Here is a 57,671-nt window from a genome sequence, read left to right as displayed (position 1 = left end):
CGGTGGACCGCGCCGTGAGTGTGCTGGAGTTCCTCGCCCGGCACGGGGAGGCGGGCGCCACCGAGATCGCCGACGAACCGGGCGTGCACAGGTCCACCGTCTTCCGGCTGCTTGGTGCTCTGGAGAACCGGGGCCTGGTGGCCCGGACCCAGGGCCGCGGCGAGTACTTCCCGGAGCGGGCGTGCTGCGCCTGGCGGGGGGCGACCGCGGTGCGGCCGGACATCTCCCGGGAGGGCGTCCCGGTCTGCCGCGGACTCGCGGGCGAACCGGGCGAGACGGCCGACATCGCCGTACTGGGCGACGACGCGGCGGTCGACATCATGCGGGCGCGCGGCACCGCCTCCGTGACCGTCCGGAACCGCCTCGGCCGCCGCACGACACGTCCAGCGGCAAGGTGCTGCTCGCCCGCCTGCCGGCCACCCTGCGCGAAGACCTGCCGACACGTCCCCTGCCCCCGCCTCGCCGATCGCACGGTCACCGGGATGCCGACGCTGCGCACCGAGCGGGAGGCCGTGGTCGAGCAGGGCCACGGGGCGACCGTCGAGGAACTGGAGCGGGGGCTCGCCGGCGTCGCCGCGTCCAGCGTCCCGGGTCCGGTGTGCCGGCCGGCAGCGGACCGGTTGCCGGGGCCGGCGAAGCGGATGGCGGCGGCCGGGGGCGGGTCGTCCCGCCGCGTGGGCCACGGCTTCCGAGCCGAACCCGGACGGTGGCGTCCTCGACCCGCGGAACGGACCGCACACGGCGGGGGAGCGGGAGCGTTCCGGTCCCGCTCCGCCGTGTGTCCGGCGGGTTTCGGGCGCCCCGTTCCTTTTGCCGGGGCTTAACGCACGCCTCTTGACGGTCGCTCCGCACTGTTCCCAGTATGTTTCTCGACGCGCAACCGATCGTGCACTACGCAACAAAGAGGAGCGTTCCGTGTCTCACGAGGTCCGTGCCGCAGTCGCTGTGAAGAAGGGCGCGCCCGTCGAGGTGCGGACGATCGTGGTCCCCGATCCGGGGCCGGGCGAGGTGCTGGTGGACGTGCAGGCCTGCGGAGTCTGCCACACGGACCTGCACTACCGGGAGGGCGCGATCACGGACGACTTCCCGTTCCTGCTGGGCCACGAGGCGGCCGGTACCGTCTCGGCAGTCGGCCCGGGAGTGGACGAACTGCGGCCCGGCGACTACGTGGTGCTGGCCTGGCGTGCTCCGTGCGGCGGTTGCCGCTCCTGCCGCCGCGGCCGCCCCTGGTACTGCTTCGACTCCCGCAACGCGGCCCAGCCGATGACGCTGCTGGACGGCACCCCGCTCACCAGCGCGCTCGGCATCGGCGCGTTCGCCGAGAAGACCCTGGTGGCCGCGGGGCAGGCGGTCAAGGTCGACCCGGCCGCCCGCCCGGAGGCGGCGGGCCTGGTCGGCTGCGGGGTGATGGCCGGCTACGGCGCCGCGGTCAACACCGGCAACGTCGGGCGCGGCGACTCGGTCGCCGTCATCGGCTGCGGCGGCGTCGGCGACGCGGCCATCGCGGGCGCCTGTCTGAACGGCGCCATGAAGGTCATCGCCGTCGACATCGACGACCGCAAGCTCGACCGGGCGGAGAAGTTCGGCGCCACCCACACCGTCAACTCCCGTGGCACGGACCCGGTCGAGGCGGTCCGCGCCCTCACCGACGGCTTCGGCGTGGACCTCGCCATCGACGCGGTGGGCCGCCCGGAGACCTTCATGCAGGCCTTCTCCATGCGCGACCACGCCGGTGTGCTGGTCCAGGTCGGCGTGCCCGCCCCGGAGGCGAGGATCGAGCTCCCGCTGACCGACGTGTTCTCCCGCGGCGGCGCGATCAAGTCCTCCTGGTACGGGGACTGCCTGCCCAGCCGTGACTTCCCGTACCTCATCGACCAGTACCTGTACGGAGTGCTCGACCTCAACGCGTTCGTCTCCGAGACCATCACCCTGGACCAGGTGGAGGAGGCCTTCGGCACGATGCGCCGGGGCGAGGTGCTGCGCTCGGTGGTGGTCCTGTGAAGGCTCCCCGCCCCCGTCCCTCCAGATGCCCTTTCCGATCCCCCTGACCCCGCGACTCCCCTTCCGCGCCCGGCCCGCGCTCCCCCGGCCGGGTACGTGACCAGCGCGCCTCCCACGGCTGCACGCCGAGCCGCTGCGGCGCGTACGCCCGGCTGCCCGCGGGCACCGGCGTGCCCGCCGCCCGCTCCGGGGAGAAGGCGCCCGCCACGGTCGCCGACGAGCCCCTGCACGACCCGAAGACGTCCCGCATCCACCGCCAGGAGGCATCCGTGTCACCGTCTTACGACGTCATCGTCATCGGTCTGGGCGGCATGGGCAGTGCCGCGGCCCACCACCTGTCCGCGCGCGGCGCCCGGGTACTCGGCCTGGAGAAGTTCGGCCCGGTGCACAACCGGGGCTCCAGCCACGGCGGTTCGCGCATCACCCGGCAGTCGTACTTCGAGGACCCGGCGTACGTGCCGCTGCTGCTGCGCTCCTACGAACTGTACGAGGACCTTCAGCGGGCCACCGGCCGCGACATCGCCGTCCTCTGCGGCGGAGTGATGATCGGCCGGCCCGACTCCCGGACCGTGGCGGGCTCGCTGCGCTCGGCGCGGGAGTGGGACCTGCCGCACGAGATGCTCGACGCGAAGGAGATCCGCCGTCGCTTCCCCACGCTCGCCCCGAAGGACGACGAGGTGGCTCTGTACGAGCGCAGGGCGGGTCTGCTGCGACCGGAGAACACCGTCGCCGCGCACCTCCAGCTCGCCACCCGGCAGGGCGCCGACCTGCACTTCGAGGAGCCGATGACCCGCTGGGAGCCGTACCGGGACGGCGTCCGCGTGCACACCGCCGAGAACACCTACACCGCCGGGCACCTCGTGATCTGCCCGGGGGCGTGGGCGCCGCGGCTGCTCACCGACGTGGGCGTGCCGTTCGACGTCGAACGGCAGGTCATGTACTGGTTCCAGCCGAGGGACGGCATCGAGCCGTTCCACTCCCGGCACCACCCGGTCTACATCTGGGAGGACGCGGCCGGCGTCCAGATCTACGGCTTCCCCGCCATCGACGGCCCGCGACTGGGCGCCAAGGTCGCCTTCTTCCGCAAGGGCGACGTCACGACCCCGGAGACCATCGACCGGACCGTGCACGACCACGAGGTCGCGGCGATGGCCGCCCACCTGGAGGGCTGCGTCCCGGACCTGCCCGGCACCTTCCTCAAGGCCGCCACCTGCATGTACACCAACACGCCCGACGAGCACTTCGTCATCGCCCGCCACCCGGCGCACCCGGACTCGACCACCGTGGCCTGCGGGTTCTCCGGGCACGGCTTCAAGTTCGTCCCCGTCGTCGGCGAGATCCTCGCCGACCTGGCGCTGGCCGGCGCCACCGAGCACCCCATCGGCCTGTTCGACCCCGCCCGCCTCGCCGCCGCGCCTGCCTGAACACCAGGCGACGTCCCCTTCCGAGGAGCACGCACGTGACGACGATCCCCACCCCCGCCGGCCCCGTCCCCGCCCCGGCCTCCGCGCCCCCGCCCTCCCTGCCCCCGAGCCTGGTCGCCACCCTGCCCGGGCACTACTACACCGACCCGGAGATCTTCCGGCAGGAGCAGCAGCTGTTCGAGTCGCTGTGGTTCTGCGCCGTCCGCAGCGCCGACCTGGCCGGGCCGGGCGCCTTCCGGACCGTCCAGGTCGGCCGGGAGAGCGTACTGATCACCCGTACCCGCACGGGGGAGCTGCGCGCCTTCCTCAACATCTGCCGGCACCGCGGGGCCCGGCTGTGCCTGGAGGAGTCCGGTGAGGTCCGCCGCACCCTCCAGTGCCCGTACCACGCGTGGACGTACGACCTCGACGGCAAGCTGGTCGCCGCGCCCAACCTGGTCAAGATGCCGGACGTCGACCGCACCGAGTACGGGCTGGTCAAGGTCGCCCTGCGCGAGTGGCTCGGCTACGCCTGGGTGTGCCTGGCCGACGAGCCGCCCTCCTTCGAGGAGACGGTGATCGGCGCCGCCGTCGAACGGCTCGGCGACGCCGCCGCGATCGAGCACTACGGCACCGAGAAGCTGGCCCTCGGCAAGCGGATCGTCTACGACGTGAAGGCGAACTGGAAGCTGATCGTCGAGAACTTCATGGAGTGCTACCACTGCGCCACGATCCACCCCGAACTCACCGAGGTGCTGCCCGAGTTCGCCGACGGGTACGCGGCCCAGTACTACGTGGGGCACGGCGCCGAGTTCGGCGAGGAGATCAAGGGCTTCACGGTCGACGGCAGCGAGGGCTTCGGCAGACTGCCCGGCGTCGACGACGACCAGGACCGCCGCTACTACGCGATCACCGTCAAGCCCACGGTGTTCGTCAACCTGGTCCCGGACCACGTGATCCTGCACCGCATGTTCCCGCTCGCCGAGGACCGCACGGTCGTCGAGTGTGACTGGCTCTACGCGCCGGAGGTCGTCGCGTCGGGCGCGGACGTGTCGAAGTCGGTGGAGCTGTTCCACCGCGTGAACCAGCAGGACTTCGAGGCCTGCGAACGGACCCAGCCGGCGATGTCCTCGCGCGCGTACCGGACCGGTGGCGTCCTGGTGCCCACCGAGCACCACATCGGCATCTTCCACGAGTGGCTGATGGAGCGGCTGGGAGGCGACCGTGCCTGAGCTGTTCATCGACGGACGCTGGCGGGCCGCGCTCGACGGGCGCACCCGGGAGATCCGCTGCCCCGCCGACGGCTCCCTGGTCGCGGTGGTGGACGAGGCGGGAGCCAAGGACACGGCGGAGGCGATCGCCGCCGCCCGGCGTGCCTTCGACGAGGGCCCCTGGCCGCACACCACCGCCGACGAGCGCGGCGCCCTCCTGCTGCGCGTCGCGGACCTGCTGGAACGCGACAAGGACGCCCTGGCCCGTGCCGAGTCCCTGGACACGGGCAAGCGGCTGGTGGAGAGCGCGTACGACGTCGACGACGTGACGAACTGCTTCCGCTACTTCGGCCGGCAGGCCACGGCCGACGGCGGCCGGGTCGTCGACACCGGCAACGGGAGCGTGGACAGCCGGGTGGTGCATGAGCCCGTCGGCGTGTGCGCGCTGATCACGCCCTGGAACTACCCGCTCCTGCAGACCTCCTGGAAGGTCGCCCCGGCGCTCGCCGCCGGCAACACCTTCGTGCTCAAGCCGAGCGAGCTGACCCCGCACAGCGCGGTCCACCTGATGCGGCTGCTGGCGGAGGCCGGGCTCCCGCCCGGCGCCGGCAATCTGGTGCTCGGCGCCGGTCCCCGGGCGGGCGCCCCGCTGGGCGACCACCCGGACGTGGACCTGCTGTCGTTCACGGGCGGTCTGGAGACCGGCCGCCGGCTGATGGCGGCCGCGGCGGGCACGGTGAAGAAGGTCGCCCTCGAACTCGGCGGCAAGAACCCCAACATCGTGTTCGCCGACGCCGACTTCGACGCGGCCGTCGACATGGCGCTGACCGCGGTCTTCCTGCACTCCGGCCAGGTCTGCTCGGCCGGGGCGCGGCTCCTGGTCGAGGACGCGCTGCACGACCGGTTCGTCGACGAGGTGGTGCGCCGGGCCCGGCGGATCCGCCTCGGCGGGCCGTTCGACGAGCGGGCGCAGACGGGGCCGCTGATCTCGGCGGCGCACCGGGACAAGGTCGAGGCGTACGTCGCCCGCGGGCTGGCGGAGGGCGCCGTGCTGCGGTGCGGCGGCGAGCGTCCCGCCGGCCCCGGGTACGACCAGGGGTTCTACTACCTGCCGACCGTGCTGGACGAGTGCACCGGCGCCATGTCCGTGGTGCGGGAGGAGTCCTTCGGGCCGGTGCTGACCGTCGAGCGCTTCCGCGACGAGGACGAGGCCGTACGCCTCGCCAACGACACCGTCTACGGACTCGCGGGCGCCGTGTGGACGGGCGACGAGGCGCGGGCGGCCCGCGTGGCGGCGCGGCTGCGGCTCGGCACGGTCTGGATCAACGACTACCACCCCTACGTCCCGCAGGCCGAGTGGGGCGGCTACAAGCAGTCCGGGTTCGGGCGCGAACTCGGACCCGCGGGGCTCGCCGAGTACCGCGAGACGAAGCACATCTGGCGCAACACCGCCCCCGCCCCCCAGGGCTGGTTCGCCTGACCGCCCGGGCCGCGCGGGTCCGTCCGCCCGCGCGTCCGGCCCCCGACCGAGCCACTCCCCGCCCTCCCGAGGTACCACCAGGAGTCCGCTCATGACGACGACCGAGCAACCGCCGGGCCCGCACCGCCCCGGTCACCACGACGACGCCGAACTGGCCGAGTTCGGCTACAAGCCGGAACTCAAGCGCACCCTCGGCACCTTCCACACCTTCGCCGCCGGCATCAGCTACATCTCCATCCTCACCGGCACCTTCCAGCTGTTCTACTTCGGCTACGGCAGCGGCGGCCCCGCCTACTGGTGGTCGTGGCCGATGGTCTTCGCCGGTCAGTTCACGGTCGCCCTCTGCTTCGCCGAGCTGGCCGCCCGCTATCCCGTCGCGGGGTCGGTCTACAACTGGTCGAAGAAGGTGGGCAATCCGCACCTCGGCTGGCTCGCGGGCTGGATGATGCTGATCGCCTCGATCGTGTCCATCGCGGCCGTGGCGCTCGCCTACCAGCTCACGCTCCCGCAGATCAGCTCCGTCTTCCAGTTCGTGGGCGACGGCACCGGCACGTACGACGTGGCGACGAACGCGGTGGTCCTGGCATCGGTGCTGATCCTGTTCACCACCCTCGTCAACGCCTTCGGCGTCAAGCTGATGGCCACGATCAACACGGCGGGCGTGTTCATCGAGCTGATCGCCACCGTGGTGCTCATCGTCCTGCTGGCCGCGCACATCACGCGCGGGCCGCAGGTGGTCACGCACACGGAGGGGACGGGGGCGGGGTACTCCACCGGCTACCTCGGCGCCTTCCTGGTGGCGTCGCTGGCCTCCGCGTACGTGATGTACGGCTTCGACACGGCGGCGTCGCTCGGCGAGGAGTCCCTCGACCCGTCCCGCAACGCGCCCCGCGCGATCGTCCGCGCCATCGTCGCCTCCTTCGTGCTGGGCGGTCTCATCCTGCTGCTGGCGCTGATGAGCGTCTCCAGCCTGAAGGGCGAGAAGCTGTCCACGGACGGACTCCAGTACGTCGTGCTCGACGTGCTCGGGCCGACGGCCGGCAAGGCGATGCTGTGGTGCGTGCTCATCGCGGTCACCGTGTGCGCGCTGGCCGTGCACACGGCGGCGATCCGGCTGGCGTTCGCGATGGCGCGGGACAACAACCTGCCCGCCTCCTCGCTGCTCGCCCGGGTCAGCCCGCGCTTCAGGACGCCGGTGCTGCCGGCCGTGATCATCGGTGTCCTCGCGCTGGCGATCCTGGTGGTCAACATCCGACAGCCGCAGATCTTCACCGTCGTCACCAGCATCGGCATCATCATGATCTACCTCGCCTACCTGGGCGTCACCGCGCCGATGCTGGTGGCCCGGCTGCGGGGCAGGTGGCGGCCGGCCGGTGAGGGCCGTTTCTCCCTGGGCCGCTGGGGACTGCCCGTCAACATCGTCGCCGTCCTGTGGGGCGCGGCCATGACGCTCAACCTCATCTGGCCGCGCGCCGCCGTCTACAACGCCTCCGCTCCCTACCACTGGTACCTGCGCTGGGGCGCGGTGCTGTTCGTCGCGTTCATCGCCGGCGGCGGCTTCGCCTACTACTGGTTCGTCCAGCGGCACCGGACCGGCGTGCTCGCCGCACACCGGCTGGACGACCACACGCCCACCCCGCAGAACACTCCCCTCGCCGCTCCCGCGGCCGACTGAGAAAGGCCGACTGATGATGAACACCGACGAGTTCGACTACGTGGTGGTCGGCGGCGGCACCGCGGGCAACGTGGTCGCGGCCCGGCTCTCCGAGGACCCCGGCGTCACGGTGTGCGTGCTGGAGGCGGGTCCGAGCGACGTCGGCGACGACGACGTGCTGCGGCTGGAGCGCTGGATGGGCCTGCTGGAGTCCGGCTACGACTGGGACTACCCCGTCGAGCCACAGGCCAGCGGCAACAGCTTCATGCGGCACGCCCGCGCCAAGGTGCTCGGCGGCTGCTCCTCGCACAACTCCTGCATCGCCTTCTGGGCCCCCGCCGAAGACCTGGACGACTGGGCCGCGAAGGGCTGTACGGGGTGGAGCGCGGCCGACGTCTTCCCCCTCTACCGGCGGCTGGAGAACAACGACGCCCCCGGCGACCACCACGGCCGCACCGGCCCGGTGAAGCTGCGCACCCTCAAGGGCGACGACCCGTGCGGGGCCGCGCTGCTGAAGGCGTGCGCGCAGGCGGGCATACCGACCACGCCGTTCAACACGGGCAGCACCGTGGTCCGGGGCGCCAACTGGTTCCAGATCAACTCCGACGAGAACAACATCCGCCAGTCGTCCTCGGTGGCGTACCTGCACCCGGTCATGGGCAGGCGGCCGAACCTGGAGGTGCGCACCGGGGTGCGGGCCAAGCGGCTGGTGCTGGACGGGCGGCGGTGCGTCGGCGCCGAGTATCTGGACCCCGACCTCGTGCACACGCGGACCGTGCGCGCCCGGCGCGAGGTGGTCGTCTCGTGCGGTTCCATCGACTCCCCGAAGCTGCTGATGCTGTCGGGCATCGGGCCGGCGGAGCACCTGCGGGAGGTCGGCGTCGAGGTGGCCGTGGAGTCCCCGGGCGTGGGCGAGAACCTCCAGGACCACCCCGAGGGCGTCATCATGTGGGAGGCGAAGCAGCCGATGACCACCACGTCCAGCCAGTGGTGGGAGGCGGGCATCTTCTACGACACCGAGCCCGGCCTGGACCGGCCCGACCTGATGTTCCACTACGGTTCGGTGCCGTTCGACCTGAACACCGCCCGGCACGGCTACCCCACCTCCGAGAACGCCTTCTGCCTCACGCCCAACGTGACGCGCGCGAAGTCGCGGGGCACGGTGCGGCTGCGCACCCGCGACTACCGGGACAAGCCCAGGGTCGACCCGCGGTACTTCACCCACGAGCACGACGTGCGGGTGATGACGTACGGGCTGAAGCTGGCACGCCGCATCGCCGAGCAGCCCGCGCTGAGCGGCTGGGCGGGCGCCGAGCTGGCGCCCGGGCCGGACGTCCGGACGGACGACGAGCTGCTCGACTACATCCACAAGACGCACAACACCGTCTACCACCCCGCCTGCACCGTGAAGATGGGCGCGGACGACGACGCCTCGGCCCCGCTCGACGCGCGGCTGCGGGTCAAGGGGGTCGAGGGGCTGCGCGTCGCCGACGGGTCCGTGATGCCGGACCTCGTCACCGTCAACCCGTGCATCACGACGATGATGATCGGCGAGAAGTGCGCGGACATGCTCAAGGAGGACGCACGCGGATGACGGCCGGGCGGGACGCCTGACCGTCCGGCCGGCCGTGATCCCGCTGTGCACCGCCTCACCGGCCGGGGCCGCCGCGGCAGCCCCGGCCTCAGGTGTCCCTCGGCGCCGACGGGCGAGGAGCGCCCAGCGATCCCGAGACTGCCGCGCGGCGACGAAGCCGCCCGTGTCCGGCGCCGTCCGGCGCCGGACACGGGCGGCTTCGCGCTCCCGTGGTGCCCTTCCGCTCAAGCGGTGGGGTGACCCGCGCTCTCACCCGGGAGGCGGGGACGTGTCGCCCCCTCGGCCGAGTGCGGTGCCGCGGCCGGCGTCGGCTCCAGCCGGACCACGACGGACTTGGACGTGGGGGTGTTGCTGACCTCCGCGGTGGAGTCCAGGGGGACGAGGACGTTGGTCTCGGGGAAATAGGCGGCGCAGCAGCCGCGCGGGGTGGGATACGCGACGGTGCGGAAGGCCGGGGCCCGGCGGTCGACGCCGTCGGAGAACTCGCTGACGATGTCCACCAGGTCGCCCTCCGCCAGACCGCGTGCGGCGAGGTCGTCAGGGTGGACGAAGAGCACCCTGCGGCCCTGGTGGATGCCGCGGTAGCGGTCGTCCAGGCCGTAGACGGTGGTGTTGTACTGGTCGTGCGAACGGAGGGTCTGGAGGAGGAGACGCCCCTGCGGGACGCGTATCACCTGCAGCGGGTTGACGGTGAAATGGGCCAGCCCGGTCCTGGTGGGGAAACGCCGTTCGTCCCGAGGGGGATGGGGCAGCGCGAAGCCGCCCGGCGCCCGCACCCGGGTGTTGAAGTCCTCGAATCCGGGAACGACCCGCTCGATCCGGTCCCGGATGAGGTCGTAGTCCGCCTCGAAATCCGCCCAGGGCACCTGCGGGCCGTCGTCGCCGAGAACCGCCCGCGCCATCCGGCAGATGATCGCGACCTCGCTCAGCAGGGCGTCGGACGCGGGCTTCAGCCGACCTCGGGAGAGGTGGACCATGCCCATGGAGTCCTCCACCGTCACCAGTTGAGGTCCCGTGGGCCGGAGGTCGGCTTCGGTGCGGCCCAGGCAGGGCAGGATGAGCGCCTGGCGGCCGGCCACCGCGTGGGAGCGGTTGAGCTTGGTGGAGATCTGCACCGTGAGGTCGCAGGTGCGCAGCGCTCGCTCGGTGAGGCCGGTGTCGGGGGCGGCGGAGACGAAGTTGCCGCCGAGCGCCACGAAGACCCGCACCCGTCCGTCGCGCATGGCCCGTATGGTCTCCACGGCGTCGTGGCCGTGGTGGCCGGGCGGCACGAAGCCGAATTCGGCGCCGAGGGCGTCGAGGAAGGCGGCGTCCGGCTTCTCGTGGATGCCCATGGTCCGGTCGCCCTGGACGTTGGAGTGGCCGCGCACGGGGCAGAGGCCGGCGCCGGGGCGTCCGATGTTGCCGCGCAGGAGCAGGAAGTCGACGACCTCGCGGATGGTCGGCACGGAATGGCGGTGCTGGGTGAGACCCATCGCCCAGCAGACGACGATCTTCTCGGCGGCCAGCACCTCCTGGAACGCCTCCTCGATCTCCTGGGCCGTCAGGCCGGTGGCTTCCAGGATGTCGTCCCAGGACGTCTTGCGGGCCTGCTCGGCGAAGGCTTCGAAACCGTGGGTGTGCGCGGTGATGAAGTCGCTGTCGAGGACCGTGCCCGGGGCGTCGTCCTCTGCTTCGAGGAGCATGCGGTTGAAGGCCTGGAACAGGGCCTGGTCACCGCCGAGCCTGATCTGCAGGAACCGGTCGGACAGCTGGGTGCCGCCGCCGACCACGCCGGAGGGCCGCTGGGGGTTCTTGAACCGCAGGAGCCCCGCCTCGGGCAGGGGGTTGACCGAGATGACGCGGGCCCCGCGCTCCTTCGCCCGCTCCAGCGCCGAAAGCATCCGGGGGTGGTTGGTCCCCGGGTTCTGTCCCACGACCAGGATCAGGTCCGCCTCGTACAGGTCCTCCAGCCGGACGCTGCCCTTGCCGATGCCGATGGTCTCGACCAGTGCGGAACCGCTGGACTCGTGGCACATGTTGGAGCAGTCCGGCAGGTTGTTGGTGCCGAACAGCCGGACGAAGAGCTGGTAGACGAAGGCCGCCTCGTTGCTCGCCCGGCCGGAGGTGTAGAAGGCGGCCCGGTCCGGGGAGTCGAGCGCGCCCAGTTCCCGGGCGACGACCTCGAACGCCTCCTCCCAGGAGATCTGCCGGTACCGGTCGCCGCCCGCGGGGCGGTACATGGGATGGGTGAGGCGTCCTTGTTGGCCCAGCCAGTAGTCGCTGCGCCCGGCGAGGTCCTCCAGGGTGTGCTCGGCGAAGAACTCCGGGGTGACCCGGCGCAGGGTCGCCTCCTCCGCCACCGCCTTGGCCCCGTTCTCGCAGAACTCGGCGCGGTGCCGGTGTCCGGGCTCCGGCCAGGCGCAGCCCGGGCAGTCGAAGCCCTTCTTCTGGTTGACGCTCAGCAGGGTCAGCAGACTGCGGCGGGCACCCATCTGCGTGTAGGCGTGGCGCAGGGAGGAGGTGACCGCCGGAACGCCTGCGGCGTAGTCCTTCGGCGGGCCCACTCGCAGACGGGAGTCACCAGGGTCGTCGGCGGGTGCCTTACGGGTCATCGGCAGTGCTCCGCGGTGTCGGGAATGAGGGAACGGAAAGAGGGGGGCGGCAGTCGGGGCCGGGCGGAGGAGGCACGTGGACGCGGCTCTCCGCCCGGCACCGTGTCCGGGCTCGCTCCCGGTGACTACTGGGACAGCTGTGTGCCCAGCCGGGCCCGGACCCACTCGTGGAACTCGCCGATGTGGTGCTCGCTCGGCACCAGGACGCCGCCCTTGGCGTACAGGCGCGAGCTCATCGTGGGCTGGCAGCGCTCGCAGGCGTCGAAGTCCTGCCGGTTGACCCGGTCGAACAACTCCACGGACCGGCTGACGTCCTTGCCGCTCTCGACCACGTGCGGCAGGTACAGCCAGTCGCACTCCACGATCGTCCGGTCGACCGCCACGGGGTACATCCGGTGGAAGATCACGTGGTCGGGGACCAGGTTGATGAACACCTGGGGCCGCACGGTGATCGCGTAGTACCGGCGGTCCTGTTCCTCGGAGACCGTGGGGATGCGGTCCAGGCCCTCGGAGCCGTCGACGGTGAAGCCCTGGACGTCCTCGCCGAACTCGGCGCCGTGTCCCACGTAGTACTGGGCCGCGTAGCCGTCGGCGAACTCCGGGAGCACTTCGGTCAGTTCGGGGTGGATCGTCGCGCAGTGGTAGCACTCCATGAAGTTCTCGATGATCAGCTTCCAGTTCGCCTTCACGTCGTAGACGATGCGCTTGCCGACCTCGAGATTCTCGATGCCGTACCGTTCGATGGACTCCACGTCTCCCAGGCGGCCCACCACGTCGGCGATCACCGACTGCTCGAACGGGGGCGGGTTCTCGGCCAGGCACACCCACACGTAGCCCAGCCACTCGTGCACCGCCACGCTCGCCAGGCCGTACTCCTTCCGGCCGACGTCCGGCATCTTCCTCAGGTTCGGCGCCGCGACGAGCTTGCCTTCGAGGTCGTAGGTCCAGGCGTGGTAGGGGCACTGGAACGCCCGCTTCACCTCGCCGGACTCCTCCGTGCACAGCTTCGCGCCCCGGTGCCGGCACACGTTGAAGTAGGCGCGGACGGAGTGGTCCCGCGACCGGGTGACCAGGATGCTCTCGCGCCCGACGTCCACGGTCTTGAAGGCACCGGGCTTCGCCAGCTCCGAGGAGCGCGCCACGCAGAACCAGAGGTCCTCGAAGACGCGCTCCTGCTCCAGGCGGAAGATCGCCGGATCCGTGTAGTGATCACCGGGGAGGGTCGCGATCAGGCTCTCCGGGAGGTCGGTCGTCGTCATTGTTCACCTCGGATGATGTGTCGTGGGCCGGTGTCTCGCACCGACGGCGGGGAGGTCGGAGGCTGCTTCGGCTCACCTGGGGGCCGGCCGCCCGACGTGCTCCGTGGCCGCGTCCAGGAGCCAGTCGGCGAGGTGACCGGAGAAGGAGGAGCGGACCAGCACCCAGAATCCGGGCTTGAGACCGTCACGGGCCACGAGGACGACCTGGGCGCGGGCCAGGGTGGTCTGTGCGCAGCGGCCGGCCGGGAAGGCCCGCGGGTGCAGGTCGAGGGAGCAGCCCCGGGCGAGGAGATCACGGGAGAGGGGACCGGAGACGAGCAGCGTGGTCCGTTGCGCGGAGACGTCGACGACCGCCGCGGGCTCGTCGCCGATCGCGGTGCGCAGCCGCTCGGCCAGGCCGGTCGTCGTCGCCGGCCCGACGACGAGCCACTCGTCGGGACCGAGGCACAGCACGGCCAGTTCGTCGCCCCGGTTCACGTTGCTCGGCGACAGGGGCAGTGGCACCCCCAGGGCCAGGCCCGCCGCCTCCGCCGCCGGGCTCTCGGGGTCGAGTCGGACGGTGATCTGGGTGAGGAAGGGGAGTTCGGCCAGGCGCAGGGCTCCGCGTGAGTTCCGGGTCGCGGCGGCGAACCGATCGGCGGCGTGCGCCGACGGACTGCGACGGGTCGTGGTGTGGGCCATCGCGGCGGGCTCCCTCGAGGGTCGTGGAGGACTGGGCCGAGGCATGTCCGGCGCATCCGGCCGGCTCCGGGCGGCGGTGCCGCGTCGGCGCGGGCGAAGGGGCTCGGCGTGTCCGGCCGTACGGCAGAACTGGAAGTTGCCTTATATGCAACGCACTTCGACTTACGCAACAAACAGTGCAATCCCTTCAGGCCGCTGTCAAGAGGCCGGGGTGCGCACATCCACCACCGGCGGAGGCGGCGGCGCCCGAGGGGGCCGGCCCGCCGACTTGTCGCGGACCGACACCGGCAGCCCCTTGACCGCGAGCCGCCGCGGCCCGACCATGTTGCGTATAAGTCTCACTGTTGCGTAATGCGCATCACCAGGAGGGCTCAGTGTCTCTTCGTCCCCCGCCCGACAGCGAGTACGTCCTCACCCTCTCCTGCCCCGACCAGGCCGGCCTCGTCCACGCCGTCACGAGCTTCCTCGTCAAGTGCTCCGGGAACATCCAGGAGAGCCAGCAGTTCGACGACCGGCTCCAGAACCGCTTCTTCATGCGCGTGCACTTCGAGGTCTCGGACCCGGACACGACACTGGAGGATCTGCGCACCGGCTTCGCCCCCGTGGCGGAGGCGTACCGGATCTCCTGGCAGCTGCACCACGCGGCGACTCCGACCCGCACGCTGATCATGGTGTCGAAGTTCGGTCACTGCCTGAACGACCTGCTCTTCCGCTGGAGCATCGGCGCGCTGAACATCGAGGTGCCCGCGATCGTCTCCAACCACCGGGACTTCGAACCGCTGGCCGAGCGCCACGGGATCCCGTTCCACCACATCCCGGTGACCGCGCAGACGAAGACCGAGGCCGAGGCGCGCCTGCTGGAACTCGTCGACCGGCTCGACATCGACCTCGTCGTCCTCGCCCGCTACATGCAGATCCTCTCCGACGACCTGTGCAAGCGTCTCGAGGGCCGGGCCATCAACATCCACCACTCGTTCCTGCCGGGCTTCAAGGGCGCACGACCGTACGCCCAGGCGCACGAACGGGGCGTCAAGCTCATCGGGGCCACGGCGCACTACGTCACCCCGGATCTCGACGAGGGGCCCATCATCGAGCAGGACGTCGTCCGCGTGGACCACTCGCAGAGCCCGGAGAACCTGGTCGCCCTGGGACGCGACGTCGAGGCCCAGGTCCTCGCCCGCGCCGTGGAGTGGCACAGCCGGAGCCGGATCATGATCAACGGCAACCGCACGGTCGTCTTCCGCTGAGCCGTCGGCGCCCGGGGAACGCCTCATGGGCAAGGACGGCAGAAGTTCCGGTGGTCCGCGCCGAGCCGCCGCGGACCACCGGAACGAGCGGCGGCCGGAGGGTCCGCCGGTCTCAGGTCCTCCATTCCGTGGCCGCGTCCAGCAGCCAGTCCGTCAGGTGGCCGGCGAAGGACGAGCGGACCAGCACCCGGAATCCGCCCCCGGGCTCGTCCGGGGCGACCAGCACGACCTGTGTCCGGGCCAGGGTGGTCTGCGCGCAGCGGCCGGCCGGGAAGGCCCGCGGGTGCAGGTCCAGCGGGCAGCCGTGGGCCAGCAGGTCACGGGCGCGCGGCCCCGCGACGAGGAGGGTGGTGCGCTGGGCGGAGACGTCGGTGACGGAGACCGGTTCGTCCCCGACGGCTCCGCGGATCCGGCTCTCCAGGTCCTGCCGGCTGCCGGGCGGCCCGAGCACCAGCCACTCGTCGGGTCCCAGCCACAGGGCGGTCAGGTTCCCGGCGCGTACGGCGGTGCCGGGTTCGACGGGCAGCCGCAGGCCCAGTACCAGACCGACGGCGTCCGCCGCCGCCCCCTGGGGATCGAGCCGGACGTCGATCTGGGTGAGCAGGGGCAGTTCGGCCAGCTCCAGGGCTCCGCCCGTGTCCCGGCCGACGGCGGCCAGGCGGTCCGCCGCGTGCGCCAGAGGGCTGCGGCGTGCTGCGGGAAGAGCGGCGTCAGCCATCGCGGCGGGCCCCCTCGGGGTCGTAGAGGACGGGGCCGGTGACGGTCACGGGGACCACCCGGTCGCCCACGGGGGCGTAGAGTCGCTCCCCGATGCGGTCCCGGCCGCCCTTGACCAGGGCGAGGGCGAAGGTCCGGCCGAGCGCCGCGCTGCGGTAGCTGGAGGTGACGTGGCCGAGCATCGGGACCGGAGGCGCGGGCAGCACACGGTCGGCGACCAGGTGCGTGCCCTCGGGGAGGAGGGTGCCGGGGTCCTCGGGGAGCAGACCGACCAGGTGCTTGCGGTCGGGCCGGACCGCGTCGGCCCGGGCGTGGGAGCGCTTGCCGATGAAGTCCGGCTTCTTCTTGGACACCACCCAGCTCATGCCGAGATCCTGCGGCGTCACCGTGCCGTCCGTGTCCTGGCCGACGATCGGATAGCCCTTCTCCGCCCGCAGGACGTGCATCGCCTCCGTTCCGTACGGGGTGATGCCGAGCGGCCGGCCCGCCTCGTACAGCGCCTCCCACAATGTCATCGCGTCCCACGGCGACACGTTGATCTCGTAGGCCAGTTCGCCGGAGAAGCTGATCCGGCACACCCGCGCCTCGATGCCCGCGACGACCGTGTCCCGCCACGCCATGAACGGGAAGCTCTCGTTGTCCACCGCCGGCGTCGGCGCGACCTGGGCCAGCACCTCGCGGGAGCGGGGGCCGACCAGGGCGACGGTGGCCCACTGCTCGGTCACCGAGGTGCAGTACACCCGCAGGTCCGGCCACTCGGTCTGCAGCCACTCCTCCATCCAGTCCAGCACGGCCGCGGCGTTGCCCGTGGTCGTGGTGACCAGGAAGCGGTCCGGTGCCAGGCGGATGACGGTGCCGTCGTCGAAGACCATCCCGTCCGCGCGGCACATCACGCCGTAGCGGATCATGCCGACCTTCAGGGTGCTCATCATGTTCGTGTACAGCCGGTCCAGGAACACACCGGCGTCCGGGCCCTGCACATCGATTTTCCCGAGCGTGGACGCGTCCATGAACGCCACGCCCTCCCGGGCCGCCCGGCACTCGCGCAGCACCGCCGTGTCCATGTCCTCGCCGTCCCGCGGGTAGTACCAGGGCCGCTTCCACTGCCCGACGTCCTCGAACCGCGCACCGTGCTCGACGTGCCACTCGTGCAGCGCCGTCACCCGGACCGGGTCGAGCAGTGCGCCCCGGTGACGGCCGGCGAGCGCGGCGAACGAGACCGGCGCGTAGGGCGGCCGGAACGTGGTGGTGCCGAGGTCGGAGACGTCCACGCCGAGCAGTTCGGCGACGACGCCGCTGGAGAGGACCCCGGAGGTCTTGCCCTGGTCGTTGGCGGTGCCGGCCGTGGTGTAGCGCTTGGTGTGCTCCACCGAGCGCAGACCGGCGCCGGTCGCGCGGGCCAGGTCGTCGACCGTGACGTCACGCTGGAGGTCGACGAAGCGGGGCGCCCCGGCCGCGCCGGGAACGAGGAAGACGTGCAGGGGCGGCGACTGCGGTACGGGGGCCACCTCGGGAAGGCGGGGCACCACGGGGGTGTAGCCCTCGGCCTCGATCGCACGGGCGCCGGCCGCGGCACCCTGCGCGAGCGCCCCGGCCAGGTCCAGGACACCGTTCGCACCGCCCGCGGTCTCGACGGCCTGGCGGCAGGTGTCGGGGACGAAGGAACCGAGCGAGTCGTCGTGGCGCAGCGTGCCGCCGGCCTGGCTGAACAGGTGGGCCACGGGGTTCCAGCCGCCGGACACCAGCAGCAGGTCCACGGCGAACTCCCGGCGCGGCGCGGTCTGCCCGTACGGGGAGACGGTCACCGCGGTGAGGCGTTCGCCGCCTTCCGTGCCGGTGACGGCGTGACCGGTCAGCACCTCGATCCCCGCTTGCCGGGTGCGGTCCGCCCACGGGCCCGGCGCGGACCGGGTGTCGACGACCGCCGTGACCTCCACGCCCGCCGCGACGAGGTCGAGGGCGGCGGCGTAGGCGCTGTCGTTGGTGGTGAACACGACGGCGTGGCGACCGGGCAGGACACCGTGGCGGTTGACGTACGAGCGGGCCGAGGCGGCCAGCATCACACCGGGGCGGTCGTTGTCCGCGAAGGCCAGCGAGCGCTCGTGGGCGCCGGTGGCGAGCACCACGCGCCGGGCGCGGATGCGCCAGACGCGCTCGCGGGAGACGTGCGCGGGGGCGTCCGCGCCGAGGTGGTTGGTGCGGCGCTCGACGGCGAGCACGTGATTGTCGTCGTAGTGGCCGAAGACGGTGGTGCGGTGCAGCACGCGCACCTCGGGGGCGGCTTCGAGCCCGCGGCCGGTCTCGGCCACCCAGTCGAGCAGTTCGCCCGTCCCCAGCAGGCTTCCGCCCGGCTCTGGCCGGTCGTCGGCGAGGATGACGCGGGCACCGCTGCGGGCGACGGCGGCCGCGGCCGCGAGTCCGGCCGGGCCGGCGCCGACGACGAGCAGGTCGCAGTGGGCGTGGACGGCGTCGTAGCGGGCGGGATCCGGCTCGGTGGAGAGCCGCCCCTGACCGGGCAGGCTGCTCGCCACCAGGCCGTCGTACAGCTCGACCGTCGTCGCGGGCAGCATCGGCTCGGGGAAGGGGGCCTCGATCTGGACGACGGCGTTGGGCTCCTCCACGCCGGCGGAGAAGATCCCGCGCGGCCGGCCGAGCTTGATGCTCGTGCCGGTCTTGACGACGCCGTTGGCGAGGAGGGCGGAGGCCAGGGTGTCGCCCCGGTAGCCCTGGTACTCGGTGCCGTCGAAGACGAAGGCGAGCGGCTTGTCGCGGTGGATCCGGCCGAGCGTGGGGTGCCGGAAGGGCTGGCCCGCGGGGGAACCGCCGACGGATGCGGCGTCCACGCCGCCCTTGCCGGTCCCGTCCTGAAGGGGTTCCGCCGCCCGGGTCCCCGCCGGCCCGGGACGGGCCTCGTCCTCGGGCGCCGGACGGGCCGGCCGTGCCGTACGCGGCAGAGGAGCGACCGGACGCGGTTCGACCGTCGCCGGGCGCTCCTCTCCCGCCCGGTACACCGCCAGGATCTCGTTCGTCGCGGTGTTCCGCACCGCGTTGAACCAGCGGCGGCAGCCCGCCGCGTGGCTCCAGCGCTCGGCGAACGGTCCCTTGGGATTGTCGCGAAAGAAGAGGTAGCGCGCCCACTCCTCGTCGGTCAGGACCGCGGGGTCCTCGGGGTAGGGCACGTGTGCCTGGCCACCGTAGTGGAACTCGGCCTCGTCACGGGGCCCGCACCAGGGGCAGGGGATGAGAAGCATGGGTTCGGCTCCCTAGTGGGCCACCGCGGCCGCGCCGTGCTCGTCGACGAGCGCGCCGGTGGTGAAACGGTCGAGCGAGAAGGGGGCGTTGAGGTGGTGAGGGGTGCCGTGGGCGATGGTGTGGGCGTAGACCCAGCCGACGCCCGGGGTGGCCTTGAAGCCGCCGGTGCCCCAGCCGCAGTTGAGGTAGAGGTTGTCGACGGGGCTGAGCCCGACGATCGGTGAGGCGTCGGGGCTGACGTCGACGATGCCGCCCCAGGTGCGCAGCACATGGGCGCGGGCGAAGACGGGGAAGAGTTCCAGGGCGGCCGACATCTGCTCTTCGATGATGTGGAAGGCGCCGCGCTGGGTGTAGGCGTTGTACGCGTCGATGCCCGCGCCCATCACCAGCTCACCCTTGTGCGCCTGGCTGACGTACACGTGGACCGCGTTGGACATGACGACGGTCGGATGCACCGGCTCGAGGAGTTCGGAGACCAGTGCCTGCAACGGGTGGCTCTGGAGGGGGAGTTCGATGCCGGCCATGGCGGCGAGCACCGAGGTGTGGCCGGCCGAGCAGAGCGCGACCTTCCCCGCCGCGATCGGGCCGAGCGTGGTCCGCACGCCGACGACGCGGCCGTCGACGACGTCGATGCCGGTGACTTCGCAGTTCTGGATGATGTCGATCCCGGCCGCGTCGGCACAGCGGGCGAAGCCCCAGGCGACGTGGTCGTGCTTGGCGATGCCGGCGCGCGGCTGGTAGGTCGCGCCCAGCACCGGATAGCGCACGTCCTGCGAGACGTTGACGATCGGGCAGACCTCTTGGACCTGCTCGGCGTCGAGCCATTCGGCGTCCACGCCGTTGAGCCGGTTCGCCTCGACGCGGCGGACGCTGTCGCGCACGTCCTGGAGGCTGTGCGCGAGGTTCAGCACGCCGCGCTGCGAGAACAGGATGGGGTAGTCGAGCTCCTCCTCCAGCCCCTCCCACAGCTTGAGCGCGTGCTCGTAGATGCCGGCGCTCTCGTCCCACAGGTAGTTGGACCGGATGATGGTGGTGTTGCGGGCCATGTTGCCGCCCGCCAGCCAGCCCTTCTCCAGCACCGCGACATCGGTGATGCCGTGGTTCTTCGCCAGGTAGTGGGCGGTGGCCAGGCCGTGGCCGCCGCCGCCGACGATCACCACGTCGTACGACCGCTTGGGCTCGGGCGTGCGCCACAGGAAGTCGGGGTGGTCCGGGAGGCCGGCGCCGGGCGTTCGGGGACTCATCGTGCGTCTCCGGCTTCTGCTGCGGAAAGGTGCGGATAGAGCGGGTGCCTGGCGGCGAGCGCCTCGGTGCGGCCGCGCAGGTCCTCGAGGTCGGGGCCGGGGCGGAGCGCCAGGGCGATCACGTCGGCGACCTCGGCGAAGTCCTCTTCGGTGAAGCCCCGGGTGGCCAGTGCGGGGGTGCCGATGCGCAGTCCCGAGGTCACCATGGGCGGCCGCGGGTCGAAGGGGACGGCGTTGCGGTTGACGGTGATGCCGATCTCGTGGAGCAGGTCCTCGGCCTGCCTGCCGTCGAGTGCGGAGTCGCGCAGGTCGACCAGGACCAGGTGTACGTCCGTGCCGCCGGTGAGGACCTTCACTCCGGCGGCCGCCGCGTCCGGCCGGGTGAGCCGCTCGGCGAGGATGCGGGAGCCGGCGAGGGTACGGGCCTGGCGTTCGGCGAACTCGGGCGACGCGGCCACCTTGAACGCCACCGCCTTGGCGGCGATGACGTGCTCCAGCGGTCCGCCCTGCATACCGGGGAACACCGCCGAGTTGATCTTCTTCGCGAGGCCGGCGTCGTCGGTCAGAACGACTCCGCCGCGCGGTCCGCCGAGTGTCTTGTGGGTCGTCGTGGTGGTGACGTGCGCGTGCGGTACGGGGTTGGGGTGCAGCCCGGCGGCGACCAGGCCCGCGAAGTGCGCCATGTCGACCATCAGCAGGGCGCCCACCTCGTCGGCGATCCGCCGGAAGGCCGCGAAGTCCAGGTGCCGCGGGTACGCCGACCAGCCCGCGATGATCATCTTGGGGCGGTGTTCCTTGGCGAGGCGTTCCACCTCGTCCATGTCGACGAGGTGATCCGTTCCGGAGACGTGGTACGGCACGACGTCGAGCATCTTGCCGCTGTAGTTGATGCGCATGCCGTGGGTGAGGTGCCCGCCGTGCGCGAGGTCGAGGCCGAGGACGGTGTCCCCGGGCTGCAGCAGCGCGAAGAAGACGGCGGTGTTCGCCTGGGCGCCCGAGTGCGGCTGCACATTGGCGTACCCGGCGCCGAAGAGGGACTTGATCCGCTCGATGGCCAGCCGCTCGGTGACGTCGACGTGTTCGCACCCGCCGTAGTAGCGGCGGCCGGGGTAGCCCTCGGCGTACTTGTTGGTCGCGACCGATCCCTGCGCCTCCATCACGGCGGTGGGGGCGAAGTTCTCGGAGGCGATCATCTCGAGGGTGGACTGCTGGCGGTGCAGTTCGGCGCGGAGCGCGGCGTGGACCTCGGGGTCCAGCTCCGCCAGGGGAGTGTTCAGCGCGTTCATACGGTGTTCGCGTTCCTCTCGGCGGCCTCGACGACATGGGCGAGCAGCCTGGCCCGGGTCATGGGACCCACGCCTTTGGGCATCGGCGCGAGCCACCCGGCGACCGAGGCCGCGTCCGGGTGCACATCGCCGGCCAGGCCCTGTTCGGTGCGGGTGATGCCGACGTCCAGGACGGCGGCGCCGGGGCGCAGCATGTCCTTGGTGATCAGCCCGGGCGAACCGGCGGCGGCGACGATGCCCGCCTGCGCGCAGTCCCGGTGCTTCCCGGCGACGTAGGCGGGGCTGCCCGGGGCGTCGCCGACCAGGACGGTGCCGAGGCCGGGCGGACGGCCGGTGGTGGTGGTCAGCTTGGCCACGCGTTCGGCGGGTTCGCGGCGGACGGCGGCGGCGGTCGCCTTGCCGTCGAGCAGCTGTGCGGTCACCGGCAGTGCTCCTTCTCCTTCGCGTCGGCGCCGTGCGTCAGCCACGGAGGCGGGACATGGCCGGGTCGAACAGGGGCTCCTCGGCCACGACCGCCTCGACGCGCTGGTCGAAGTAGCCGATCCGCAGGGGGCGGCCGGTGGTGGCGAGCTCCGCCGGGAGCCACGCGTAGGCGATGCCCTTGCCGATCGTGTAGCCGTAGGCGGCGCTGGTGACGTAACCGACGGGGCGGTCGCCGTCGTACACCGGCTCCTTGCCCATCACGACGGCCCGCGGGTCGTCGATGGTGAGGCAGGTCAGCCTGCGGCGCACGTCGGCCCTGCGCCGTTCCAGCGCGGCCCTGCCGAGGAAATCGCCCTTGTCGGGTTTGACGGCGAAACCGACCCCGGCCTCGTAGGGGTCGTGCTCGTAGGTCATGTCGGTGCCGAAGGAGCGGTATCCCTTCTCCAGGCGGAGGCTGTTGAAGGCGCCGCGGCCCGCCACGATGCCGCCCAGCGGCCGGGCCGCCTCCCACAGGGTGTCCCACAGCTTCTGCCCCTGGTCGGCGGTGGTGTACAGCTCCCAGCCGAGTTCGCCGACGTACGACAGCCGCATCGCGGTGACCGGCACCGAGCCGATGTAGGCCTGCTTGGCGCGGAAATACTTCAGGCCGTCGTTGGAGAAGTCCTCGTCCGTCAAGGGCTGGAGGACCTTGCGGGCCAGCGGCCCCCACAGGCCGACGCAGCAGGTGCCGGCGGTGATGTCGCGGACCTGGACGGTGCCGTCGGCGGGCAGGTGGCGGGTGAACCAGTCGAGGTCCAGGTTGCCGTTGGCGCCGATCTGGAAGCGGTCGAAGGACAGCCGGGCGACGGTGATGTCGCTGCGGATGCCGCCGTCCTGATCGAGCAGGAGGGTGTAGGTGACGGAGCCGACGGACTTGTCGACCTTGCCGGTGCACAGCCGCTCCAGGAAGGCGGCGGCACCGCGCCCGCTCACCTCGAGCCGCTTGAGGGCCGTCATGTCGTACAGGGCGACGGTCTCCCGGGTGATCTGCGCCTCGGCGCCGACGACAGGCGACCAGAAGCGCGCCGCCCAGTCGTTGGGGGTCACGATGGAACGGCCTTCGACCAGGCCCGCGTTGGCCTCGTACCACTGGGGGCGTTCCCAGCCGTTCGCCTCCAGGAAGAAGGCGCCGAGTTCCTGCTGGCGGGCGTAGAAGGGGCTGGTGCGCAGGGGCCGCAGGTCCTCCGGCGGCTGGAGCGGGTGGAGGATGTCGTAGACCTCGTCGAAGTTCCGGCAGTCGCGGGCGAGCACGTACTCCGGGGCCAGCTGGTGCGGCTCGAAGCGGTTGACGTCGCACTCGTGCAGGTCGAAGGACGAACAGTGGCCGTCGACCAGCCATTCGGCCATGGCCCGCCCCACGCCGGCGGAGTGGGTGACCCACACGGCCTCCGCGACCCAGAAGCCCCTGACGTCCGGGGACTCGCCGAGGAGGGGCAGGCCGTCGGTGGTGAACGAGAAGAGGCCGTTGATGCCTTCCTCGACCTTGGCCTCGCGGGTGACGGGGAGCAGTGACCGGGTCTCGGCCCAGGCGTCCTCGAAGTCCTCCTCGGTGAACTTCAGCACCGACGGCATCCCGTCGGCGTCGTCCACGGACAGGATCTCGTCGGCGGTGACCGGCATGGAGCGGTGCCCGTAGTAGCCGATGCCCAGGCCGTCGAAGCGGTCGCGGTAGTAGAGGTCGGCGTCCTGGTGGCGCAGGATCGGGCGCACCGCCTCCTCGGTCTGGCCGGCCAGCGCCGGGACGGGGCCCGTCCAGGCCAGCTGGTGGGCGAGGGGGGTGAGGGGCAGGTTCATACCGGCCATGCGGGCGATCTTCGGTCCCCAGATGCCGGCACAGCACACGACGACGTCGGCGGGGATCTCCCCCTGGTCGGTGAGGACGCCGGTCACCCGGCCCATGCTGTGCCGGACGTCCAGGACCTCGTGGCGGGCGAGGAAGCGCACACCGCGCCCGGTGGCCCGCCGGATCTGCGCCTCGACGGCGAGGACGGCCTTCGCGATGCCGTCGGTCGGGACCAGCAGACCGGCGAGGACCTTGTCCGGGTTCACGAGCGGGTGCTGTTCGACGCACTCCTCGGGGCCGATCAGCCGGGCCTCGATGCCCCATGAGGCGAGCCATCCGTGGCGCCGCTGGAGCTCCGCGACGCGCTCGGTACCGGTCGCCACCTCGAGGCCGCCGACCTGGAGGAAGCAGGGCTCGCCGTCGACGTCGAGCGAGCAGAACTTCTCGACGGTGTAGCGGGCCATCTCGGTCATGGTCTTCGACGAGTTGGTCTGGAAGACCAGGCCCGGGGCGTGCGACGTCGATCCCCCCGTGGCGGGGAGCGGGCCCTGGTCGACCACCGTCACCTCGGTCCAGCCTCGCTCGGAGATCTCGTCGGCGAGCGCCGCTCCCACGACGCCCGCTCCGATGATGACCACCCGGGGTCCCGCCATCGCCGCACCTCCGACGTTGAAAACGTTTCGGTTGCCTGTTGCGCAACAGGATTCATGCTGCGCAACTCAATGTGCCCCTCGGGGGAGTGGGTGTCAAGGGGTCCGTGACGTCGGGGAACAGCCCGGAACGCGGCGGGGCCCGGCAGGCCCGTCGAGGGGTCTGCCGGGCCCCGCCGACGGCTGTCCCGTCATGCGCGGTACGGCACGGTCACCGCTCGCCGGCCCGGTCGAGCAGGGCACGGCGCCACCGCTCGGTCTCGGCGATCTGATGGAAGGTGAAGACGCGCAGGCCGGCCACTGCCGACGAGGGCTCGGTGAGCGCACCGGCGCTGCCGGCGGGCAGCCGGTCGGGCGAGTGGCCGCCGGGGGCCGCGAAGCGCGGGAACCAGGAGGCGTGCCCGGTCGGGAAGCGGGTCGACTCCTCCACGCCGATCTTCGCGGCCATGGGCAGCGGCCTGGCCCGCTGCACCGGCCCCGCGACGCCCACCCTGAGGGGCGGGGGCACGCCGCGGCGGCGCACCCGGCCCACCCGGTCACCGAACAGCCGGGGGTCGAAGCAGAGGTTGCTGACGATGCAGGTGGCGTGCGCCCGCTCGGCCCGCATCGCCTGGATGGTGAGGTCGTCGTGGATCAGCGGATGGCTCTCGGGGTGTCCGGTGATCCCGGCCTGGGCGAAGGGGCTGCCCGGCTCGCCCAGCCCGCGCGGGAGCGGCGGCGCCCCGTCGTGGGGTCCGGCCGGCGGACCGGCGTCGCCCGCAGGGGCGAAGACGTCGTCCACGCCCGCGCCACGGAGCCGGTCGACGGCGTCCTTCAGGTGCGCGTCGTCCCGGAGCAGCCGCGCGGGCACGTGCGGCACGACACGGTGACCGTGCGCCGCGAGCCGGGTGGCGAGGTCGAGAACGGGCTTCGGACCCTTGACCGGCATCGCCGTCACCGTGACGGCGATGCCGCGCGGAACGTGGGCGAGCGCCTTGTCCTCGGTCGCCCTCGCGGGCAGCACTTCGCGGCGGACACCGCCCGGCAGTGCGCGGAAGGATTCGCCGGTCATCGCACCTTCTTTCGCGCCTCATGCCAGGAGCGCAGCGCAATGCGGATCGCGTTGCGCGATGCGCGTCTCCCGCGTTCCGTGCCCCGCCTGTGGCGTACGCCGCTGTCGGCCATGTTTACTAGGAGTATGGTTGCGCCATGAGCAACTTCCGTCCGGATAACGAAGCGTCAGGTTCGCAACCCGGCGGCGTGCAGTCCGTCGACCGTGCCATCACCGTGCTGGAGATCCTGGCCCGGCACGGTGAGGCCGGAGTCAGTGAGGTGGCCGCCGAGATCGGTGTGCACAAGTCCACCGCGTTCCGGCTGCTCGGTGCCCTGGAGGCACGGGGCCTGGTGGAACAGGTCGGTGAGCGCGGCAAGTACCGCCTGGGCTTCGGCGTCGTGCGCCTCGCGGGAGCGGTCACCGGGCGGATCGACATCACGCAGCAGAGCCGCCCGGTCTGCGAGCGCCTCGCCGAGGAGATCGGCGAGACCGTCAACGTCGCCGTGATGCGGGAGCACTACGCGATCAACCTCTACCAGGTACGCGGTCCCGGTGCCATCACCGCGCACAACTGGGTCGGCCAGCTGACCCCGTTGCACGCCACCTCCAGCGGCAAGATCCTCCTGGCCCACATGCCCGCCGAGGAGCGCGCCGCGCTGCTGTCGGAGATCCGGCTGAACAAGGTGACCCCGCACACCCTGACCACGAAGACCCGGCTCGAGAAGAACCTCGCCGAGGCCCGGGAGCGCGGCTACTCCTGGACCCTGGAGGAGCTGGAGATCGGGCTGCACGCCATGGCCGCGCCGGTCCGCGACCGGGACGGAAAGGTCGTCGCGGCGCTCAGCGCCTCCGGACCCGCCTACCGGCTCACCGAGGAGCTCATGCACGAACTCGCTCCCGTGCTGGTCAAGGGCGCGGACGAGATCAGTCATCGCATGGGCTACCTGGGCTGAGGCGGTGCGCGGGCACGGTCAGGACGGCGGGGCCGCGAGCTGCTTGCGCCACCGCGTGAACAGCCGTGTCCGGTTCATGCCGAGGACGGCGACCGGGCGCCCGGCGCGCCGGTAGACGGCCAGGACGTCGCGGTCCTCCGGGGTGCCCTCCTCGATCGTCACGCTGTCCGCGCCCGCCGCATGTCCGGCGAACTGGATCCGCACGCCGTACTGGTCGGACCAGAAGTACGGCGGCCTGGGCGCGCCCGGTTCCGTCGCACCCCACGACAGCAGCGCGGCCACGGCCGCGTCCGGCCGCTCCCGGGCGCCGGTCCAGTGTTCGACGCGGCGGTGCACGCCCGCCCGCGGGTCGTACCACGAGGCGCAGTCGCCGACCGCGACGACACCGGCCAGGCTGGTGCGGCCGTCCGCACCGCACTTCACGCCGTTGTCGAGCGCGACGCCGGAGCCCTCCAGCCACTCGACGCACGGGCGCGCGCCGACGCCGACGACGACGGTGTCGGCGGGAATGGTACGGCCGTCGTCGAGCAGAACGGCGCCGACCCGGGTCTCCCCGCTCAGCCCCTTGACGCCCACGCCGCACACCAGCCGTACGCCGTGGTCCGCGTGGAGGGCGGAGACGATGCGGCCCATGTCCTCGCCGAGCGGTCCGGCCAGCGGGGCCGGCGCCGCCTCGACGACCGTCACGTCGAGTCCGAGGGCGTATGCGGTGGAGGCGACCTCGGCGCCGATGAACCCGCCGCCGATCACGACGAGCCTGCCGCCCAGCGCCAGGTCCTCCCGCAGAGCGCGGGCGTCGTCCAGGGTCCGCAGGGTGTGCACCCCGGCCAGGCCGTCCGCGCCCGGCAGCGTCCGCGCGGCCGCGCCGGTCGCGATGACGACGCCGTCGGCCCTCATCTCCCGGCCGTCGGCGAGCCGGACGGCGCGCCGCTCCGCGTCGAGCCCGGTGGCGCGGGCGCCGAACAGCCACTGCGCCGCCAGGTCCTCGCCGTCCTGCTCCAGCACCAGATCGCCTTCGTCGATCTTCCCGGCGAGGAACTCCTTGGACAGCGGTGGCCTGTCGTAGGGGCGGTGCGGTTCCTCGCCGATGACGATCAGCCGCCCGTCGAAGCCCTGCTTGCGCAGCGAGCGCGCCGCGGACAGGCCCGCGAGCGAGGCCCCCACCACGGCGACGGTCCTCATGCGGGACCGCCGGCGAGCCTGGCCGCGACACAGGGCGGCAGGTTGGGGGCCTCCGTGGACAGCCGGACGTAGATCATGCCGTCCTGGACGACGACCTCGTGCGTCCGGACGGGGAGCTTGGCCGGCGGAGCGTCGACGGCTCCGGTCCGCAGGTCGAACGTCGAAGCGTGGAGCGGGCATTCCACCTCGCAGCCCTCCAGCCAGCCGTCGGCGAGCGAGGCGTCCTGATGGGTGCAGGTGTCGTCGATGGCGAAGACCTCGCCGTCGTCGGTGTGGAAGACCGAGACCGGCGGATCGATGTCGAGCCGGTGAGCCTCTCCTCGCGGCAGATCCGCGAGACGGCACGCGGGAATCATCATGACACCTCGGTGCGTATAGCGAAACGGATTGCGGTGACCGCAACGTCAGTGTGAGACGGCCACGAACCCCTGTCAAGGCACGGAGAGGCGGGGAAGCACGAGTCGCGGCCGAGTGAGGCACGGTGGCGGGCGGCGGGGCGGGGAACCGCCCAAATCCGTGCGGGCACAGGGGAGTCGGGGCGCGCGGACGAAGCGGCCGTCGCCGAGCGCCGCGCGGATGCCCACGGCCGGTTCACCGGTCCTCCGGCCGGCGTCGGACCGGCCGACGCCACCGCGGTAGGGGCCGCGGGGGAGCGGTCTCCGGGGCGGCGGGGGAGTGGTCTCCTGGGCGGTGGGGTCGCCGGTCACGTCGCACAGGCCGGGGGCGACGAGCCCGCCGAAGCGGGCCGGCGGGGCGAGGCCGTACACGGCGGCCCCCGGCGAAGGGACGGGGGCGGCCGGTGAAGGGACGGGGGCCGGCCGCAGTGGGGCCGGATCGGGGCGCTCGGCTGCGGGTGCCGTCCGAAGGAACGACACGGCAGTCGAGCGCCCCGACGGGGCGTGGCCGGGCCCGCGTCACCGGCCGCGGGCCACCCACTCGGCGAGATGCGGGGCCTCCGCGGCGATACTGGTCGACTCGCCGTGGCCGGTGTGGACGGTCGTCTCCCCCGGGAGCGCCAGCAGCCGGTCACGGATCGACGTGATGATCGTGCCGAAGTCGCTGTGCGAGCGCCCGGTCGCGCCGGGTCCTCCGGCGAACAGGGTGTCGCCGCTGAACAGGGCTCCCAGCTCGGGTGCGTACAGGCACACGGCCCCCGGGGCGTGTCCGGGCGTGTGGAGGACCCGGAGGCCGATGCCCGCGACCTTCAGCTCCTCGCCGTCGGCGAGCGCACCGTCGGGCCGCCGGTCCGGGTGCGCCAGCTGCCACAGCACCTGATCGTCGGGGTGCAGGAGGACGGGGGCGCCCGTGGCGTCCGCGACGGCCGGGGCGGCGCTCACATGGTCGTCGTGGGCGTGGGTGCACACGACGGCCGTCAGACGGCGGTCGCCGACGGCCGCCAGGACGGCGTCGGCGTCGTGCGCCGCGTCGACGACCACGACCTCGTTGTCGTCACCGACGATCCAGACGTTGTTGTCGACGTCCCAGGTGGAGCCGTCGAGGCTGAAGGTGCCGCTGGTGACGAGGTGCTCGATACGGACGGTGCCGGCCATCACAGCACCACGACCGAGCGCAGGACGTCACCGTGGTGCATCTTCTCGAACGCCTTCTCCACGTCACCCAGGCCGATGGTCTCGGTGACGAACGCGTCCAGGTCGAAGGCCCCCGACAGGTACAGGTCGATGAGCGCCGGGAAGTCGCGCGAGGGCAGGCAGTCGCCGTACCAGCTGGACTTCAGCGCGCCACCGCGTCCGAAGACGTCGAGCAGCGGCAGGTCCACGGTCATCTCCGGCGTGGGCACGCCGACCAGGACGACCGTGCCGGCCAGGTCGCGGGCGTAGAAGGCCTGCTTGTAGGTCTCGGGCCGGCCGACCGCGTCGACGACCACGTCCGCGCCGTTGCCGCCGGTCAGCTCGCGCACGGCTTCCACGACGTCCGTCTCCCGGCCGTCGATCACATGGGTGGCGCCCATGCTCACGGCCCGCTCCAGCTTGCGCCGGTCGACGTCGACGGCGATGACCTTGGTGGCGCCGGCGAGCTTCGCCCCCGCGACGGCGGCCATGCCGACCCCGCCGCAGCCGATGACGGCGACGGAGTCCCCACGGCCGACGGCGCCGGTGTTCACGGCGGCGCCGAAGCCCGCCATGACACCGCATCCCAGCAGGCCGGCGGCGGCCGCCGGAGCCGCCGGGTCGACCTTGGTGCACTGTCCCGCGGCGACCAGCGTCTTCTCCGCGAAGGCGCCGATGCCGAGCGCGGGCGAGAGCGGCGTGCCGTCGAGCAGCGTCATCGGCTGCTTCGCGTTGTGCGTGGCGAAGCAGTACCAGGGCTTGCCCTTGCTGCACGCCCTGCACTTCCCGCAGACCGCACGCCAGTTCAGGATGACGAAGTCACCCGGCTCGACGCCGGCGACCCCCTCTCCGACGGCCTCGACGCGACCTGCGGCCTCGTGCCCGAGCAGGAAGGGGAACTCGTCGTTGATGCCGCCCTCCCGGTAGTGGAGGTCGGTGTGGCAGACGCCGCACGCCTCGATCGCGACGAGCGCCTCCCCCGGACCGGGGTCGGGGACGACGATCGTCTCGACGGAGACCGGGGCGCCCTTCTCGCGGGCGACGACGGCACGAACCTCGTGGGCCATGGGGTACTCCTCTGGCGAGAGCTCTCGACTATGCGTTGCTCAATCCGGCACACGCACCGTTATGCGCAACTGAGCATCGGGGAAAGGGAGGTGGGAGGTCAAGGGGCCGACCGTCACCGGGTGAGCCGTACTCGGCCGCCTCCACGCGAGCGGGCGCGCACGAGGGCCGCATCCCCGGGATGCGGCCCTCGTGCGCGCCCTGTTCCGGCCGGTTCTCGTCTCTCCCGACGGCTCAGCCGGTGACCTGCGGATCCACCGCCCCGGCCGGCCGCGCACCGTCGTCCGGCGCCCGTTCGTCGCCGACGGCGAGGTCCACGGCCTCCGGCACCCGTTCGCCCCTCGGTTCGGCGCGCAGCGCCTTCACCAGGGAGGCACACATGCCGATCATCACGAACAGGAACGGGAACGCGGCGATGATGGCGACCTGCTTGACCGCCTCCAAGCCTCCGGCCAGCAGCAGGACGGCCGCGACCAGGCCGGTCAGCGCGCCCCAGAGGATCACGACGGGGCGACTGGGGCTCATGCTGCCCCGGCAGGAGAGCATGCCCAGCACCACGGAGGCCGCGTCGGCGCCGCTGACGAAGAACAGGCCGACCAGGACGATCACCAGGACCGAGGTGATGGTGAACCAGGGCAGCGTCTGCAAGGTGGCGAACAGGCCCGCCTCCTCGCCCTCGGCGACCGCCGCGGACAGCCGGCCGCCGTGCATCTCCCGGTTCAGCGCGGTGCCGCCGAGGACCGCGAACCACACGACGCTCACCGCGCTCGGCGCGACGATCACACCGATGATGAACTGCCGGATCGTGCGGCCGCGGGAGATCCGCGCGATGAACGTGCCCACGAACGGCGTCCAGGAGATCCACCACGCCCAGTAGAAGATCGTCCAGCCGGAGAGCCAGTCGCCGCCGCCGAAGGCACCCGTCCTGAAGCTCATCTCCGGGAGCGAGGCCAGGTAGCCGCCCAGTGCCTGGGTCTGGCTGTTCAGGATGAACACCGTGGGACCCACGACGAAGACGAACAGCAGCAGGACACCGGCCAGGATCATGTTGCCGTTGCTCAGCCACTGGATGCCGCGATGCACCCCGGAAAGGGCGGAGACGACGAACAGGACGGTGAGCACCGCGATGATCGAGACGGCCAGCCCGGTGGAGTTCGCGATCCCCCAGAGCTCGTTCAGTCCGTGGTTGATCTGCAACGAGCCGAGCCCCAGGGAGACCGCGGAGCCGAAGAGGGTGGCGAAGACGGCCAGGATGTCGATGGACTTGCCCAGCGGCCCGTTCACCCGGTCGCCGAGCAGGGGCCGGAAGGCGGAACTGATCAGACTGCTGCCGCCCTTGCGGAATCCGAAGTAGGCGAGGGCGAGACCGGCGACGGCGTACATCGCCCACGGATGGACCGCCCAGTGGAAGTACGAGTACTCCAGCGCCACGCGGGCCGCGTCGTCCGTGCCCGCCTTGGCCGTGCCGGGCGGCGGGCTGGCCAAGTGCATGAGCGGTTCACTCGCGCCGTAGAACATCAGACCGATCCCCATGCCGGCGCTGAACATCATCGCCACCCAGGAGGCGGTACTGAATTCCGGACGGTCGGTGTCCTTGCCCAGTCGGATCCGGCCGAACCGGCTGAACGCCAGCACGACCGCCAGCAGGACGAACCCGGAACTGGCCAGGACGAAGAGCCAGCCGAAGTTCTCGATGATCCGCCCCAGCGATACCTCGGCCACCGCGGCGAGATTGTCCGTGAAGAACACTCCCCACGCCACGAAGAGGGCGGACAGCGTCACGGAGATGTAGAGGACGGCCGGATCGAGCCGGGCCGTGGTCGAACTCGGCTTCTTCGTCGCAGGGGTACTCATCGGAGACCTTCCGAACGGGGCATGGGAGGAGGGAGGGGGCGGGAGGGGGACGTCCCCGGCCGCGCCGGACCTGCACACCGCAGTGCGCGACACGCAACCGAAAGCTCGATGTGCAACAGTTTCCCGATCGGTGCCGATAGGTCAAGTCCCGTACACCCATCGTTACGGAGATGATCACATCGCCCCGCACAGGAAGTCGACGAGCGTGAGCCCGGGCGCCGGCACGGCGTTGCGCCCCTGGACTCCCGTCCTCAGCATTCGATGACGTTGACCGCGAGCCCGCCGCGCGCCGTCTCCTTGTACTTGACCTTCATGTCGGCGCCGGTCTCCTTCATGGTCTTGATGACCTTGTCGAGGGACACCTTGTGCGAGCCGTCGCCGCGCATCGCCATCCGGGCGGCCGTGACCGCCTTGACCGCGGCCATGCCGTTGCGCTCGATGCACGGGATCTGGACGAGGCCGCCGACGGGGTCGCAGGTCAGGCCCAGGTTGTGTTCCATGCCGATCTCGGCGGCGTTCTCGACCTGCTCGGGGCTGCCGCCCAGCACCTCGGCGAGCGCGCCCGCCGCCATCGAGCAGGCGGAGCCGACCTCGCCCTGGCAGCCGACCTCGGCGCCGGAGATGGAGGCGTTCTCCTTGAACAGCATGCCGATCGCGCCGGCCGCCAGCAGGAAGCGGACCACGCCCTCCTCGTCGGCGCCGGGCACGAAGTTCATGTAGTAGTGCAGGACCGCCGGGATGATGCCCGCCGCGCCGTTCGTCGGCGCCGTGACGACCCGGCCGCCGGCCGCGTTCTCCTCGTTCACGGCCATCGCGTAGAGGGTCACCCACTCCATCGCGCGGAGCGCCGGATCACCCTCGCTGCGCATCGCCCGTGCCGCGGCGGCGGCGCGGCGGCGGACCTTCAGGCCGCCCGGCAGGATGCCCTCCCGGGACATGCCGCGGTCCACGCACGCCCGCATCACGCGCCAGATCTCCAGCAGACCCGCGCGGATCTCCTCCTCGGTGCGCCACGCCCGCTCGTTCTCCAGCATCAGTGCGGAGATCGACAGGCCCGTCTCCCGGGTCAGGCGCAGCAGCTCGTCGCCGGTGCGGAAGGGGTACTTCAGCACCGTGTCGTCGAGCACGATGCGGTCCGCGCCCACCGCGTCCTCGTCCACGACGAAGCCGCCGCCGACCGAGTAGTACGTCTTCTCCAGCAGCGGCTGCCCGTCCGCGTCGTACGCCCACAGCGTCATGCCGTTGGCGTGGTACGGCAGCGAACGCCGGCGGTGGAGAACCAGTTGGGTGTCGACGTCGAAGTCGATCTCGTGGTCCGGCCCGATCCCGGTACCGAGGAGGCGGATTCGCTTGGTACCGCGGATTCGCTCGACGTCCAGCTCGGCCCGGGCGACGTCGACCGTGTGCGGTTCGTTGCCCTCCAGGCCGAGCAGCACCGCCTTGGGGGTGCCGTGGCCGTGGCCGGTGGCGCCGAGCGAGCCGAACAACTCCGCCCGCACCGCGGCGGACCGGGCGAGCAGACCGTCCTCCTTCAGCCGGACGGCGAACATCCGGGCGGCTCGCATCGGGCCGACCGTGTGCGAGCTGGACGGACCGATGCCGATGGAGAACAGGTCGAAGACGCTGATTGCCACGCCATACTCCGTGAGGGGGGGAGGGAATTGCGAACATGCCGCGAGTACGTCCCGCGGGAGACGGTCGACGGAGGCCCCGCGACGACCGGTGAATGGTTTGCGGCAACGGCCGGCCCGGCCGCCCGGCGCGTACGGCGTCAGGACCGCTCGAGGTCGTTCTCCCGCACGTCGGCTCCGTGTTTCCCGTCGGCCGCCGAGGGCGGTGGCGAGCCGGCCGGGGCGGCACTGGTCTCCGCCAGCGTGCGACCCCGTGTCTCCTCGGCCCACGCCAGGGACACCACCCAGCCGACCAGGGTGATACCGGCGCCGATCAGCATGGTCGTGCCGACGCCCAGCCTGCTCAGGGAGATCGGCAGCAGGAAGGTGCCCGCGGCGGCGCCCATGCGGCTGATCGAGGTGGCCACGCCGCCCGCGGTGGCCCGGATGCCGGTGGGGAACAGCTCGTTGGGATAGGTCCACTCCAGTACCGTGGGGCCGCCGGAGAGCAGGGCGTAGGTACAGAAACAGGCGACGACCACCGCGACGGGAAGCGACTCCCCGCCGCCGAGCACCGCGAGCGGGATCACCATCAAGGCGAAGGACCACACGATGACGGGACGGCGCCCCACCCGGTCCACCAGACGCAGCGCGGGAAGACAGCCCAGCACGAACACGGCGCTGATCAGCGCCGAACCGAGGTTGCCGGCATTGCCCTCACCGAGACCGAAGGATCCCAGGATGGTCGGCCCGAAGGTGTACAGGGCGAACATCGGCGTGATCTGACACATGTAGAACAGCCCGCAGAACAGCGTCCGCCGCAGATGGACGCCCTGGAACAGGTCACGGAACCGGTGCCGTTCCACGGACCGTTCGGCGGCCGCCGCGGCGACCAGTTCATCGATCGGGACGGTACGGCCCAGGGCTCGCTCGATCGACTTCTGGGCATCGGCGGTGCGCCCCTTGTTCACCAGCCACAACGGCGACTCGGGTGTACCGATCCGCATCAGCAGGACCACCGCGCTCAGCAATGCTCCGGAGGCGAGCATCCACCGCCAGGTACCGGCGCCACCGATCTCGGCCATGACGTAACCGACCACATAGGCGGCCGCCGCACCGACGTACCAGGCGAGGATGAGGATTCCGAGCAACCGGCCGCGGTGCCGGTTCGGCACCCATTCAGCCAGCAGTGAGGTCGCGATGGGGTAGTCGGCTCCGATCGCCACGCCGAGGACGAAGCGCAGCACCACGAGCTGCCAGCCCTCGGTGGAGAACACCGACAGCACCGACACGCCGACCAGGATCATCAGGTCGATGGTGTACATCGCCTCACGGCCCAGCCTGTCGGTGGCGATACCGCCGAACAGCCCCCCGATGAAGATGCCGACCAGGGCGGCGGCGCCGATGAGGCTCTCCTCCCCGATGCTCAGGTTCAGCTCGTCGCTCATGCCGATCAGTGCGACACCGATGATGCTGAGCAGGTAACCGTCCAGGAACGGACCTCCGGCGCAGGCCCAGGTGAGTTTGCGATGGAACGTGTTCAGCGGCACCTCGTCGATGGCACTGATGGACATGTGAGCTCCCGGGCTGGGGGACGGGGAACTGTGCGGCTCACGACCGTGACCCTTTCGGCTGTACGGGTTCCGGGGACCCGTACCGGGACCGACCTGGGCGGTGCCATCACGGTGGACGCCTCACAACAGGGTTGCGCTTCAAAGAACGCGTTCCCTCAAGCGCAACGAAATATCCATTCCGTGGCGGCGTCAAGGCCACCCGCACAAGGTTTTGCACGTTCCTTCCACACCTCACAGGGCCTCGAAGACCAGTCGTATAGTTGCGCCATGGGCAACTACACGGCAGACGGCGAGGCATCGGGTGCCACGGCGGGCGGGGTGCAGTCCGTGGACCGCGCCGTCAGCGTCCTGGAGATCCTCGCTCAGCGCGCGGAGGCAGGCGTGAGCGAGGTTGCCGCCGAGCTCGACGTCCACAAGTCGACCGCTTTCCGCCTGCTCGGAGCACTCGAGGCGCGCGGGCTCGTCGAGCAGGCGACCGAGCGGGGCAAGTACCGGCTCGGTTTCGGGATCGTGCGCCTGGCGGGCGCGGTCACGGACCGTCTCGACCTCACCCAGCAGGGCCGGGCGGTGTGCGAGCGGCTCAGCGAGGAGATCGGCGAGACCGTCAACATCGCCGTCCTGCAAGAGCATTACGCGGTCAACCTGTACCAGGTGCGCGGCCCGGGCGCGATCGGTACCCACAACTGGGTCGGACAGCTCACGCCGTTGCACGCCACGTCCAGCGGCAAGGTCCTGCTGGCCCACCTGTCGGCGGAAGACCGCGCCGCGGCACTCACGGCGTCCGGGACGCGGAAGCTGACGCCGCACACGACAACCTCCGAGACCGCACTGGAGAAGGACCTCGCGGAGGCGCGGAAGCGCGGTTACGCGGTGACGTTGGAGGAACTCGAGATCGGGCTGCACGCCGTGGCGGCTCCGATCCGGTCCCACTCCGGTGAGGTCATCGCCGCCCTCAGCGCCTCCGGCCCCGCGTACCGCCTCACCGAGCAGCGTATCCACGAGCTGGCCCCCGTCCTGCTCAAAGGCGCCGAGGAGATCAGCCACCGCATGGGGTACGCCGGCTGAGCGACGGGCCCTGACAAAGCCTCCGGACGCGGCGGTGGGTGAATCAGGCGGACGACGGTTCCGCAGGACGTCTTCTGCTCCGGGGCCGGATCCGGCATCCTGCCCGGCTCTTCCTCGCCGCCGCGTCGGCCCACGACCGCTCGTCGAGCACGGTCATCACGTATTCCTCCCGTTTCACCGGGTCATCGACGTCAGAACGACGAAGGGCGGGTTGAACCGTTCCGGGTTCGATGGAGATCTCGGACGTTGGGTGTGATCTGGGGTTCCGTGGTTGCGAGGTAGTGGTTGTTCTCGTATTCGACCGGTGGGACGTGGCCTGTCCCACCGTGGAGTCGCCGGTGGTTGTACCGGTCGACGCACTCGGCGGTGGCGAGCTCGACGTCGGACAGCGTCTTCCAGGGCCGCCGGGGCTTGATCAGCTCGGTCTTGAACAGGCCGATCGTGCTCTCCGTCAGGGTGTTGTCGTGGGCGTCGCCGACCGGCCCGAGGGAGGCGGCGATGCCGGCGGCCTCCAGGTGGCCGGCGAGCCGGAAACTCGTGTACTGCGACCCGGCATCCGAGTGATGTGTCAACTCGCCAGGACGAACGGAGCGTTGGCCCCGGCCGCGTTGCCGCAGTGCCATCTCCAGGGCGTCCGGCGCGAAGACCGTCTCCTTCACGGTGGCCGCGGACCAGCCGACGATCCGGCGGGAGAAGGTGTCCACGACGAAGGCGACGTGGTCGACACCTGCCCAGGTCTTCATGTGGGTGAAGTCCGCGACCCGGCACCGGTTCGGGGCGCCGGCGACGAAGTCGCGGCCGAGGGGCCCGGTCGGCCTGGCCGCCGGGCAGCGTGGTGATCACGCGTCGGCCGCGGACGGCGCCGGCCTGCCGGCCGCGGGCCGCGAAGAACTCCAGAATGTTGCGGGCGATGATGCCGGCGCCGGCGACGGACGGCTTGCCGGCGGTGCGCCCGCCGGTCAGCCGATCCGCCGCGAAGAGCGCGGAGGCGGCCGTGCGGGCGGCGCTGATCTGCGAGGCCTCCAGGCAGGCGAAGGGGTGGCCCGTCTCGTAGTCGTTGAGCAGCGGGGCCGCGGACGCGCGGGGGATGCCGCGCCGGATGTCCGCCGGGAAGCTGCTGATCCACTTGGTGCCGGAGACGTCGGTGCCCAGGTGCGCGGGGAACGCGATGATGCGGGCGTCGGGCTTCTCGGGGAAGCGCAGGAAGCAGTTGTCGGGGGTGACCGAGTCGCCGGCGTGGTGGGCGAGGTGGGTGTCGCGGACGGCATCGGCGGTGTCCTGTCGCGAGGAGACGATGATCTCGCGCGCGGTCTTGCCGCCGATGACGCTGAACTCGTACACGGGTGAAGGCCCTTGGGAAATCGGTGGAGAGGAAAGAAGGGTGCGGTCCGCCCGGCCGGGCAGGCCTGGCCGGCTCAGCGCCCGGCGAGGGTGTGTTCGTTCTGCGCGGGCCCGGACCGCTGCGGGGCGGAGCGCTGGGCGGGGGTCGGGGCCGGCTCCTCCTCACCGTGCGAGAGCTGCGGCAGCCACGTCAGCCAGCCGGGCAGCCACCAGTTGGACCGGCCGAGCAGGACCATCACGGCGGGCAGCAGGACGGCGCGCACGAGCGTGGCGTCGAGCAGGACCGCCACGGCCAGGCCCACGCCCAGCTGCTTGAAGTCCTGCATGGACAGCGTGCCGAAGACCGCGAACACGGCCACCATGATCAGCCCGGCGCTGGTGACGACACCGGCGGTGGAGCGGATGCCGTGGGCGACGGCCGAGCGGTTGCCGGCGCCGCTGTCGTGGGCCTCGCGGATCCGGGAGACCACGAAGACGTGGTAGTCCATCGACAGGCCGAACAGGACCACGAAGACGAACAGCGGCATCCAGGACTCGACGGCGCCGACGGCGGTCGTCCCGACCAGGCCGTCGCCCCAGCCCTTCTGGAAGACGGCGGTCATGACGCCGTAGGCGGCCGCCACCGACAGGAGGTTGAGGAGGATCGACGTGATCGCGATGACCGGGGAGCGGAAGCAGAGCAGCATCAGCAGGAAGCTGATGCCCATCACGAAGGCGAAGACGGGCACGATCGACGACTTGAGCTGGTCGTTGTAGTCGGTGGAGAAGGCCAGGTCGCCGCCGACCGGCGCCCGGGCGGCGCCGTCCTTCTCCAGGGTGGCCGGGATGATCTCGTCGCGCAGCCGCTCCAGGGCGCGGACCGAGGTCGCGCCCCGGCCGTCGCCGGCGAGCGGCGCGTTGATCACGGCGATGTTCTCGTCCTTGTGGACGGTCACCTCGACGGGGTTCTTGACGTGGCCGGAGGCCAGCGCCTGCTTCTTGAAGTCGGCGATGGCGGCGGTGGCCGCGGCGGAGCCGATGTCGTCGGTCTCGAAGACGATCTGGGCCGGGGCGGGCGCGCCGGGGAAAACCTTCTCGATCCGCTTGGCCGTCTGCGCGGTGACGTTGTCGGCGGGCAGCAGCTGGTCGAAGCCCAGCTTCTCCGTCTTCATGGACAGCGCGGGCGAGGCGAGGGCGAGCAGGGCCGCGATGCCGACGACCGCGAACACGGCGGGCGCCTTCAGCACGGCGCCGAGCAGCCGGCCCGGCTTCTGGCCGGCGGCGCGCACCCGCGTCCTGCGGCGCAGGCCGGGGATCCGGCCGGCGTCGATGCGGTCGCCGAGCATCGCCATCACGGCGGGCAGCACCGTCATGGAGCCGAGGACCGCGATCAGCACGACCTCGATCGTGGCGACGGCGAAGCCCTCGAAGACGGTGAGGCCGGACAGGAACATGCCGGCCATGGCGACGGCCACGGTCAGGCCGGAGATCAGCACCGAGCGGCCGGAGGTCGCGGCCGCGATGCGCAGCGCGCTCTCCTTGTCGCGGCCGGCGGCGCGCTCCTCGCGCTCGCGGCGGATGTAGAACAGGCAGTAGTCGACGCCGACGGCGAGGCCCATGAGGAGCAGCACCGAGCTGGTCATCGAGTCGACGGGGACGAGCTGGCTGGACAGCGCGAGCAGGCCCATCGCGGCGACGCAGGCGGTGATCGCGAGGACCAGCGGCAGGACGGCGGCCACGAGCGCGCCGAACACGACGAGCAGGATGCCGAGGGCGACGGGCACGGCGGTGAACTCGGCGCGGGTGAAGTCCTCGCCGAGCGAGTCGTTGATGCCCTTGAGGCCGCTGGCGGCGCCGTACTGGCCCAGCGTCACGTCCGCGTGGGCGTCGTCGGCCTTCGCCAGCGCGTCGACGACCGGCTGGATGCGGTCGGCGGCCGTGTCCGGGTCGCCCTTCACGGCGAACTGGATCAGCGCGTCGTGCCGGTCCTGCGAGACGGCGCCGGTCCGGTAGGGGTCGCCGATGTTCTGCGCGAGGCGCGTGCCGTCCACGGCGGCGATGGCGTCGGTGACGGCCTTCTTGAACGCGGGGTCGTCGGCGGTCAGTCCGTCGCTGTGGACGAGGACCATCTCGGGCGCCGGGGTTTTGATGCCGGCGTCGACGAGGAGCCGGGCGGCGCGGCCCGACTCGCCCGTGCCGTAGTCGGCTTCGGTCAGGCTCTTCTGGCCCACCAGGCCGCCCAGCACCGTGAGCGCGATGACGGCGAAGAGCCATCCGAAAAGCGCGGTCCTGCGGTGCCGGGCGCTCCAGGCACCCAGCGAAGCCGCCAGATTTCGTTGCCTTGCCATTACCTCTCCCAATGGGACGTCTGTGCGGACCTTTGATCAGCCACGTTCCTCACGATAGGTATCCGGCGGGACCCGATTCCCCTGTCGAGCATGTCAGTTGGATGCCTCGGCAGGATCCTGCCAGCGCCCGCGGAACCCGGGGGCGGTTACGTTCCTTCTGCGCCACAGTCGTTCGGTCATTCACCCGTTCATGCGCTCGGTGCATTCAGCCGTACAGCGCATGCACGTCATGCACGTCATTCATCAGTGGTAGGAAAGGGGGGACTCCGTGAACACCGCGATCGAGGCCGACGGCCTGACGAAGCACTACGGCGGCCACCGCGCCCTGGACGGTGTGGGCCTGTCGGTCGAGGCGGGAACGGTGCTCGGTCTGCTCGGGCCCAACGGCGCGGGCAGGACCACCACGGTCCGCACGCTCGCCACCCTGCTGGAGCCCGACGCCGGCACGGATCGCGTCGCGGGCTTCGACGTCGTGCGGCAGCGGCGCGAGGTGCGCCGCCGGATCGGTCTCGCCGGGCAGTACGCCGCCGTCGATGAGCTTCTCACCGGCCGCGAGAACCTGGTCCTGCTCGGCGGGCTGCTGCGACTCGGCCGCGCCGGCGCACGGGCCCGGGCCGCCGGACTCCTCACGCAGTTCGAGCTGGAGGCCGCCGCGGACAAGCCCGTCAAGGAGTACTCGGGCGACCTGCGGCGACGCCTGGACCTGGCCGTGAGCCTGATCGGCGCGCCCTGGAGAACGCCTCCGTCAAACCGGAGGAGGTCGGCCTGATCTCCGCGCACGGCACCGGCACCCCGACCAACGACACCACCGAGGTCGCCGCCATCCGCCAGGTGTACGGGGACCGGCCGCCGCGCACCGTCGGCATCAAGGCGGTGATCGGCCACACCATGGGCGCGGCCAGCGCCCTGGGCGCCATCGCGTCGGCGCTCGCCGTCCGCCACGGGTTCGTCCCGCCGACGGCCGACCACCGCACCACCGACCCGGCCTGCGACGTCGACGTCGTCCCGAACGCGTCCCTACCCGCGGACGTGCGGATCGTGCAGAACAACGGCCTGGCCTTCGGCGGCAACAACGCCGTCGTCCTGCTCGGCCACCACGAAAGCCCCCGAGAGGAGTACGTCCGATGAGTACCGCGGTCGTCACCGCCTGGTCGGCCGTGTCGCCGTACGGCACCGGCCGCACCGCGCCGGCACGGTCCGCGACACCGGAGGAGTGGACGGCGCAGCCCGCCGCGACCGCCCGGATCGTCCCCGGCTTCGAGATCCGCGAGGCGCTCGGCCGGGCCGGCACCCGGGGCATGGACCGGCTCACCGGCCTCACCGCGTGGCGGTGCGCGAACTGCTCGCCGCCGGGCCTGCCGGGAACGAGGCACAGGCGCCGTCCGGCGCACCCCGGGCCGGGCCGGACGGCGACCTCGGCACCGGTGTCGTGCTCAGCACGGCGACCGGGAGCATCCAGGGGTTCATGGAGTTCACCAAGGCCCCCTCGAAGGCGACCGCCCCATCGACGTGCCGCCGTCGAAGGCGCCCAACACGGCGATGAACAGGTTCGCTTCGGACGGCGCGATCCACCACTCGCTCAAGGGCCCCCAACTCCACCGTCGCGGCCGGCCGGCTCTCGGGCCTCGTCGCCCTGGACCGCGCCCGTCGGCTGCTCGCCGACGGACGGGCCCGGCGGGTGCTCGCCGGCTCGGCCGAGGAGCACTCGGCGACCCGCGCCCACCTCACGCACGCAGCGGCGACGTGGTGTTCGGCGAGGGCTGTGTGCTGGTGCTCCTCGAAGCGGGCGACACCGCCACGGGCGAGCCGCTGGCCGAGATCCTGCCCGTCCACCACCGGGTGGCGCCGCGCGACGACGTCACGGAGGTCCTCACGGCGACGGTGCACGCCGCACTCGCGGAGGCGGGCGTCTCCCCCGGGGACGTCTGGGCAGCCCTGCCCGGCGACGCCCCCGGGACGGCGGGCGCGCAGGAGCGACGCGTGCACGAGGCCCTGTTCGACGCCCCGGTGCGCGGTCGCACGGCCTCCGTGGCGCTGCTCGGCGAGACCGCCGCGGCCACGGGCGCCTTCCAGCTCGCGGCACTGCTGTCCGAGCCCGGCGAGCCGGGCCGTCTCGCTCTGCTCACGACCACCGACCCGGACGGACGGTCGGCCTGATCGGCTTCGACGCCCTCCGGCGCGTACGGCCGGATCTGCGCCTCGTGAACGCGGCGCGCGGCGGCATCGTCGACGAGGGGGAGCTGTACGCGGTCCTGAAAGAGGGCCGGATCGCGGGCGCCGCCCTGGACGTCTACGCCCAGGAGCCCCGCACGGACTCCCCGCTGTCCGGCCTCGACAACGTGATCACGACACCGCGCCTGGGGGCGAGCACCCCCGAGGTGCAGGAACGGGCCGGCGCCCGGGCCGCCGAGTCCGTCCTGCTCGCGCTCGCGGGCATGCCCGTCCCCGACGCGGTCAACTCCCCGCGCGACGTACCGGCGCACACGCGGTGAGCCGCGTGGCGGTGGCCGGCGGGGGTGTCCGCGGGGCGGTGGGTCCCGTGCCCACCGCCCTCGGCGGCGTCGTCCGCGCGCCGTGGGGGCCCGGCATCCACAGGCGCCTCGGGTCAGGCTTCGCTCGCGTCGGCGCCGGCGTCGCTCTCGCCCGCGCCGCCGGGGCCCAGCCACCCGCGCTCCATGGCCAGTGCCCCCGCCTGAAAGCGGCTGCGTGCCCCGAGCCGCGCCATCAGATCGGCGGTGATACGCCGTCCCGTACGCACCGACACTCCCAGCTTGCGGGCGACCACATCATCGGTGTGGCCCTCGAAGAGGAGGTCGAGGACGGCCTGTTCCTGCGGGGCGAGCCCGTCAGGAGTCACCCTTCTGCTCCTGCCGAGCGGCTGAGCCTGTTCCCAGGTCTGCTGGAAGAGCGAGACCAGGGCGGTGACGACCCCCGCGCCCTGCAGCACCAGCACGCCCCGCGCGGCGGCCTCGGGGTCCGTGGGCACGATCGCGGCCCGGCGGTCGTAGATGATCATCCGCAGCGGCAGTTGGGGCAGCACCCGCACCTCGCCGCCGATGTCCTGCAGCCAGCGTGCGTAGGTCAGCGTCGCCGGGTCGTTGCGGACCGAGTCCAGGTAGATGTAGCGCACCTGCACACCGCGCTCGACGGCCGACTGGTCGAGCGGACGGGCCGCCTTCAGGGCCGCCGCCGTCTGGCCGCCGCGCGGCGCGAACACCTCGATCGTGCTCTCCGCGCCGTGGGCGAGCCGCTCGATCTGGGACGTGATGGCGTCGAGTCCGGCGTAACGGCGCACCTCGTCGGCCTGCGCGGCCTGGCCCTCGTCGTACTCGGTGAGCATCTGCGTGATGGCCAGCCGGGTCGCGGCGACGGCCTGCTGGCGCAGGGCCAGTTCCTGTTCCTGGCGGTGGAGGAGTCCGGCGAGCCCGAACTCCGGGTTGACCAGGCGGACTTTGTCCGGCTCCTCGGAGGATTCCTGCACCAGGGTGAACTCGGCCAGCCTGTCCAGAGTGGCCGTGGCCCGCTCGACGGGCCAGCCGAGCCCTTCCGCTATCTCCAGGACCCCCGCCCTGGGCCGTTTCAGCAATATCCGGTACACGGCCTCGGCGTCCGCATCGAGACCCAGTTGTCCCACAGCTCAACTCCCCCCAGAGATCCCCCAGCGGCCGCACGGTCAGAATCGCAGCCTTGTGGACTATCCCAGCCCAAAACGATCAGGAGCAACCTTACTCAGGGGTACGCGGTCCGATGCACAGAAAATTCGCGGGGACGCAACGCATGTTCCTGATGACGGCGACCGTACCCACCGGGGCGTGGCACGGCGAGCCCGCCCTCGACGTCCACATCCGCCAACTGATCGCGTCGGAGGAACAGTTGGAGCACATCCACATCCACCCCTCCGCCGACGGCGAAGCACGGCTGACGCTCTTCCTCGGACACCCGGACACCCGGACAGCATCGAGGCCGAGAGGGCGGCACCCCGGCTCGTGGCCCGCGCGCTGCCGGCGACCGCCCAGGTGACGGGCGAGCATAAAGCGCGGATCGATGGAGCTCTCGGCCCGCTCCTCCTCGTCGGACTGGTCCAGCTCACAGAGCGCTCCTTTGACGGCCTCGAGCCTCCTGGCAGACGAGGGTCGGTACACGGCGCCCTCGACGGCGACGAGCTCCGCCTTGCGAACGAAGAAGGCGCCGTACCCGAAACGGCCATCCGCTTACAGTCGCGAGCTGCGTGCGGCGCGCGGAAGGTGCATACCAGAGACTCGGCCGTTCTGATCTCCGGCCACCGCGGGCCGACCGGGTCCTGGGCCGTGCCGGTCGCTTGGGCACGAGCCACAGCACGCCGGTAGACGTCCTGGTCGCCGGGGGCCCATCCCGACCTGGCACGGCAACCGGTGCGCGCTCTGCATCGCGCGGCGCTGCTTGACCGGGGTGACGTCCGCGTAGAGGTAGCGGCCGGTCTCCGGGCCGGTGACCTGCGGCCACAGAAACCGCTCGGGGGCGCGGTCCGCCGGGCCGGCACCCCTGTAGGTGAGACCGTTCCGGCTCACCCGGAGCCGGGGAGGTGGACCCGCTGGTCGGACCGCATCACGATCGCGGGCTCCAGCCGGGGTCCGGACACCGGGCAGCGGGAGGCCTCGGCGTCCAGCAGCAGCGCGGGCATTATCCGTCTCCCTCGTCGACTACTGATCTTTTCGTAAGTTCGGTGGGTGTGGTGGCTGTGCGGGTGGGAGGCCGTCGGTATGGCTTATCGGCCTTCCCCTTCGGTTGCCGGCTCCTTCCTTCCTCCTTTGTCGCGGCCGCAGTTGGCGGAGGCGTGTCGTGTTCGGGCGGTCGGGTTGTTCGAGGACGGCGTCTCGAATGCGGAGATCGCGAGGGCGGTGGGGGTGTGTGCCGAGAGTGTGCGGCGTTGGCGACGGGTGTGGGAGCAAGGCGGTGCTTCGGCCCTGCGGCGGCGGGCAGCCACCGGATGCCCACCCAAGCTGGACGACACCCAGGTCGAGATGGTGCGGGCCGCGTTGGAGCGAGGTGCCCAGGCTCATGGTTTCGAGGCCGGCCTGTGGACCCTGGAACGAGTCGGCGCGGTCGTCACCCGGACAACCGGGGTGGTGTTGCCGAGGGCGTCGGTGTGGCGGCTGCTGACCGGAGGGCTGGGACGGAGTCTGCAGCGGCCCGAGCGGCGGGCGGTCGAGCGGGACGAACCGGAGATCGCCCGCTGGATCGCGCACGAGTGGCCGCGCATCAAGAAGGGGCCGTGAACACACGTGCCTGGATCGTCTTCCTCGACGAATCAGGTGTCTCCCCGCTTCCTCGGATCCGCCGCGCCTCCTCGCCCCGGGGGCAGACTCCGCTCCTGCGGCACCGCCTGGACCGGAAGCGTGCGTCGATGGCCGGGGCCTTGGGATACCACTCCACCGACCCCGATCGCGGGGCCCGCCCGTGCTTCCCCCTCAAGCCCGGCGGCTACGACACCGCCACCCTCATCGAGGTCCTGGAGCAGATGAAGGTGTTCTACCGCGGCGAGCGAGTGGTCCTGGTCCGGGACGGCCGGTCCGCCCACTGGAGCCGGGCGATGCGGGCCCGGGCCGACGAACAGGACCGGCTCACCCTGGAACGATCACCCGCCTACGCTCCCGAGCCGAACCCGGTGGGACTGCTGTGGTCCTCACTCAAGAAGCGTGAACTCGCCAACCTCGCCGGCGACCACCTCGCCGATGCCGCCGACGCCACCGAGCAAGGCATCCACCGCATCACCACCAACCCCCGACTGCCATGGTCATTCCTCACCCATACCGGCCTGACCATCCACCCACCACACCCACCGAACGTACGAAAAGATCAGTAGGCGTGCGCGGTGGGCAGCAGCAACCGTTGGCGGAACCCTACCGCAAGCACTCACGGGTACCCTCTCAGTGCGGCAGACCCGGCGTGCGTCGCTGCGGACGGTTCTACTCTTCCATTTCCTGTGATCGCCCCAGACCCATGCCGGCCATGTTCAGCTCCTGCGTGGGATGCGCTCCAGACGCTTCAGGTTCATTCTCCGATTCGGAGTCCGTGCCATGATCCCACGGCTTCCCGGACGGAGTTTTGTGGTCCCGGCACAGAGTGATACTTGTTCCGCCTGCCGCCCGGACAGCGATGTGGATCTGCTTCGCCAGCGCCTTGAGATTTCCAATATCGGCGAGCTTGGCTTCATCAACGGTTCCCTGCCAAGCATTCTTACTGAACCAGGCCGCCCCCACTGTTGTGGGTGTGATGTCATGATGCTTTGCGTACAGGGCGAGATAGCAGCCAACGCAGGGGCGTTTGACGCCTGCGGTGTTGTCGGGCTTGACCATCGGCCGATCCTCGCCCGGGTGCTGCTTGGCAAGGTGCTCATCGATGCGCCGTTCCGCGTGGTGGCCGTCATCCTCGTGAGCGGCGGGCACATCGACGGTGCGCCCCCGGAGATCGGCAAGTTCCGGCCAGCGATCTGCCGCCTTCTTGGCCGCGTACTCCGGGTCGTCCTTAGACAGGACCTCGGGATCCGCCAACCGTTCACGAGCGTGGCGCTCGTGGCGCTTCTCGCGGTCACTTCCCGCCTTGTCCGCCTTCACCTCCATCTCCAGAAGCGCGCCTACGAATTCACGAACGGTCTTGTGTTCGTCAGCTAGTTTCTTCAGCTGGGCATTGACAGAGTTGATGTTCGAAGAAATGTAGAGCTTTCCGGCTTCGGCAAGACTCGCCTGCACCTCGACGCCGCTCGCATGACGGCGGAGGGCTGTCGTAGCGATCCAGCGGATGGCCCGCAGCGGCTTGTTATCGAAGACCCTCGCCGGGCGTTCGTTGGAAGCCCCACCATAGATCTTTTCCGCCGCATGTGAGAGCTTCTGCTTGGGAGTGGCACCCTCCTTCCGGATCGGCAGATGCAGCGTGAGGCTCGCATGGGCGCCATAACTCTCCCACCCGTACTCGTCCACCAGGATCTTGGCGACCGGGCGCATGAGCGCGTAGGGGACGGTGTCTTCGTTGAAACCGCCCCTGGAGGAAGTGTCGGTCTTCCGCTTCTTCGTGTTGGCACGCTGCACGGGGGGCATGCCGGGTGTCGCCCGAGACGCCGTCGGTCGCCACCGCTTCCCGGCGCCGTCCACGGACCGCTGCACCGCGGAGCCGGCATCGTGCCGGTGCTGTTCCTGTGCCCATGGGTGGCCGCTCTGGCGGAGGATCTGGAGGAAAGCCGCGTTGCCCGCGCTGCGTTGCAGCGGCAGCGATCCAGGCGACGCGGAGATCGCATGACGTCCACCCACGGCTGCCGCGCCTCCGACCCGCCTCCGGCCCACCTCCTGCTCCTCGCCCCTTCCGTCATTCATGCGGGTCCGCATGAGTACCTCCTTCTCTCGGCCATCCGCCTAAAATTCCTTTCTATACGAGCCCCCGCCGCCCGTTCAGGTCCATGAGGGCAGGCTCGGGCCTCCGGAAGGCAGAACGGGCGGGACTGCCCGGGCAGCGGCGGGCCGATCAGCGCGGCATGAGGTCCAGCTCGGCCCGGATCGTCTTGCCGGGGAGGGCGACGCCCTGCCCGACCCGGTCGGCCACCTCCCAACGGTCGGCGAGCGCCTCGACCAGCAGCAGGCCCCGTCCGCTCTCGTCGAGGAGTGCGGGGCCTCTCGTCTCTCCGCGTTTGAGGGCCGGCGTTCGGCCCGGGTGTCGGAGACCTCGATACGGAGGAACGCATACGTGCCTCTACGTCTTTCGTCAAGCGAGGCGTGGAGGGCGCTTCCCCCTCCGCGTCGACTTCGGCGTCAGTCGGCAAGGCAGATCTCAACGCGGTGGAGTACCGGTGGGCGGGTCTCACAGAGCAAGAGCAGCAGCGCGTTTGTGCATACGCGGATAACGGTGATGGGAACGCCGACATGGCTGGCGCGCTGGAGCAACTCCGAGAGTACGACTACAGCGAGGCTGAAGCCGCAGAGATGCTGCCGTACGTAGTGAGCGAATGCATCTGACGCGACCAGGGCAATTGGGGTAAAGGGGGCGACTGGAGGCGGTGACATCAACCCGGCTCCGCCCGCTGTCGGTGACGGGTAGCGCGCTGTATCGGTGACAACTACGGTGCTTCATCCACCAGAAGCCGCAGCTCAGCGGATCGCGATGGTGGCGGGCGCCACGCTACCCCGGGTACGCCGTGGTGCACTCCTTGCTGGCCCGTCTCGACGCCCCGGCGATGCCCTCCATGTTTTCGCTGCGACAAGTCCTTCTTGACCACGCCGTACCAGGGCTGTGGAGACTTCCGTATCGACGGCTCCCCGCCCCGTCCAGGGCTGCATCCGTCGGTCATCCTCAGGAGCCCCGGGCCCCTTGACGGCGGGAATGAATCGTTCCTAACGTATTCCCGCCAAGTCGAGAATCTGAACTTCAGACACATACATGAATGTCCTGAGGTTTCCCTCATCCCAGGGCCCGCCCGGCCCGTGCCCGACAACGTTGTCCCACGCCCCGACGCGTCTCCCTGGAGAGTTCATGAAGATTGTCGACGTCGTAGTCACCCCGATCGCCTTCGAGGACCCGCCGCTGCTGAACAGCACCGGCGTACACGAGCCACTGGTCCTGCGCTGCGTGGTGCAGCTCCGACTGGAGAACGGCATCGTGGGCCTGGGGGAGTGCCCCGGAGGCGCGGCGGAGAACAGTCGGCTCCTGACCGCTGCTCAGCACCTGCGAGGCCTCGACGTCTTCGCCACCACCGCGGCGCGCCAGGCCGTCCACCGGGCGCTGGCCGGCACCACCACCCGCGTCGAGGAACGCGACGCGGCCTGGGCGCCGCTGGAGGTAGCGGCACTGGACGCCCAGGGGAAACTCGTCGGCCGGCCGGTGAGTGACCTCCTGGGAGGCGCCGTACGTGAAGCGGTGCCCTTCAGCGCCTACCTCTTCTACAAATGGGCCGAGCACCCGGCCCTGGACGGCCGCCCCGCACGCTCCGACCTCTGGGGTCCCGCCCTCGATCCGGACGGGATCGTTCGGCAGGCCCGCCGCATGATCGACGCGTACGGGTTCGGCTCGCTGAAACTCAAAGGCGGCGTCTTCCCTCCCGCCGACGAGATCGCAGCCGTCCAAGCACTGGCCCACGCCTTTCCCGACCTGCCCCTGCGCATCGACCCCAATGCCGCCTGGAGCGTGGCCACCGCGCAGCAGGCGGCCCGCGAACTGGCCGATGTGCTGGAATACCTTGAGGACCCCGCCCCCGGCATCGAGGGCATGGCCCAGGTCGCCCAGTCGACCAGGCTCCCGCTCGCCACGAACATGGTCGTCTCGAACCTGTCCCACATCCGTCCCGCGGTGGAACAGGACGCCGTCCAGATTCTCCTGCTCGACCACCACCTCTGGGGCGGTCTCCGACGCAGCCACGACCTCGCTTTGCTGTGCCAGGCTTTTGGCATCGGCCTGTCGATGCACTCCAACTCCCACCTCGGCATCAGCCTCGCCGCGATGGTGCACCTGGCCGCGTCCGTGCCGGAACTCACCTACGCGTGCGACACCCACCACCCCTGGAACGCAGCGAGCGACGTGATCCGCCCGGGAGCAGTGCGCTTCGTCGACGGAAGCGTGCCCGTGCCCACCGGACCCGGCCTGGGTGTCGAACTCGACGAGGACGCGCTGACCCGGCTGCACCAGGCCTACCTGGACTCCGGCCGCGAGTGCCGCGACGACACCGGGTACATGCGCCGTGTCGTGCCCGACTACGACGCCACGCTGCCCCGCTGGTAACCGGAAGCAGCCCCCTGCCCGCCGTTGCCGAAGGTCCGGCCGTTGCCGTGACGGGATCGGCGGCGGTGGGGCGAGCCCTGTCCGCGGGGTCCGCTGCTGGACGGCGGCGCAAGTCGGTCCAGCCGATGGCCGAACGTCCGCCGGACAGGACGGGAACGCGGGGCCCTGCGGCAGTTCGTGCACCAGTGGCTGTGGGATGCGTTTCCGATGCGGCGGCGGATCGCCGAGCGGCTGTACGAGGCGGTCACCCCGAGGCGCGGGTGGCCGACGACATGTCGTTCCCCAGGCGCGGCACCGCGTCCCGCCCCTTGGACGGGACGTTGTATCCGCCACGACGGATGCCCCCCGGGCCGTTGCCGAGAGGCAGGAGCGCCGGACGCCACCGCCCACCGGGAGAAGCGGCGCCTGGCGCTCGGCCCGCTCGCCACACTCGCCGCGTGGTAGCTCAAGAAGCTGGTCGTGCCTGACGAAGACGGCTACGGCGTCCCCACTCCTTCCGGCTTCATCTCGAACAGCGCGGGTTGTCCTACGCCCTGTCCCCGGCCGGCCGCCCGTCTGGAGGACGCTCGGCCGCACCGGCCCGCTTACGGCGAGTTGGGGCCGCCGAGTGTCGCAGAGGCTCGGCGCCGGGTACGCCGGCGTCGAGCACATCGTCCGTCAGCGGCAATCGGCCTTCCTCACCACCTCCAGAGTCATGGACAACTCGGGCTCCGGGATGAAGTGGCCGAAGGTGTCGTTGGCGAAGAAGCAGACGCCACCCACCGCGTCTGCGTGTGCGGACAGCACCTCCCGTTGGTAGGAGTAGGTGCGCCGGTCGTCGAGGTATGTGCGGTACCAGTACCAGGGGTCCACGAAGTCAAGTCCGAGCAACAACCGAGGTCCGTCCAGCGCGGCCTTGCTCAGCAGGTTGGGCACGATCTCGGTGCGTTCCACCAGCACGGCGAAGGTGCTGATCAGGATGGCATCGAGTGAACGGTAGGCGGTGTCGGTCATGCCCCAGGCCCACCGCTCCACCTCGGCTCGCCAGTAGGTGTCCATCCAGTAGACCTGCCGCTGCCCCATGGCCTCGCGCAGGCGTAGGAAGAACCGTTCGATCCCGGCCGTCCGCTCCGTCGTGGGCGGCGGGGCGTTGTCCGGATGCCAGAAGCCGACCAGGCCGAACTGATTGCCGAGCATGACGCCGTCCAGCCCGAAGTCGGCGGCGAACGCGGCCGTCTGGTCGGCGACGAAGTCCCCGGCCCGCAACCCACCGGGTATGCCTGCGGGGAAGGCTGCGTAGGGCCGGTCATCGGCACTGAGCGCGGCCGTCACATCGATCACGCCGGCCACCAGATGCCCGCCGGCGTCGGCGGTGCCGGTGGCCACCTCCGGGTGCCGCACCGTCTTCCACTCGCTGTTGCAGAACTCGGGCCCGGGTTCGAGGTACTCCAGCAGTTTCACCGTGAGCCCGCGTCGCGTGGCCTCCGCGCGAATGGCCGCGTAGATCGCGTCCAGCGTGCGGTAGTCCATCGGCTGCTCGGAGAGGGTGAACATCGGCCCGGCCGAGTACGGGTTGGCCGAGCGCTCACCCCCGTCGCGCACCCGGGCCAGCCAGTCCCGGTTGTGCGCTCTGGCGCTGGCGGACGGGCCGCCGGGAGCGAGCGCGAAGCAGTTGTAGCGGGCCCAGTCGAAGCAGTCGCCCCATGCCTGGCGACCCGCGTAGTTCAGGATGTGGTCGCCGTTGCCCGCGCAGAAGACCACCGTGACCGGCCGGTCGGCCATCCAGTCGGCGTGGTGGTCGAAGAACGCGGCCACGCCGGGCGCCGGGTCGAGCAGGTCGTCAAAGATCTTGGGTGTGATCCACAGGCATGCCTCCCGCGCGGTCACGGCCGGGTCCGCGGTAACGGTCGCGACGGTCACTTGGCCTCACCGAACGCCTTGTCCATACGGTCGAGCAACGTCGACACGTTGATCGTTCCGTTGAACAACTCTTGGGTCGAGGTCAGGTGCTCCTGCTGGACCTTCGCGTTCGGCCAGGACTGGTCGGGGTAGACAGTGGACTTCTTCGTCTCGACCGCGTTGAGCACCGGCCGCTGCAACGCGTCGGGCTTGAAGGAGGGGCTGGAGAGCGCGGGACTGCTCCCGGACTCGGTCGCGTACAGGTTCTGTCCCTCCGGCGAGGCGAGGAACGCCATGAACTTCTTGGCCAGGGCCGGGTTCTTGGCCTTGGCGTTGATCCCGTACGTGATCCCGACCGACACCGGCAGGTAGGTACTGCCGGCCTGGTCGGTCGCAGGGAACGGAGTCATCGAGAACGTGGTGCCCTGGGGTGCGAACGTGCGGGCCGACTCCACCGCGGACACCACGTGCACGGCGCCCAAGGCCTTGCCCTGACCGAGCATCTGCATCTGCTCGTCATATCCGACACCGTTGGGACTGTCGTTGAAACAACCCGCGTCCCGCATCTCCAACTCCTTGTCGACGGCCTCCTTCCAAGCCGACTTCGCGAAGGTGGCCTTGCCGTCCTTCTGCTTCTGGGTGAAGCCGGGGTCGGGACCGTAGACGAGGGAAGAGGCCAGGGAATACGGCAGCAACTGGGCGACCCAGGCGGACTTGAGACCGAGCGCGAACGGCACGACATCCTTGGCTCGGGCGTCCTCGCAGAAGGCCAGCACCTCGCTCCACGTCGTGGGCTTGTCCAGGCCGCTCTTGGCCAGTGCCCGGTCGTTCCAGATCGCGCCGATGGCGCCGACCGTCACGGGCACGGCCCTGACCTTGCCCTCGGAGTCGCTGGTGACTGCCTTGAGGTCGGCGCTCATGCCGGGTGCCCAGCTCTCGCCGGACAGGTCCATCATCATGCCGTCCTCGGCCAGGTCGCGTACGGCCATGGTGCTGCCACCGCCCGGCCATATGCGAAACACGTCGGGTGCCGTTCCCGAGGACAGCTGGGTCCGCAGTTGCTGCTGGTAGGAGGCATCGTCCTGGGCGTACGTCGTCTTCACCTCGACCCCGGGATTGGCCTTCTCGAAGGCCTTGACCGCAGCCTCGGCCGGGCCCTGGCCCGCGGCGGCCAGCGTGAGCACCTGCCCCGTCGCACTGCCGCCATCCCCTGAGGTCGAGCAACCGCTGGCGGTCAGGGCGAGGAGACATACGGACGCGAACGCTGTGGTCGATCTCATGAGAACCTCCGGTTGCTTTCGTTGAGTCCCGGCACGACTGGTGCCGCGGCAGGCGACGTTCGCCCGGTATGGAGCGGCGTCCGGTGCGTGCTCTGGGGGTCCCCCCCCGGCCGGAGGCTGGGGGAGTGCCGGCCGGAAGCCCTCGTACCGGACGTACTCGGGCTTCCGGCCGGTGCGGCGAGTGGGGCACCCCCTTTGGGGGAGCGTGCCGGGCGTCGCGACGGGGCGAACGGCGCCTGTTGCGGCACTAGCCTTTGAGCCCGCCGGCGAAGCCCTTGATGATGTGCTTCTGCAGCGCGAAGTAGAGGATCAGAATGGGGATCACGCTGATCACCAGACCAGCGAAGATGAGCGGCCACTGGGACATGAACTGGCCGACGAAGCCGTAGACCGCCACCGGTGCGGTGGTGTTGCCGCTGCCTCCCAGGTACAGCAGTGGAGTGAAGAACTCGTTCCAGATACCGACCGCGTTGAGGATCACCACGGTGCCGGTGACCGGACGCAGCAGAGGAAACACCACGGTGGTGAAGGACCGCAGCGGGCCGCATCCGTCGAGCAGCGCGGCCTCTTCGTAGTCGAGCGGCATCTCGCGCAGGAACATCGTGTAGAGGAAGACGGAGAACGGCATCTGCTGCCCGACGTTGATCAGGATCACCGACCAGAGGGAGCCGAGCAGGCCGAGGTCACGCATGGTGGCGTACAGCGGGAGCAGCGCCAGCTGCGCGGGAAGGAGCAGGCCGCCGATGAAGAAGAAGAACGTCCAGCGGGACCATCCTCGGGTCACGCGCGCCAGGGGGTAGGCGGCCATCGCCGCGAAGGCGACGATCAGGACGACGCTGAGAGCCGTGACGAGGAAGCTGTTGGCCAGCGCCGGGCCGAGAGCGGCCTGGTTCCAGGCCGTCGCGTAGTTGTCGAAGGTGGGCGGGAACGCGAAGCTCAAGGTGCTGGTCTGGCTGTTCTGCGGTTTCAGCGACACGTTGAGCAGGCCGGCGATGGGCATGAGGAACAGCAGCGCGAGCAGTATCAGGCTCATCTCGCGCAGCAGGGTCCGCCAGGTGTACCGCGCGTGCATCAGGAGACCTTCCTCTGCGAGAGGCGGAACTGGACAGCGGCCAGCACCGCGATGACCATGGTCATGACGACGGCCAGCGTGATCGAGAAGGGGAAGTCACCGGTCGTGAAGGCGCTCTTGTAGATGGCCGTCGAGATCGTCTCGGTCGCTGCCCCGGGGCCGCCTCCGGTCATGGCCATGACTTGGTCGAACTGCTTGAGCCCACCGATCAGGGTGAGCATCACGTTGATCACGATCGCGCTGTTGAGCAGCGGCAGCACCACACGGCGGAACTTGTCCCAGGGCCCGGCCCCGTCGATCGTCGCCGCCTCCAGCAGTTCGGCGGGGATCGCTTGCAGGCCGGCCAAGTAGATCACCATGGAGTAGCCGGCGAACTGCCAGACGATCTGCAGGGCGATCGCGTACAGCGCGGTCTCCGGGTCGCCGAGCCAGTCGTGCGCGAGGCCGTCCATCCCCACGCTTCGCAGCGCCTCGTTGATCGCTCCGTTGGGCGAGAGCAGGAAGCTCCACACATATCCGGCGACCAGGGGCGTGAGCACCACCGGCGCGAAGAAGACGACTCGGAGCAGATAGCGGCTTTTGACCATGCTGTTCACGCCGAGGGCGAGCAGTAGCCCGACGACATTCTGGGCGACCATGGTCACCACCGCCAGGACCAGGGTGTTGATCAGCGCGTCCTGTGCGGTGCGGTCCGAGAAGACTGCGGCGTAGTTGTCCGCTCCGACGAGCGACCAGTCGGCGCGCAGGCCGTTCCAGTCGGTGAAGGAGAACACCGCGCCGCGCGCGCTGGGCACGACGACGACGAATAGGTAGATCGCGATCGCCGGCACGATGAACCACCAGGGAGCGCGGACCCCGACGCCGCGCCGGGCCTTGCCCTTCTCGCCACGAGGCGAAACGGATGCAGGTTCGCGCAGGTCAGGCGATGCCTTCGTGGAGTAGTGCACTGCCACGTGTGGACTCCTGTCGCAGGTGCAGTGAGGTACGTCCTGACAGGCGCGTGGACACGATCCGGCCGGACGTGAGCAGATGGGGAGGGGTTTCAGCCAAGTTCAACCGTGAATCGATTCACAACGTGTCGGGCACGCTACGACCTGGCCGACGAGGATGTCAATGGTGTTGCCGGAAGCTCGATGACGCCGTCGTGACAGGCGTTCCCGAGGCTCGAGGACGCCGTCGTGATTCCATTCACAGGTGCGCTAGCCTGGCTCGCGCCGCCGCGCCGGGAGGAGCCCGATGAGTACTGCTGGGAGGAAGCCGATGCCCTCTGGATCAGCGTCGAAGAAGGCCGCCTCCGCCGCCACGGTCGGCGATGTCGCATCGCGCGCCGGAGTCTCCCGGGCCACCGTCTCCTACACCTTCACGCAGCCCAGCCGCGTCTCCCCGGACCTGCGCACACGAGTACTCGCCGCAGCCGAAGAACTCGGCTACGTGGGCAACGACGCGGCGCGGCGTCTGCGGGTCGGCCACAGCCTGGCACTCGGACTGCTCGTCTCCAGCATGGGCAACCCGATCTACGCTGAGATCGCGGCCGGAGCGGAGGCCGAGGCCGCCGCACACGGCCGTTTCGTCCTGGTGGCCAACAGCGATGAGGATCTCGCGCGCGAGCGGGCCTACGTCAACTTCTTCGAGTCCCAGCAGGTGAGCGGCATCGTCGCGGCCCCGGTCGGCGACGTACCCGCGGAACTGCTCGGGCTGCGGGACCGGGGCACCCCGTTCGTCCTCGTCGGCTCCGCGCCCGGCCGGCACAGCTATCCGGCGATCTCGGGCAACAACGAGCAAGGCGGCTATCTGGCGGCCTCGCACCTGCTCGCACAGGGCCGCCGGCGCCTGATCTTCATCGGCGGTGCGCACCCTCACGTCGACCTCCGGCTGACCGGGGTCAGGCGGGCGGTCGAGGAGTCGCCGGAGCCGGTGGCGCTGGAGATCGTCCGGACCAGGGTGCAGACCGCGAAGGTGGGCGAGGAAGCCGCACGCACGCTGCTCCGGCGCCCGGCGATCGAGATCCCCGACGGCATCGTCGCGGGAAACGACCTGCTCGCCCTGGGGTTGCTGCACCGGCTGATCACAGGCGGGGTCCGGGTGCCCGAGGACCTCTCCCTGGTCGGTTACGACGACATCGAGTTCGCCGACTTCGCGATCGTGCCGCTCACGACCATTCGCCACCCGTCCGCCGCGCTGGGGGCCAGTGCCGTCCGGATCCTGCTCGGCCTGGAGAGCGAAGGAGAGGCGGAGGGGCGCTTCGAGCCGGAGTTGGTGGTCCGGGCGTCCTCCCTTCCCCTCACGGAGGGCAGCGCGCAACACCGTTGACATGGCTGTGGCGCCGTCACTACCCTCCACCCACGCCGTGAATCCATTCACGGCAGGTAAGGCCGCGGTCGCTCACCGCACAGTGAGGCGCGACCACGGGATCGAAACGTCCCCCACTCCCACGACGGCCGCCGGATCACCGCGTTGTCCGCAACGACCGCGACCGCGTGAAGAGGCGGGGGCCGCCCGCACACCTCGTTGCCGCGCCGCCCGTCTCTTCTCCGCAGGTCACTGAGCAGGTGCTCGTTGCGACACACCCCCCCGGTCACCCCGGGACACGTCTCCCCAGGAACGAGGCACGACGTGAACCTGAGAGTCCCTCCTCTGCCACGCTCGGCTCCTCTCTCCCGCCTGCTTGCGGTCGCCGCTCTCATCCTTGCGATGGCGGCCGTCCTCCTCACACCTCGTACCGCCGACGCCGCGGTCGCCGACACGTCCATCTACCCGGTTCAATCGATCTACCCGTTGTCGGCCGATTACCGCCTGACCGTCAACGGCCGCAACGTTCCGGTGCAGAGGAACGCCGGCTACAACGGCTACCAGGGCTATGACACCGCTCAGTTCGCGATGGGCGACGGTGATGCCACCTTGGCGGTCACGAAGGTCAACAACACGAACATCGGCGCATACAGCATCAGCCCGCGGAAACTGGGGATCACCGGTTCCGTCAGCGGTCCCACCCTGACCTTCACCGTGCACGACAACGCCTACCTGATCGTCAAGGTCGACGGTCGGCCCGATCTCGTCATCGCGATCGACCCGGGCGAGACCAGCCGGGGCGTCGCTGACGTCGGGCAGCGGCGCTGCGGACGTCTTCCGCTTGCTCAGCTGAAGGTTGGGCGCTGTCGAAACCAGGCAGACAGTCCCTTCGGTGGGCAGAACGGGCGCCGCCCCCGGCCAGGCGGCGAACTCGTCACTTGGCCGGGGGCGGTCTCGTTTTTTTGGGGGGTGGACAGACCAGCACGTCGAGCAAACGACGTGGGTCAACGCGACAGACGGCGGCCGTTCCCCGCGCTTGTGGACTCAGGTGCGGGACAGCACGTTGAGTGTCCACTTCTGGTAGTTTCCGCCGTTGCATGCCAGGGGGTAGGCCTCACCGGCCCCGTTGCTGTCCAGACACCGATCGGTATAGAGGGCGCTGCGTCGGGAGTCGCCGTCCTTGATCCACCTAAAGTATTCGGAGTCACCGCAATCTGAGTGGACGTTAAGTCCGATCTTCCCTGGTTCGTGATCGCTCGATCGTGGTACTGATGGCTGCGCGGGACATGCGATGAGCATGTCCATGCTGAGATGTCGGCATGGA

Annotated in this window: 43 protein-coding genes and 4 pseudogenes (1 of these 47 running past the window's edge); 20 read left to right on the top strand and 27 right to left on the bottom strand. The window is 70.9% G+C overall.

Going from position 1 to position 57,671, the window contains the following annotated elements:
* The 7 genes from ACIRFH_RS28385 to ACIRFH_RS28355 form a co-directional block, all read left to right on the top strand.
* Positions 1 to 824, top strand: the 3' portion of a protein-coding gene (locus ACIRFH_RS28385; RefSeq protein ID WP_403526678.1) for an IclR family transcriptional regulator. The gene continues 43 nt to the left of window position 1, outside the view; 824 of the gene's 867 nt are visible here — the last part of the coding sequence; its start codon lies off the left edge, out of view; its stop codon occupies positions 822 to 824.
* Between the two features lie 91 nt (positions 825 to 915).
* Positions 916 to 2,001, top strand: coding sequence for an S-(hydroxymethyl)mycothiol dehydrogenase (locus tag ACIRFH_RS28380; RefSeq protein ID WP_403526673.1), 1,086 nt, complete (start codon positions 916 to 918; stop codon positions 1,999 to 2,001).
* A gap of 269 nt (positions 2,002 to 2,270) precedes the next feature.
* Entirely contained in the window at positions 2,271 to 3,425 is a 1,155-nt protein-coding gene (solA, locus tag ACIRFH_RS28375; protein WP_403526740.1) for an N-methyl-L-tryptophan oxidase, read from the top strand.
* Positions 3,426 to 3,469: 44 nt separating this feature from the next.
* Positions 3,470 to 4,636, top strand: coding sequence for an aromatic ring-hydroxylating dioxygenase subunit alpha (locus tag ACIRFH_RS28370; RefSeq protein WP_403526737.1), 1,167 nt, complete (start codon positions 3,470 to 3,472; stop codon positions 4,634 to 4,636).
* A complete protein-coding gene (locus tag ACIRFH_RS28365) occupies positions 4,629 to 6,095 on the top strand; it encodes an aldehyde dehydrogenase family protein (RefSeq protein WP_403526670.1) in 1,467 nt (488 codons plus the stop codon). Before ACIRFH_RS28370 ends, ACIRFH_RS28365 begins: the two co-directional genes overlap by 8 nt.
* A gap of 91 nt (positions 6,096 to 6,186) precedes the next feature.
* The gene (locus ACIRFH_RS28360; RefSeq protein ID WP_403526667.1) at positions 6,187 to 7,770 is read left to right on the top strand and encodes an APC family permease; all 1,584 of its coding nucleotides are present in this window, start codon (positions 6,187 to 6,189) and stop codon (positions 7,768 to 7,770) included.
* A 16-nt stretch (positions 7,771 to 7,786) separates the two neighbouring features.
* Positions 7,787 to 9,343, top strand: a complete 1,557-nt coding sequence (locus tag ACIRFH_RS28355; protein WP_403526734.1) for a GMC family oxidoreductase — start codon at positions 7,787 to 7,789, stop codon at positions 9,341 to 9,343.
* 224 nt (positions 9,344 to 9,567) lie between these two features.
* Here ACIRFH_RS28355 and ACIRFH_RS28350 read toward each other — a convergent pair whose 3' ends face one another.
* From ACIRFH_RS28350 to ACIRFH_RS28340, 3 genes are all read right to left on the bottom strand, one after another.
* Entirely contained in the window at positions 9,568 to 11,937 is a 2,370-nt protein-coding gene (locus tag ACIRFH_RS28350; RefSeq protein ID WP_403526664.1) for an FdhF/YdeP family oxidoreductase, read from the bottom strand.
* Positions 11,938 to 12,062: 125 nt separating this feature from the next.
* Positions 12,063 to 13,196 (bottom strand): aromatic ring-hydroxylating dioxygenase subunit alpha, encoded by a 1,134-nt coding sequence (locus ACIRFH_RS28345; protein ID WP_403526661.1) that lies wholly within the window; start codon positions 13,194 to 13,196, stop codon positions 12,063 to 12,065.
* Between the two features lie 72 nt (positions 13,197 to 13,268).
* Positions 13,269 to 13,877, bottom strand: a complete 609-nt coding sequence (locus ACIRFH_RS28340; protein WP_403526658.1) for a sarcosine oxidase subunit gamma — start codon at positions 13,875 to 13,877, stop codon at positions 13,269 to 13,271.
* A 374-nt stretch (positions 13,878 to 14,251) separates the two neighbouring features.
* Between ACIRFH_RS28340 and purU the strand changes: the two genes are divergently transcribed.
* Complete coding sequence (gene purU / locus ACIRFH_RS28335) at positions 14,252 to 15,124, top strand: formyltetrahydrofolate deformylase (protein ID WP_403526655.1); 873 nt, start codon at positions 14,252 to 14,254, stop codon at positions 15,122 to 15,124.
* A 112-nt stretch (positions 15,125 to 15,236) separates the two neighbouring features.
* Here the strand turns inward: purU and ACIRFH_RS28330 are convergent, their stop codons facing one another.
* From ACIRFH_RS28330 to ACIRFH_RS28300, 7 genes are all read right to left on the bottom strand, one after another.
* Positions 15,237 to 15,842: a sarcosine oxidase subunit gamma gene (locus ACIRFH_RS28330; protein WP_403526653.1), complete on the bottom strand. Its 606-nt coding sequence runs from the start codon at positions 15,840 to 15,842 to the stop codon at positions 15,237 to 15,239.
* The gene (locus ACIRFH_RS28325) at positions 15,835 to 19,092 is read right to left on the bottom strand and encodes a sarcosine oxidase subunit alpha family protein (protein WP_403526650.1); all 3,258 of its coding nucleotides are present in this window, start codon (positions 19,090 to 19,092) and stop codon (positions 15,835 to 15,837) included. The genes ACIRFH_RS28330 and ACIRFH_RS28325 overlap by 8 nt, the downstream gene beginning before the upstream one ends.
* A 12-nt stretch (positions 19,093 to 19,104) precedes the next feature.
* Complete coding sequence (locus ACIRFH_RS28320) at positions 19,105 to 20,337, bottom strand: sarcosine oxidase subunit beta family protein (protein ID WP_403526647.1); 1,233 nt, start codon at positions 20,335 to 20,337, stop codon at positions 19,105 to 19,107.
* Complete coding sequence (gene glyA, locus ACIRFH_RS28315) at positions 20,334 to 21,623, bottom strand: serine hydroxymethyltransferase (RefSeq protein WP_403526644.1); 1,290 nt, start codon at positions 21,621 to 21,623, stop codon at positions 20,334 to 20,336. Before glyA ends, ACIRFH_RS28320 begins: the two co-directional genes overlap by 4 nt.
* Complete coding sequence (locus ACIRFH_RS28310) at positions 21,620 to 22,045, bottom strand: tetrahydrofolate dehydrogenase/cyclohydrolase catalytic domain-containing protein (RefSeq protein WP_403526641.1); 426 nt, start codon at positions 22,043 to 22,045, stop codon at positions 21,620 to 21,622. The genes glyA and ACIRFH_RS28310 overlap by 4 nt, the downstream gene beginning before the upstream one ends.
* A 37-nt stretch (positions 22,046 to 22,082) precedes the next feature.
* Positions 22,083 to 24,521: an FAD-dependent oxidoreductase gene (locus tag ACIRFH_RS28305; protein WP_403526639.1), complete on the bottom strand. Its 2,439-nt coding sequence runs from the start codon at positions 24,519 to 24,521 to the stop codon at positions 22,083 to 22,085.
* Between the two features lie 208 nt (positions 24,522 to 24,729).
* Complete coding sequence (locus ACIRFH_RS28300) at positions 24,730 to 25,569, bottom strand: 5,10-methylenetetrahydrofolate reductase (RefSeq protein ID WP_403526636.1); 840 nt, start codon at positions 25,567 to 25,569, stop codon at positions 24,730 to 24,732.
* A 188-nt stretch (positions 25,570 to 25,757) separates the two neighbouring features.
* On the opposite strand from ACIRFH_RS28300, the gene ACIRFH_RS28295 reads away from it, so the two are divergent.
* A complete protein-coding gene (locus ACIRFH_RS28295) occupies positions 25,758 to 26,504 on the top strand; it encodes an IclR family transcriptional regulator (RefSeq protein WP_403526635.1) in 747 nt (248 codons plus the stop codon).
* An 18-nt stretch (positions 26,505 to 26,522) separates the two neighbouring features.
* Here ACIRFH_RS28295 and ACIRFH_RS28290 read toward each other — a convergent pair whose 3' ends face one another.
* The 7 genes from ACIRFH_RS28290 to ACIRFH_RS28260 form a co-directional block, all read right to left on the bottom strand.
* Positions 26,523 to 27,686 (bottom strand): NAD(P)/FAD-dependent oxidoreductase, encoded by a 1,164-nt coding sequence (locus tag ACIRFH_RS28290; RefSeq protein ID WP_403526632.1) that lies wholly within the window; start codon positions 27,684 to 27,686, stop codon positions 26,523 to 26,525.
* Positions 27,683 to 28,045 (bottom strand): bifunctional 3-phenylpropionate/cinnamic acid dioxygenase ferredoxin subunit, encoded by a 363-nt coding sequence (locus ACIRFH_RS28285; RefSeq protein WP_403526630.1) that lies wholly within the window; start codon positions 28,043 to 28,045, stop codon positions 27,683 to 27,685. The genes ACIRFH_RS28290 and ACIRFH_RS28285 overlap by 4 nt, the downstream gene beginning before the upstream one ends.
* Positions 28,046 to 28,600: 555 nt before the next feature.
* The gene (locus ACIRFH_RS28280; protein WP_403526627.1) at positions 28,601 to 29,236 is read right to left on the bottom strand and encodes an MBL fold metallo-hydrolase; all 636 of its coding nucleotides are present in this window, start codon (positions 29,234 to 29,236) and stop codon (positions 28,601 to 28,603) included.
* Positions 29,236 to 30,321, bottom strand: coding sequence for an S-(hydroxymethyl)mycothiol dehydrogenase (locus ACIRFH_RS28275; protein ID WP_403526624.1), 1,086 nt, complete (start codon positions 30,319 to 30,321; stop codon positions 29,236 to 29,238). Before ACIRFH_RS28275 ends, ACIRFH_RS28280 begins: the two co-directional genes overlap by 1 nt.
* 232 nt (positions 30,322 to 30,553) lie before the next feature.
* Positions 30,554 to 32,173: a BCCT family transporter gene (locus tag ACIRFH_RS28270; RefSeq protein WP_403526621.1), complete on the bottom strand. Its 1,620-nt coding sequence runs from the start codon at positions 32,171 to 32,173 to the stop codon at positions 30,554 to 30,556.
* 251 nt (positions 32,174 to 32,424) lie between these two features.
* A complete protein-coding gene (locus ACIRFH_RS28265; protein WP_403526618.1) occupies positions 32,425 to 33,807 on the bottom strand; it encodes an L-serine ammonia-lyase in 1,383 nt (460 codons plus the stop codon).
* Positions 33,808 to 33,944: 137 nt separating this feature from the next.
* Positions 33,945 to 35,357 carry an MFS transporter gene (locus ACIRFH_RS28260; protein WP_403526616.1) on the bottom strand — a complete coding sequence of 471 codons (1,413 nt, stop codon included), beginning with the start codon at positions 35,355 to 35,357 and terminating at the stop codon, positions 33,945 to 33,947.
* Positions 35,358 to 35,624: 267 nt separating this feature from the next.
* Between ACIRFH_RS28260 and ACIRFH_RS28255 the strand changes: the two genes are divergently transcribed.
* Positions 35,625 to 36,422, top strand: a complete 798-nt coding sequence (locus ACIRFH_RS28255) for an IclR family transcriptional regulator (RefSeq protein ID WP_403526613.1) — start codon at positions 35,625 to 35,627, stop codon at positions 36,420 to 36,422.
* A gap of 191 nt (positions 36,423 to 36,613) precedes the next feature.
* Here the strand turns inward: ACIRFH_RS28255 and ACIRFH_RS28250 are convergent, their stop codons facing one another.
* The 3 genes and pseudogenes from ACIRFH_RS28250 to ACIRFH_RS28240 all read right to left on the bottom strand — a co-directional run bounded on the left by ACIRFH_RS28250 (position 36,614) and on the right by ACIRFH_RS28240 (position 40,090).
* A complete protein-coding gene (locus ACIRFH_RS28250) occupies positions 36,614 to 37,165 on the bottom strand; it encodes a DDE-type integrase/transposase/recombinase (protein WP_403526610.1) in 552 nt (183 codons plus the stop codon).
* Between the two features lie 196 nt (positions 37,166 to 37,361).
* A pseudogene (locus ACIRFH_RS28245) lies at positions 37,362 to 37,763 on the bottom strand (2,3-diaminopropionate biosynthesis protein SbnB); the annotation flags it as partial.
* A gap of 74 nt (positions 37,764 to 37,837) precedes the next feature.
* Positions 37,838 to 40,090, bottom strand: coding sequence for an MMPL family transporter (locus ACIRFH_RS28240; protein ID WP_403526607.1), 2,253 nt, complete (start codon positions 40,088 to 40,090; stop codon positions 37,838 to 37,840).
* A 268-nt stretch (positions 40,091 to 40,358) separates the two neighbouring features.
* Between ACIRFH_RS28240 and ACIRFH_RS28235 the strand changes: the two genes are divergently transcribed.
* The 4 genes and pseudogenes from ACIRFH_RS28235 to ACIRFH_RS28220 all read left to right on the top strand — a co-directional run.
* A complete protein-coding gene (locus ACIRFH_RS28235) occupies positions 40,359 to 40,859 on the top strand; it encodes an ATP-binding cassette domain-containing protein (protein WP_403526604.1) in 501 nt (166 codons plus the stop codon).
* Positions 40,817 to 41,218: pseudogene (locus ACIRFH_RS28230) on the top strand (beta-ketoacyl-[acyl-carrier-protein] synthase family protein); the annotation flags it as partial. The gene ACIRFH_RS28235 and the pseudogene ACIRFH_RS28230, both read left to right, overlap by 43 nt.
* Positions 41,219 to 41,833: 615 nt before the next feature.
* On the top strand, positions 41,834 to 42,247 hold the full coding sequence (locus tag ACIRFH_RS28225; RefSeq protein WP_403526601.1) for a hypothetical protein: 414 nt from the start codon (positions 41,834 to 41,836) through the stop codon (positions 42,245 to 42,247).
* Positions 42,232 to 42,549, top strand: a pseudogene (locus ACIRFH_RS28220) (NAD(P)-dependent oxidoreductase); the annotation flags it as partial. The gene ACIRFH_RS28225 and the pseudogene ACIRFH_RS28220, both read left to right, overlap by 16 nt.
* 146 nt (positions 42,550 to 42,695) lie before the next feature.
* Here ACIRFH_RS28220 and ACIRFH_RS28215 read toward each other — a convergent pair.
* Positions 42,696 to 43,724: a helix-turn-helix domain-containing protein gene (locus tag ACIRFH_RS28215; RefSeq protein ID WP_403526598.1), complete on the bottom strand. Its 1,029-nt coding sequence runs from the start codon at positions 43,722 to 43,724 to the stop codon at positions 42,696 to 42,698.
* Positions 43,725 to 43,867: 143 nt separating this feature from the next.
* Here ACIRFH_RS28215 and ACIRFH_RS28210 point away from each other — a divergent pair, with 143 nt between their 5' ends.
* The 3 genes from ACIRFH_RS28210 to ACIRFH_RS28200 all read left to right on the top strand — a co-directional run bounded on the left by ACIRFH_RS28210 (position 43,868) and on the right by ACIRFH_RS28200 (position 45,932).
* Complete coding sequence (locus ACIRFH_RS28210; protein WP_403526596.1) at positions 43,868 to 44,110, top strand: hypothetical protein; 243 nt, start codon at positions 43,868 to 43,870, stop codon at positions 44,108 to 44,110.
* A 719-nt stretch (positions 44,111 to 44,829) separates the two neighbouring features.
* Positions 44,830 to 45,345, top strand: a complete 516-nt coding sequence (locus ACIRFH_RS28205; RefSeq protein ID WP_403526593.1) for a winged helix-turn-helix domain-containing protein — start codon at positions 44,830 to 44,832, stop codon at positions 45,343 to 45,345.
* Positions 45,342 to 45,932: a transposase gene (locus ACIRFH_RS28200; protein ID WP_403526590.1), complete on the top strand. Its 591-nt coding sequence runs from the start codon at positions 45,342 to 45,344 to the stop codon at positions 45,930 to 45,932. Before ACIRFH_RS28205 ends, ACIRFH_RS28200 begins: the two co-directional genes overlap by 4 nt.
* Before the next feature lie 103 nt (positions 45,933 to 46,035).
* Here ACIRFH_RS28200 and ACIRFH_RS28195 read toward each other — a convergent pair whose 3' ends face one another.
* The gene (locus tag ACIRFH_RS28195) at positions 46,036 to 47,448 is read right to left on the bottom strand and encodes a hypothetical protein (protein WP_403526587.1); all 1,413 of its coding nucleotides are present in this window, start codon (positions 47,446 to 47,448) and stop codon (positions 46,036 to 46,038) included.
* Positions 47,449 to 47,584: 136 nt separating this feature from the next.
* Positions 47,585 to 47,793: pseudogene (locus ACIRFH_RS28190) on the bottom strand (ATP-binding protein); the annotation flags it as partial.
* 793 nt (positions 47,794 to 48,586) lie between these two features.
* Between ACIRFH_RS28190 and ACIRFH_RS28185 the strand changes: the two are divergent.
* Positions 48,587 to 49,828, top strand: a complete 1,242-nt coding sequence (locus tag ACIRFH_RS28185; protein WP_403526584.1) for an enolase C-terminal domain-like protein — start codon at positions 48,587 to 48,589, stop codon at positions 49,826 to 49,828.
* A gap of 657 nt (positions 49,829 to 50,485) precedes the next feature.
* Here the strand turns inward: ACIRFH_RS28185 and ACIRFH_RS28180 are convergent.
* The 4 genes from ACIRFH_RS28180 to ACIRFH_RS28165 form a co-directional block, all read right to left on the bottom strand.
* The gene (locus ACIRFH_RS28180) at positions 50,486 to 51,727 is read right to left on the bottom strand and encodes a hypothetical protein (protein ID WP_403526582.1); all 1,242 of its coding nucleotides are present in this window, start codon (positions 51,725 to 51,727) and stop codon (positions 50,486 to 50,488) included.
* A complete protein-coding gene (locus tag ACIRFH_RS28175; RefSeq protein ID WP_403526579.1) occupies positions 51,724 to 52,986 on the bottom strand; it encodes an extracellular solute-binding protein in 1,263 nt (420 codons plus the stop codon). Before ACIRFH_RS28175 ends, ACIRFH_RS28180 begins: the two co-directional genes overlap by 4 nt.
* 247 nt (positions 52,987 to 53,233) lie before the next feature.
* A complete protein-coding gene (locus ACIRFH_RS28170; RefSeq protein ID WP_403526577.1) occupies positions 53,234 to 54,058 on the bottom strand; it encodes a carbohydrate ABC transporter permease in 825 nt (274 codons plus the stop codon).
* Positions 54,058 to 55,011: a carbohydrate ABC transporter permease gene (locus ACIRFH_RS28165; RefSeq protein ID WP_403526575.1), complete on the bottom strand. Its 954-nt coding sequence runs from the start codon at positions 55,009 to 55,011 to the stop codon at positions 54,058 to 54,060. Before ACIRFH_RS28165 ends, ACIRFH_RS28170 begins: the two co-directional genes overlap by 1 nt.
* A 307-nt stretch (positions 55,012 to 55,318) precedes the next feature.
* Here ACIRFH_RS28165 and ACIRFH_RS28160 point away from each other — a divergent pair, with 307 nt between their 5' ends.
* The gene (locus ACIRFH_RS28160; RefSeq protein ID WP_403526572.1) at positions 55,319 to 56,368 is read left to right on the top strand and encodes a LacI family DNA-binding transcriptional regulator; all 1,050 of its coding nucleotides are present in this window, start codon (positions 55,319 to 55,321) and stop codon (positions 56,366 to 56,368) included.
* A gap of 381 nt (positions 56,369 to 56,749) precedes the next feature.
* A complete protein-coding gene (locus ACIRFH_RS28155) occupies positions 56,750 to 57,565 on the top strand; it encodes a hypothetical protein (protein ID WP_403526569.1) in 816 nt (271 codons plus the stop codon).
* The last annotated feature ends 106 nt before the right edge of the window (positions 57,566 to 57,671 follow it).

This window comes from Streptomyces sp. NPDC093586, assembly GCF_044764905.1.
Lineage (GTDB): Bacteria > Actinomycetota > Actinomycetes > Streptomycetales > Streptomycetaceae > Streptomyces.
This window is presented reverse-complemented; position numbering and strand designations above follow the sequence as displayed.

What these genes read in the sequence shown, in the direction of transcription:
- ACIRFH_RS28320 (WP_403526647.1), bottom strand. Translation starts at nt 20,337, where the DNA reads ATGAGTCCCCGAACGCCCGGCGCCGGCCTCCCGGACCACCCCGACTTC.
- ACIRFH_RS28325 (WP_403526650.1), bottom strand. Translation starts at nt 19,092, where the DNA reads ATGCTTCTCATCCCCTGCCCCTGGTGCGGGCCCCGTGACGAGGCCGAG.
- ACIRFH_RS28285 (WP_403526630.1), bottom strand. Translation starts at nt 28,045, where the DNA reads ATGATGATTCCCGCGTGCCGTCTCGCGGATCTGCCGCGAGGAGAGGCT.
- ACIRFH_RS28155 (WP_403526569.1), top strand. Translation starts at nt 56,750, where the DNA reads ATGGCGGCCGTCCTCCTCACACCTCGTACCGCCGACGCCGCGGTCGCC.
- ACIRFH_RS28360 (WP_403526667.1), top strand. Translation starts at nt 6,187, where the DNA reads ATGACGACGACCGAGCAACCGCCGGGCCCGCACCGCCCCGGTCACCAC.
- ACIRFH_RS28290 (WP_403526632.1), bottom strand. Translation starts at nt 27,686, where the DNA reads ATGAGGACCGTCGCCGTGGTGGGGGCCTCGCTCGCGGGCCTGTCCGCG.
- ACIRFH_RS28270 (WP_403526621.1), bottom strand. Translation starts at nt 32,173, where the DNA reads ATGAGTACCCCTGCGACGAAGAAGCCGAGTTCGACCACGGCCCGGCTC.
- ACIRFH_RS28280 (WP_403526627.1), bottom strand. Translation starts at nt 29,236, where the DNA reads ATGGCCGGCACCGTCCGTATCGAGCACCTCGTCACCAGCGGCACCTTC.
- ACIRFH_RS28195 (WP_403526587.1), bottom strand. Translation starts at nt 47,448, where the DNA reads ATGCGGACCCGCATGAATGACGGAAGGGGCGAGGAGCAGGAGGTGGGC.
- ACIRFH_RS28355 (WP_403526734.1), top strand. Translation starts at nt 7,787, where the DNA reads ATGAACACCGACGAGTTCGACTACGTGGTGGTCGGCGGCGGCACCGCG.
- ACIRFH_RS28260 (WP_403526616.1), bottom strand. Translation starts at nt 35,357, where the DNA reads ATGTCCATCAGTGCCATCGACGAGGTGCCGCTGAACACGTTCCATCGC.
- ACIRFH_RS28330 (WP_403526653.1), bottom strand. Translation starts at nt 15,842, where the DNA reads ATGGCTGACGCCGCTCTTCCCGCAGCACGCCGCAGCCCTCTGGCGCAC.
- ACIRFH_RS28185 (WP_403526584.1), top strand. Translation starts at nt 48,587, where the DNA reads ATGAAGATTGTCGACGTCGTAGTCACCCCGATCGCCTTCGAGGACCCG.
- ACIRFH_RS28255 (WP_403526613.1), top strand. Translation starts at nt 35,625, where the DNA reads ATGGGCAACTACACGGCAGACGGCGAGGCATCGGGTGCCACGGCGGGC.
- ACIRFH_RS28205 (WP_403526593.1), top strand. Translation starts at nt 44,830, where the DNA reads ATGGCTTATCGGCCTTCCCCTTCGGTTGCCGGCTCCTTCCTTCCTCCT.
- ACIRFH_RS28300 (WP_403526636.1), bottom strand. Translation starts at nt 25,569, where the DNA reads ATGACCGGCGAATCCTTCCGCGCACTGCCGGGCGGTGTCCGCCGCGAA.
- ACIRFH_RS28170 (WP_403526577.1), bottom strand. Translation starts at nt 54,058, where the DNA reads ATGCACGCGCGGTACACCTGGCGGACCCTGCTGCGCGAGATGAGCCTG.
- ACIRFH_RS28210 (WP_403526596.1), top strand. Translation starts at nt 43,868, where the DNA reads ATGTTCCTGATGACGGCGACCGTACCCACCGGGGCGTGGCACGGCGAG.
- ACIRFH_RS28160 (WP_403526572.1), top strand. Translation starts at nt 55,319, where the DNA reads ATGCCCTCTGGATCAGCGTCGAAGAAGGCCGCCTCCGCCGCCACGGTC.
- ACIRFH_RS28340 (WP_403526658.1), bottom strand. Translation starts at nt 13,877, where the DNA reads ATGGCCCACACCACGACCCGTCGCAGTCCGTCGGCGCACGCCGCCGAT.
- ACIRFH_RS28175 (WP_403526579.1), bottom strand. Translation starts at nt 52,986, where the DNA reads ATGAGATCGACCACAGCGTTCGCGTCCGTATGTCTCCTCGCCCTGACC.
- glyA (WP_403526644.1), bottom strand. Translation starts at nt 21,623, where the DNA reads ATGAACGCGCTGAACACTCCCCTGGCGGAGCTGGACCCCGAGGTCCAC.
- ACIRFH_RS28350 (WP_403526664.1), bottom strand. Translation starts at nt 11,937, where the DNA reads ATGACCCGTAAGGCACCCGCCGACGACCCTGGTGACTCCCGTCTGCGA.
- ACIRFH_RS28345 (WP_403526661.1), bottom strand. Translation starts at nt 13,196, where the DNA reads ATGACGACGACCGACCTCCCGGAGAGCCTGATCGCGACCCTCCCCGGT.
- ACIRFH_RS28275 (WP_403526624.1), bottom strand. Translation starts at nt 30,321, where the DNA reads ATGGCCCACGAGGTTCGTGCCGTCGTCGCCCGCGAGAAGGGCGCCCCG.
- ACIRFH_RS28240 (WP_403526607.1), bottom strand. Translation starts at nt 40,090, where the DNA reads ATGGCAAGGCAACGAAATCTGGCGGCTTCGCTGGGTGCCTGGAGCGCC.
- ACIRFH_RS28250 (WP_403526610.1), bottom strand. Translation starts at nt 37,165, where the DNA reads ATGAAGACCTGGGCAGGTGTCGACCACGTCGCCTTCGTCGTGGACACC.
- ACIRFH_RS28305 (WP_403526639.1), bottom strand. Translation starts at nt 24,521, where the DNA reads ATGGCGGGACCCCGGGTGGTCATCATCGGAGCGGGCGTCGTGGGAGCG.